Annotated in this window: 42 protein-coding genes and 3 pseudogenes; 14 read left to right on the plus strand and 31 right to left on the minus strand. The window is 43.2% G+C overall.

Annotated elements, in window-relative coordinates; all coding sequences use genetic code 11:
• Window positions 1–153 precede the first annotated feature (153 nt).
• From gap to V7K40_RS17080, 4 genes and pseudogenes are all read right to left on the minus strand, one after another.
• Window positions 154–1,197 carry a type I glyceraldehyde-3-phosphate dehydrogenase gene (gap, locus tag V7K40_RS17065; protein ID WP_334961636.1) on the minus strand — a complete coding sequence of 348 codons (1,044 nt, stop codon included), beginning with the start codon at window positions 1,195–1,197 and terminating at the stop codon, window positions 154–156.
• A gap of 213 nt (window positions 1,198–1,410) precedes the next feature.
• Entirely contained in the window at window positions 1,411–2,451 is a 1,041-nt protein-coding gene (locus V7K40_RS17070) for a DUF2891 domain-containing protein (protein WP_334961638.1), read from the minus strand.
• Window positions 2,452–2,885: 434 nt separating this feature from the next.
• Window positions 2,886–3,092, minus strand: a pseudogene (locus V7K40_RS17075) (B12-binding domain-containing radical SAM protein); the annotation flags it as partial.
• A gap of 835 nt (window positions 3,093–3,927) precedes the next feature.
• Entirely contained in the window at window positions 3,928–4,911 is a 984-nt protein-coding gene (locus V7K40_RS17080; protein ID WP_334961640.1) for a CHAD domain-containing protein, read from the minus strand.
• Between the two features lie 291 nt (window positions 4,912–5,202).
• On the opposite strand from V7K40_RS17080, the pseudogene V7K40_RS17085 reads away from it, so the two are divergent.
• Window positions 5,203–5,541: pseudogene (locus V7K40_RS17085) on the plus strand (DUF3616 domain-containing protein); the annotation flags it as partial.
• A 103-nt stretch (window positions 5,542–5,644) separates the two neighbouring features.
• Here the strand turns inward: V7K40_RS17085 and V7K40_RS17090 are convergent.
• From V7K40_RS17090 to V7K40_RS17135, 10 genes are all read right to left on the minus strand, one after another.
• Window positions 5,645–6,049, minus strand: a complete 405-nt coding sequence (locus V7K40_RS17090) for an NIL domain-containing protein (protein WP_273768657.1) — start codon at window positions 6,047–6,049, stop codon at window positions 5,645–5,647.
• 510 nt (window positions 6,050–6,559) lie between these two features.
• The gene (locus V7K40_RS17095; protein WP_334961642.1) at window positions 6,560–7,219 is read right to left on the minus strand and encodes an NAD(P)-binding domain-containing protein; all 660 of its coding nucleotides are present in this window, start codon (window positions 7,217–7,219) and stop codon (window positions 6,560–6,562) included.
• 267 nt (window positions 7,220–7,486) lie between these two features.
• On the minus strand, window positions 7,487–8,356 hold the full coding sequence (locus V7K40_RS17100; RefSeq protein ID WP_334961644.1) for an AraC family transcriptional regulator: 870 nt from the start codon (window positions 8,354–8,356) through the stop codon (window positions 7,487–7,489).
• 334 nt (window positions 8,357–8,690) lie between these two features.
• A complete protein-coding gene (locus V7K40_RS17105) occupies window positions 8,691–9,089 on the minus strand; it encodes a CVNH domain-containing protein (protein WP_334961646.1) in 399 nt (132 codons plus the stop codon).
• Between the two features lie 541 nt (window positions 9,090–9,630).
• A complete protein-coding gene (locus tag V7K40_RS17110; protein ID WP_334961648.1) occupies window positions 9,631–10,338 on the minus strand; it encodes an actin-binding WH2 domain-containing protein in 708 nt (235 codons plus the stop codon).
• 42 nt (window positions 10,339–10,380) lie between these two features.
• Window positions 10,381–11,085, minus strand: coding sequence for an actin-binding WH2 domain-containing protein (locus V7K40_RS17115; RefSeq protein ID WP_334961650.1), 705 nt, complete (start codon window positions 11,083–11,085; stop codon window positions 10,381–10,383).
• Between the two features lie 29 nt (window positions 11,086–11,114).
• Window positions 11,115–12,677, minus strand: coding sequence for an FAD-binding oxidoreductase (locus V7K40_RS17120; RefSeq protein WP_334961652.1), 1,563 nt, complete (start codon window positions 12,675–12,677; stop codon window positions 11,115–11,117).
• A 360-nt stretch (window positions 12,678–13,037) separates the two neighbouring features.
• A complete protein-coding gene (locus V7K40_RS17125) occupies window positions 13,038–15,107 on the minus strand; it encodes a pentapeptide repeat-containing protein (RefSeq protein ID WP_334961654.1) in 2,070 nt (689 codons plus the stop codon).
• A 30-nt stretch (window positions 15,108–15,137) separates the two neighbouring features.
• Window positions 15,138–15,575, minus strand: a complete 438-nt coding sequence (locus tag V7K40_RS17130; RefSeq protein WP_334961657.1) for a hypothetical protein — start codon at window positions 15,573–15,575, stop codon at window positions 15,138–15,140.
• A 312-nt stretch (window positions 15,576–15,887) separates the two neighbouring features.
• Complete coding sequence (locus V7K40_RS17135; protein WP_334961659.1) at window positions 15,888–18,104, minus strand: hypothetical protein; 2,217 nt, start codon at window positions 18,102–18,104, stop codon at window positions 15,888–15,890.
• Between the two features lie 554 nt (window positions 18,105–18,658).
• On the opposite strand from V7K40_RS17135, the gene V7K40_RS17140 reads away from it, so the two are divergent.
• From V7K40_RS17140 to V7K40_RS17150, 3 genes are all read left to right on the plus strand, one after another.
• A complete protein-coding gene (locus V7K40_RS17140) occupies window positions 18,659–19,831 on the plus strand; it encodes a glycosyltransferase family 4 protein (protein WP_334961661.1) in 1,173 nt (390 codons plus the stop codon).
• A gap of 188 nt (window positions 19,832–20,019) precedes the next feature.
• Window positions 20,020–21,165, plus strand: coding sequence for a glycosyltransferase family 4 protein (locus V7K40_RS17145; protein WP_334961663.1), 1,146 nt, complete (start codon window positions 20,020–20,022; stop codon window positions 21,163–21,165).
• A 390-nt stretch (window positions 21,166–21,555) separates the two neighbouring features.
• Window positions 21,556–23,604, plus strand: a complete 2,049-nt coding sequence (locus tag V7K40_RS17150; RefSeq protein WP_334961665.1) for a bluetail domain-containing putative surface protein — start codon at window positions 21,556–21,558, stop codon at window positions 23,602–23,604.
• Window positions 23,605–23,626: 22 nt separating this feature from the next.
• Here the strand turns inward: V7K40_RS17150 and V7K40_RS17155 are convergent, their stop codons facing one another.
• On the minus strand, window positions 23,627–23,998 hold the full coding sequence (locus V7K40_RS17155) for a hypothetical protein (protein WP_334961667.1): 372 nt from the start codon (window positions 23,996–23,998) through the stop codon (window positions 23,627–23,629).
• Between the two features lie 605 nt (window positions 23,999–24,603).
• Here V7K40_RS17155 and V7K40_RS17160 point away from each other — a divergent pair.
• Window positions 24,604–26,442, plus strand: coding sequence for a choice-of-anchor Q domain-containing protein (locus V7K40_RS17160; RefSeq protein ID WP_334961669.1), 1,839 nt, complete (start codon window positions 24,604–24,606; stop codon window positions 26,440–26,442).
• 209 nt (window positions 26,443–26,651) lie between these two features.
• Here V7K40_RS17160 and V7K40_RS17165 read toward each other — a convergent pair whose 3' ends face one another.
• Window positions 26,652–26,921 (minus strand): hypothetical protein, encoded by a 270-nt coding sequence (locus V7K40_RS17165; RefSeq protein ID WP_069069307.1) that lies wholly within the window; start codon window positions 26,919–26,921, stop codon window positions 26,652–26,654.
• Between the two features lie 448 nt (window positions 26,922–27,369).
• On the opposite strand from V7K40_RS17165, the gene V7K40_RS17170 reads away from it, so the two are divergent.
• On the plus strand, window positions 27,370–28,668 hold the full coding sequence (locus V7K40_RS17170) for a sodium:proton antiporter (RefSeq protein WP_334961671.1): 1,299 nt from the start codon (window positions 27,370–27,372) through the stop codon (window positions 28,666–28,668).
• Window positions 28,669–28,848: 180 nt separating this feature from the next.
• Here V7K40_RS17170 and V7K40_RS17175 read toward each other — a convergent pair whose 3' ends face one another.
• Window positions 28,849–29,238 carry a hypothetical protein gene (locus V7K40_RS17175; protein WP_334961673.1) on the minus strand — a complete coding sequence of 130 codons (390 nt, stop codon included), beginning with the start codon at window positions 29,236–29,238 and terminating at the stop codon, window positions 28,849–28,851.
• Window positions 29,239–29,726: 488 nt separating this feature from the next.
• Between V7K40_RS17175 and V7K40_RS17180 the strand changes: the two genes are divergently transcribed.
• Together V7K40_RS17180 and V7K40_RS17185 are read left to right on the plus strand one after the other, a co-directional pair.
• Window positions 29,727–29,990 (plus strand): hypothetical protein, encoded by a 264-nt coding sequence (locus tag V7K40_RS17180; protein ID WP_334961675.1) that lies wholly within the window; start codon window positions 29,727–29,729, stop codon window positions 29,988–29,990.
• Between the two features lie 198 nt (window positions 29,991–30,188).
• On the plus strand, window positions 30,189–30,683 hold the full coding sequence (locus tag V7K40_RS17185) for a cupin domain-containing protein (RefSeq protein WP_334961677.1): 495 nt from the start codon (window positions 30,189–30,191) through the stop codon (window positions 30,681–30,683).
• 123 nt (window positions 30,684–30,806) lie between these two features.
• Here the strand turns inward: V7K40_RS17185 and V7K40_RS17190 are convergent, their stop codons facing one another.
• From V7K40_RS17190 to V7K40_RS17205, 4 genes are all read right to left on the minus strand, one after another.
• A complete protein-coding gene (locus V7K40_RS17190; protein WP_334961679.1) occupies window positions 30,807–31,913 on the minus strand; it encodes a saccharopine dehydrogenase NADP-binding domain-containing protein in 1,107 nt (368 codons plus the stop codon).
• A gap of 101 nt (window positions 31,914–32,014) precedes the next feature.
• On the minus strand, window positions 32,015–33,544 hold the full coding sequence (gene crtD, locus V7K40_RS17195) for a C-3',4' desaturase CrtD (protein ID WP_334961681.1): 1,530 nt from the start codon (window positions 33,542–33,544) through the stop codon (window positions 32,015–32,017).
• 204 nt (window positions 33,545–33,748) lie between these two features.
• A complete protein-coding gene (locus V7K40_RS17200) occupies window positions 33,749–35,851 on the minus strand; it encodes a pentapeptide repeat-containing protein (RefSeq protein ID WP_334961684.1) in 2,103 nt (700 codons plus the stop codon).
• Between the two features lie 194 nt (window positions 35,852–36,045).
• Complete coding sequence (locus tag V7K40_RS17205) at window positions 36,046–36,369, minus strand: hypothetical protein (protein WP_334961686.1); 324 nt, start codon at window positions 36,367–36,369, stop codon at window positions 36,046–36,048.
• A gap of 921 nt (window positions 36,370–37,290) precedes the next feature.
• Here V7K40_RS17205 and V7K40_RS17210 point away from each other — a divergent pair.
• The 3 genes from V7K40_RS17210 to aspS all read left to right on the plus strand — a co-directional run bounded on the left by V7K40_RS17210 (window position 37,291) and on the right by aspS (window position 41,290).
• Window positions 37,291–38,796 carry a hypothetical protein gene (locus V7K40_RS17210; protein WP_334961688.1) on the plus strand — a complete coding sequence of 502 codons (1,506 nt, stop codon included), beginning with the start codon at window positions 37,291–37,293 and terminating at the stop codon, window positions 38,794–38,796.
• Window positions 38,783–39,028, plus strand: coding sequence for a hypothetical protein (locus tag V7K40_RS17215; protein WP_334961690.1), 246 nt, complete (start codon window positions 38,783–38,785; stop codon window positions 39,026–39,028). The genes V7K40_RS17210 and V7K40_RS17215 overlap by 14 nt, the downstream gene beginning before the upstream one ends.
• Window positions 39,029–39,502: 474 nt before the next feature.
• A complete protein-coding gene (gene aspS, locus V7K40_RS17220; RefSeq protein ID WP_334961692.1) occupies window positions 39,503–41,290 on the plus strand; it encodes an aspartate--tRNA ligase in 1,788 nt (595 codons plus the stop codon).
• A 281-nt stretch (window positions 41,291–41,571) separates the two neighbouring features.
• Here aspS and V7K40_RS17225 read toward each other — a convergent pair whose 3' ends face one another.
• Window positions 41,572–42,090 carry a hypothetical protein gene (locus V7K40_RS17225; protein WP_334961694.1) on the minus strand — a complete coding sequence of 173 codons (519 nt, stop codon included), beginning with the start codon at window positions 42,088–42,090 and terminating at the stop codon, window positions 41,572–41,574.
• A gap of 412 nt (window positions 42,091–42,502) precedes the next feature.
• Window positions 42,503–42,658, minus strand: a complete 156-nt coding sequence (locus tag V7K40_RS17230; protein WP_298907975.1) for a hypothetical protein — start codon at window positions 42,656–42,658, stop codon at window positions 42,503–42,505.
• A 110-nt stretch (window positions 42,659–42,768) separates the two neighbouring features.
• Here V7K40_RS17230 and V7K40_RS17235 point away from each other — a divergent pair, with 110 nt between their 5' ends.
• Both V7K40_RS17235 and V7K40_RS17240 read left to right on the plus strand, forming a co-directional pair.
• Window positions 42,769–43,572: an SAM-dependent chlorinase/fluorinase gene (locus V7K40_RS17235; protein WP_334961697.1), complete on the plus strand. Its 804-nt coding sequence runs from the start codon at window positions 42,769–42,771 to the stop codon at window positions 43,570–43,572.
• A 385-nt stretch (window positions 43,573–43,957) separates the two neighbouring features.
• A complete protein-coding gene (locus tag V7K40_RS17240) occupies window positions 43,958–45,403 on the plus strand; it encodes an alpha-L-fucosidase (protein WP_334961699.1) in 1,446 nt (481 codons plus the stop codon).
• A gap of 182 nt (window positions 45,404–45,585) precedes the next feature.
• On the opposite strand, the gene V7K40_RS17245 is transcribed toward V7K40_RS17240, so the two are convergent.
• Together V7K40_RS17245 and V7K40_RS17250 are read right to left on the minus strand one after the other, a co-directional pair.
• Window positions 45,586–47,598, minus strand: a complete 2,013-nt coding sequence (locus V7K40_RS17245; RefSeq protein WP_334961701.1) for an ATP-binding protein — start codon at window positions 47,596–47,598, stop codon at window positions 45,586–45,588.
• Entirely contained in the window at window positions 47,595–48,869 is a 1,275-nt protein-coding gene (locus V7K40_RS17250) for a DUF4255 domain-containing protein (RefSeq protein ID WP_334961703.1), read from the minus strand. Before V7K40_RS17250 ends, V7K40_RS17245 begins: the two co-directional genes overlap by 4 nt.
• Window positions 48,870–49,439: 570 nt before the next feature.
• Here V7K40_RS17250 and V7K40_RS17255 point away from each other — a divergent pair.
• Window positions 49,440–51,353 (plus strand): protein kinase, encoded by a 1,914-nt coding sequence (locus V7K40_RS17255; RefSeq protein WP_334961705.1) that lies wholly within the window; start codon window positions 49,440–49,442, stop codon window positions 51,351–51,353.
• 230 nt (window positions 51,354–51,583) lie between these two features.
• Here V7K40_RS17255 and V7K40_RS17260 read toward each other — a convergent pair whose 3' ends face one another.
• From V7K40_RS17260 to V7K40_RS17285, 6 genes and pseudogenes are all read right to left on the minus strand, one after another.
• The gene (locus V7K40_RS17260) at window positions 51,584–52,429 is read right to left on the minus strand and encodes an alpha/beta hydrolase (RefSeq protein WP_334961707.1); all 846 of its coding nucleotides are present in this window, start codon (window positions 52,427–52,429) and stop codon (window positions 51,584–51,586) included.
• Window positions 52,430–52,632: 203 nt separating this feature from the next.
• Window positions 52,633–53,616 carry an aldo/keto reductase gene (locus tag V7K40_RS17265; protein ID WP_334961709.1) on the minus strand — a complete coding sequence of 328 codons (984 nt, stop codon included), beginning with the start codon at window positions 53,614–53,616 and terminating at the stop codon, window positions 52,633–52,635.
• Between the two features lie 325 nt (window positions 53,617–53,941).
• A pseudogene (locus V7K40_RS17270) lies at window positions 53,942–54,329 on the minus strand (transposase).
• On the minus strand, window positions 54,313–54,513 hold the full coding sequence (locus V7K40_RS17275; RefSeq protein ID WP_334961711.1) for a hypothetical protein: 201 nt from the start codon (window positions 54,511–54,513) through the stop codon (window positions 54,313–54,315). Before V7K40_RS17275 ends, V7K40_RS17270 begins: the two are co-directional and overlap by 17 nt.
• A gap of 280 nt (window positions 54,514–54,793) precedes the next feature.
• Window positions 54,794–55,399, minus strand: coding sequence for a helix-turn-helix domain-containing protein (locus tag V7K40_RS17280; protein ID WP_334961713.1), 606 nt, complete (start codon window positions 55,397–55,399; stop codon window positions 54,794–54,796).
• Between the two features lie 320 nt (window positions 55,400–55,719).
• Entirely contained in the window at window positions 55,720–57,321 is a 1,602-nt protein-coding gene (locus tag V7K40_RS17285; protein WP_334961715.1) for a peptide ligase PGM1-related protein, read from the minus strand.
• Between the last annotated feature and the right edge of the window lie 350 nt (window positions 57,322–57,671).

Raw genomic sequence — 57,671 nt, forward strand, 5'->3', positions numbered from 1 at the left:
TGCTAAGTAAAGATACTAAATGACGTTTTACTTTCGGGGTATTTACCATTTGACCCAAATCCCAAATTTGAGGCTGGGGACTGGGGACTAGGGACTAGGGAAAAAACTTAATCACTAATGCCCCATGCCCTATGCCCCATTTCCAACAACTAATCAAACCGCAGCAGCTGTCGGGGCAAGCTTTTCCTTTTGTGACATAGACAACATCAGGTCAATCACGCGATTTGAGTAACCCCACTCGTTGTCATACCAAGCAATTACCTTGAAGAAGTTGGAGTTCAACTCAATCCCAGCACCTGCGTCAAAGATACTGGAATGGGTATCGCCTTGAAAATCTGTGGAAACTACTTCTTCATCTGTGTATCCCAAAATACCCGATAGTGAGCCAGCGGCAGCCTCCTTCATGGCAGCACAGATTTCCTTATAACTGGTAGCTTTGGCAGTTTTGAAAGTTAAATCAACTACAGAGACATCGGGAGTCGGAACTCGCAATGCCATACCAGTCAACTTACCCTTCAATTCTGGTAAAACCAGTGCTACGGCTTTAGCTGCGCCTGTGGAGGAGGGAATAATATTCTGGCTTGCACCTCGACCACCCCGCCAGTCCTTTTTGCTGGGGCCGTCTACAGTTGGCTGGGTAGCAGTCATAGCATGGACTGTGGTCATCAACCCTTCAGTCAACCCAAAGTTGTCATTGATCACCTTAGCTATGGGAGCTAAACAGTTTGTAGTGCAGCTAGCATTGGAGACAATGATATCCTTGCTGAAGTCAAACAGGTGATGATTGACACCCATTAGCAGGGTAGGAACTCTATCTGGATCTTTAGTGGGAGCGGAAATTACCACTCGCTTTGCACCTGCCTTTAGGTGGTTTGCGGCTCCTTGGTAATCAGTGAAGAGTCCCGTAGATTCCACGACATAATCTGCACTTAATTGTCCCCAAGGTAACTCAGCTGGATTTCTCACTGACACGCAAGGAATAAAATGCCCGTCAATGAGGATGCCATCTTCCTTAGCTTCAACCCTGTGCTTTAATTTGCCGTGGGTTGAGTCGTACTTCAACAGGTAAGCAAGGTTATCTGGTGGTACTAGATCGTTAATACCTACAAACTCGATATTGGGGTTATCGATACCAGCGCGAAGCACAAGTCGCCCGATTCGACCGAAGCCATTGATACCAACTTTCAATTTAGTCAAGATTAAACCTCCCGTTGTGGAAGTTGAACAAAAGGAGAAAGTTAAAAGTCAAAATAGATTGCCTTTTACTCTTTACTTTCTGATCCTGACAGCCTCGGTCGGCTAAGGGATATTTACTTGGCATCTTTTAAGGTTTGGGAAATTGGGGATTAGGAATTGGGAAAACCCTCATTTAATTTACTACTTATCTCTTTGAGCTAATTGTTCGAGTTTTTACAAAGTCTGATAGGTTCCACGATTCGTTAGGAGGTAAACAGCAAAAGTTCCTACCCAGTGACTAGCTGCATAATGTTCACTTATAACATCTGCTAGTCCATGCCAACGATGGTGAACGGCAGTAGAGCGAAGGGTTTCTATGCGGCGATCACTATCTGCCAATCCAGAGATGATCCCCTCAAGCATCCAAGCGCGACTGAGATTAAGACCCCAGAAGTGGGATTGCGCATAATCTTTAGGATTATCTACTTTGGCTGGTTCTAACCAATTTGCTGAATTCTCAATCGGTATTTGGGGAAGAAAATCGGTCAGCCAGTCAGTGAAAGCTGTTGTTGGGAGGATTCGCCGCATCAGGTCTGCTTCAGCAAGGCCAGGAGAGAGAAAATCGTAGCCAAGCGGCTCGAATTGTAAGGAATAATTGCGATCGTTGAGATAGAATTGCTGTGCCTTGTTCTCCACTAACTGAGTGAAGTCGATATTTTCGGTAATCCGTGCCCAATCTAGCATCAAACCAAGTGCAAAAGCTGTTTGGCTATGCATCCCTGTGCGATTCGGGAGTTTCAGTGCCTCAATCCAACGGTGTAAGTTAGCTGCAATCAACTTTTCTAGCGGTTCCAATACAATCTGCCATTCTTTCGTTTGAGGATGATTCCACTCGTGAAGTTCCGCAGCCAGTTGCAGAAGCCATGCCACACCATAAGGAAATTCATAAAAGGGCCGCCGCTGGAAATGAGCAATCTCTCCTTGAATCTTCTGTGGTGTTAAGCTCTGCTCAAGTGCTTGCTTTGACGCTAGATTGAAGGAGGCTTCAGGAAAGTGACGCATGAGACGTACCAGCAACCAGTGACCATGTACGGCTGAATGCCAATCTAAGCAGCCATAAAAAGCAGGAGTCAATTCACGCGGTGGTTTTATATCCTCGTCGCTATCAACCCAATACAGACCAGTGTTAGGATACTCCCGCCCGATACAATCCAGCACTAATTGAGCAAATTGTGTCGCAGTCGTTTCATTAATCTCCAAATTATCGGCTGGCATGGTCACTTAGTACAGTTTTGCGTAAAAGCGTAGCATTTTTAATGCAGGCGAACGCATTAACAATGTATCGAGATGCATTGGCATTGTAAGGGGACGCATTAACAATGTATCGGGATGCATTGGCATTGTAAGGGGACGCATTAACATTGTATCGGGATGCATTGGCATTGTAAGGGGACGCATTAACAATGCGGCCAACGCATTAATATTGTATTGCGATGCATTAGTATTGCAAAGGATTTAGATCCCGGACTTCTTCAAGAAGTCCGGGATCTGGGCAGCAACTTTCGCTTACAGCAGTTTTCATGTATTTGAACCACATCTGTCGTAAGGGCACAGCAATGCTGTGCCCCTACCGCGTGGTCTATTTACCTGAAAACAGCTGTAAGTACCATTCCACCCAACAATTTGTCTTAACCCAAGCCTATTGTGAATAGTTGATCTGGGTTTTTGGTGCGGGGTTTGCGACCATAGAGAACAATAATGTCGCAAAATTCACACCGAAAGGGACATCCACGCGAAAATTGCACCGACATCTCTGCATAGGCTTCAAATTCTACTAAGTCAAAGCGAAGAGTTGGAATGTTGGTAACATCTGGTTTTTCAGCATCAGAGCGAAAGATACCTGTGCGATCGCCTCGGGCGGCAATTATTACTACTTTCAGACCAGAGAGGACTCAAAATTGCTGAATAAGTGCGAAGAGTATGTAGACGCGCAGCACAAATCCAAAGACTCGGAAACTTTGGGCTTGTCGTCAGACATCGCAATTTCTGGAAATCCTCAAACATGCATGGGTAAATAATTTAGCCGGAAATACAGGACTTCTAGGACGATTCTAATATCTGTTCTTTTTATGACTTGGCAAATTGGCAACTATCAGAAAATTAACTGTGTTATTTTCAATACTATACAAGGTGTATTTGCACTTTCAAGCTATTTAGACGGGCTGCAACCCGTCTTTATTTATCACTAGACCTCTTTGAAATCTCGTTTCCAGGTTCTACCTTGGAAATGGACTTCAAAGCGGCTCTGCTGCGAATTCGGGAGGTACCTCTGTATGGGCATTCCCAGTCTCCGACTGGGAACGAGGCAAATAGAAGAATCATATTTTAATTGAGTGAAGGGATTGAACGCACTGCCTTGGGCTTTTAAGGTCGGCCTAAGGCGATCGCAACCAGTTTGTACTGGGGAGCTATCCTAGAAAGGGCTGCTGGACTAATTTCAGGCTTGTGCTTTGCTGAAAATAATCCTATTGTCCAGATTCCCCAGAGCAGTGTTTATGTTTTGTCGCTAGAGGCTCCTATTCAACTGTCTGCTCGTTAGTTTAATCCTTGCCCAATAAAGATAGGACTTACGCAATAACTCTATGAAACCTTATTCCTTTGTGTCCTACCCTGCGGGAAGCCACTTCGTGTCTATGCGTCCTTTGCGGTTCGTTTTTTGATGATTTTGCGTAAGTCCTGAAAGAGAAACTTTTAATTTATTACTCCTGAAAGCGGGTGCAGTATTGTTAAATGAAAGCTATGCCTGGTGTCAGCTTTCAGATAGCGTTCTTGCAAGGGTTGCCACTGCTGCCATGACTGGTAACGATTTTCAGTTAACAAATTAGCAAGGGTGGGCAACTCAGTTTGAATTTCTGACTTGAATACATCTGCAAGCCAGTCAGTTAAGACCGCACTATCTTGCATCGTACCCAAAATTTCTTGAATACTTTTCACTTCTGTAATATAAGCTGTGTAAGACTCGCCATATAAGTCAGTAAATAACTCCATCTGGTAGCGTATACGTTTAGCTTCTTTTCGCAAGCTATGAATAATTTCACCTTCTGTTGTCAATTGTTTTTCTATCTTTTCTGGTTTCCAGTTTTTTTGAATTTTCACTTCTGATTCCACAAATTGGGTGCCAACTAGCCAACCCGGATGCAGTAAAAAGTTACTCAATTCTGGTAAAAGTAAATCTGGTAGCACTTGCTGGATAGCAACAGATGCCAAAGGTTGATAACTGGGTTTCTCTAACCATTTCTCTAATGCATCTTTTAGAGACTTATAAGATTCATCCTTTAACGTTTTCTGTACACTCGATAGGACATCTTCACGTTGTTTAGCCAAAGCTGTGAAAACTGTTCGTAGAGATTCCTGCTCTTTGCAGGGTAAGTTTGGTTTGTAATTATTTTCCAAACTTTCTTTGAGTACGTCTAAATCTCGCAGACTACCAAGACGACGGGCTATTTTACCAATATTTTTATCGCTGACTGGTTTTGATACATCTAACGCTAGCCCAAATTTAGTTACAGCCGTGCGTAGCCGACGCATTCCCACTCGCATTTGGTGCAGCGCTTCTGGATCTTCATCTTTTTTCACTGATTTTTCCCACTTCAAGGTTTTCTTAAAGTGTTTTTCAATCGCTTGATACGCGTAGTCCCCTAAAGTTTTTACCGTGGGTTGTGTGGCTAATTTCATAATTGGTCTTAATGACTACCTAATCAGGTTATTGCATAATAGCATTAGTTAAAACTTTGCATCTACTACTTTTGATATTTTTTTATTCAATGAAAATGGTAAAGTCGGATTCTGACTATCTATATTTCTATACTCTTCTAGAAATAAACTATATCTATCAGAGGTTTGAAAAGCAGATTTACCCCTGCAATTTAGATATTAGTGATTGCTTAATGATATTTTGCATAAATTAAATGATTTATTATCATAATAGCAAAATGAATATTTTTGTAATCATAAAGATAATTTAAAATGTCAAACTCATATTTTTTCAGTAAAGTTTTATTAATTTTTCTAGATAATTTTAAAGAACATAGAAAAGACTTATCAGCAGTGCGATTAACACATCAGAAGTATTTATGGTTGGGGTCAGATGAAACCTCAACTATTGAACAACTCTCTTTGGTTGATAATGATAAATTTACAGAGCATCAACAATTTGGGGTAGCAGAATTTATCAGTTTACCTACATCAAAAGAGGAAGAAATTGATATAGAAGGACTTGCTTACACGGATTATTATCTATGGTTTGTTGGTTCTCATAGCTACAAACGTAAAAAACCTAAATTTGAAAAGACAGGTGTACAAAATTGGTAGTTTATGACTCTCCAGCAAAGACTAAATTGGTCGGTGATAGTGGTGTAATAGCGGATGTGTTTAAGCTGGGCTAAAATCGATTTTGGATTTTGGATTGTTAAAGGTTAGTGGAGATTGCTTGTACGGGACAGCTGGGGATACACTGTTCGCAGACGATACAGCGCGATCGCGTGAATGTCAACTTATATGTCTCTGGGTGGAGGGTGAGGGCTTCGGTAGGACAAACCCCAGTACACAAGCCACAGTGAACACAGACATCAGGATCAATCGCAATTTCGCCTAATGTATAAGAAACGCTAACATGGCGCGATCGCATCCACTCGATTGCTGCATCTAATTGATCGATGTCTCCCGATAGTTCCACTACCAGTTTGCCAATTTGATTTGGGGCAACTTGGGCGCGGATAATATTGGCGGCGACGTTGAACTCTTTGGCCAGTACGTAAGTCACTGGCATTTGCACGGCGCGTTTTGGAAAGGTGAGTGTTACTCGTTTTTTCACAGGTTTAGCAGAGGGTTTTTTCTGTTGTAGCGTATTGGGAGTTTTATCAGTTCTTCTCTACAGGACGCTGTGCGAACGGGCAAGGCAGAGGGCATAAGGGAAGAGGATTTGACTTGTTTTATTTATTTTTATTTTTCCTAACTCATTAAGAAATGGGCGAATCGGGAGTAATATCATGTTCGGTAAAAGACTTATCATTAAGAGCGCAGGGAGCAGGGGGAAAGAGGGTTTTAAGATTTTTGCATAGATGCCCGGAATAATAACTAATCAAGCGGATATGATATAATTACCTGTTACCAAATTTTGAAACACATGATGAGGCAGCGCTAGCTTTTCCCAAAGGGAAAGGCTAGCGCTGCCTTACCATGTACATGTATTGACGATAAGTCTAAATGTGAGTCGTTTAAATACTCTGGTTTGACTCCAAGTCCGATCAAAATTCTGGTTGCGATTTTTTCCGATCGCCCTGCTACCCCCCTGAACGCTTAGGGAGAGACTGTCGTAAGGCGTTCAGTGCCGCCATGAGCCTTCAGGCATATCGATGTTTGGGTCTGCGGACGCCAACGCCTGTTTCAGTCCGGTGCTGTCCAAGGGGACGCAATAGGCTGGTTTAGCACGCTCGAAGCGCCAACCCTCACCGAGGACACCGACATCAACAACGTCAAAGCCAAATTGATCGAGAAGATCGCTGACTAACTTCTTCGCGTCAGCGTCATCACCTGCGATCGGAAGCGCACGCCGATCAGGCGAGCCTGAAGGTCGCCCATCCTTATCGAGATCCTCGGCCAGAATGGCATTGAAGGCTTTCACAACTTTCGAGTCCGGGAGATGCTTGGCTAGAAGCTCGCTGGTTGTAGTCTTCTTGCTGTCTAGGTCAGGAATATGTCCGTCCCGCTCTGGATAGTAATTGTTTGAATCGACGACAATCTTTCCAGAAAGAGGCTTGCTTGGAACCGACTGGTAGTTCTTCAGGGGTATCGCGACGACAACGATGTCACCAAACTTTGCTGCTTCCTCAACCGTACCAGCTTTGCAGCCGATCGCCATAACCGTGCTGGTCAAAGTCTCAGGACCACGAGAGTTACTCAGCATTACCTGATGATCCTGCTTTACTGCAAGGCTTGCTACTGTGCGCCCAATGAATCCTGCACCTATTATGCCAATTTTCATCTGTTGTACTCCTATGTGTATTATCTATCACACTTCCCAGTATTTTCAAACCACAATTAATGGTCAGTATGATCTTTCTAATTCACTGTCTGTTTTCCATCAAACGATGCGCTTCAACTGCTTGAGCGAGGTTTCCGCGACGCCTAATTGACAATTTCAGAGTAGCGACGATGACTCGGTTGTGTCTTCCCGATTCTTGGCATAATTGACGCAATCTTGACAAAAGCTTTTGTCTGGAACTGAAACCAGAGAAACAGGAAGTTGTGTTTATTGGAGCTTACGGAATGTGCCTGGTGTCATAAAGGTGTGCTTGCGGAAGAAGGCGCTGAAGTGGTTTTGCCCGGAATAGCCAACTTGGAGAGCAATTTGGGCGATCGGTTGATCCGTTTGAAGCAACAGGTACTTGGCACGCTCCAGGCGGAGGTCGGTAAGGTATTGATGCGGTGTCAAGCCGGTTAATTGTTTAAATGCCCTTGCCAGATGGTACGGATTCAACTGAACAAGCTCTGCCAACTGCCGGAGTGTAATCGGCTCTGCAAGATAACTTTGAAAGTAATCGGTAATCTGGCGAAGCGTTCTGCGTGTCAGTCCACCCTGGTGAAGCTCTGTTGCTGTAGTATGCACTGCATAACGTGTTGCCAAGTGGGCTATTAGAGCGCGGCTGACAAGATCAGCATAGAGCGGACCGGACGGATTCCCAGCTTGAAGTTCACTTCTTAGAGCCAAGCCCAGATGGAACACTTGTTCGTCTTTGATCCCTTTTTGGATGATAAAATTTGCCTGTGGCCTAACAAGATAGTCCGACAAGACCTCTGTAACCAATGACGGAGCTAGAGTGATATGGAGTACCTCTCGATACTCCTGCCAACTCACTCCATGCCTTACACCACGCGGCGTGAAACAGATACTGCCGGGAGACATGCATGTCTTATACAGTTGATCGCCCTGTCGGAACTCGATCGGCAGCGCTCCACTCAATTGTAGTGTCAGACGAAAGTCGGGTGTTTCGTACTCCCCAAGGTTGCAAGCAGCTAGGTGGTACTCTTCGAGCAGAATACCTTCCCAGCCAGCAAGCGTGCTGGATAGGAAAGGTCTGGCGTTAACTTTCTTGTTTAGAATTTCGCTGATCTTATGCATGATACATGATGAGGGCGAAGATGTAAGGTGATTTCCGTATCGAGCCGCTTGAGGAAAATGAGGAGTCAGGGTGGTTTCATACAAACAGAGAAAAAATGTAACCCTTGAACTTTCGTTCTCTTTTGACTATTTTTATGTAGGCATTAAACGGAAGAATAAGAATCCGATATTTTTCTTTCTTGATATGAAACCACCCTGCTTGAGGAAAATGAGCAGTTTGTCCTCACTGAACCGTTACAACTCTGCTTTCATCAAATGACATACTTCGGGCTGGGGAATGCCAAGAAGTTCGCTGATTTCGCGATCGCCGTTTTGAAGGTCGTTTTACTTCGACTCAGGGACTGCTGGTATACTTCAGAACACCTTCAATATTTTCAATTCCTTGTATGACTGTTGAAGTCCACTGAAGTGTGCCATCTCTTCTTTTACAAGCAGCTTTTAAATTGTTTCCTCTGATGCGGATATGCTGGCAACTGAACTGATAATTGCTAGCTTTACCAGGGTCAGTCACTTGTAAACTGCCGTTAATATTTTCAATCCCCTGTAATTCTATTGAAGTTTTGTTGAACGAACCATTGCTTCGGCTACAACTAGCTGAGAGAATGTTGCCATAAACTGAGATGTGGTTACAGCTTTTCTGATAACTGCTAGATGTAGCATTAGCAGGGCTATTAATCCCAACTAAAGTAGATGTTGCTAAAAGAGCTATTACACTAAATAAATTTCGCTTCATGATTTTGCTTCTCTATGCCGACAAATTGTTCTACATCTTCAAATAAGCCGATTTCGGATCTAATTCCATAATTTTACTTTAGATGGGGTAAATTCATGCCCCGACACTGTTGGCGAAAGTGTTACAAGTCATCAGAGAAATTTTTTATTAATCTCTCTAGTAAATGCAGTATTACCCAAGTCACTGATGATGTCCTTTGTTAATGCCGTCCCCAGTTTTCGCGCCCAAATGTCAAAAATATCACTAATATCATGTCCGCTTGATTACTTATTAAACCCCAAGAACCCCAAAGAGCCAAAGCGTAGCTTTGTCTCCCCTAAGAGCAAGCGAGGAGGGGATTAAGGGGAGCATCTGGCGTGTGGGGTGCAATGACTGTGGGAGCCATAACTAATTAACCGGATATGATATAGCAATCCTATATGATTTGTGAAAATTCACGTTGTCCAGATCCCCGACAACTTTTACGAAGTCGGGGATCTAACTTTTCACGAATGATTTAAGACTGCTATATAACACTAAGCGTATTGGTATAAATTTTAGATTAGCGCAAACCTAAAATTTCGGAAATCGCCGCTACAATATCCAGATAGAAGTTGCCTTTGACTGCGCGAAACAATTCAAATTTAGAGTCAGGGGCACCAAAAAACGGTCTGAGAAACCATCCTAACTGCATACCAACAAAGGCATAAAGCAATAACCAGGATCTTAAAATAGTGGTGCGGGTTTTTTTGCCAACTTCATCTTGTTGAGAAAGTAATTGCATTCCTTCATAAAGGAATTTAACGCCAAAGATGCCTGTAATCCCAAAAATTAACACATTCAACAGTTTAAAAAATTGATAAGAATCGGGTGTAGTAATTAGAAAAAATAGCGTAACTGGTGCCAAGCTGAATAAAAGCACACTAATCACCGATACAGATGTGAGCAACACAACGAAATGTTGTTGAATACTACTCCGAGAACCAAATAAAACATTAAAAAAGAATAAAGTTGGTAAACAAATAATCAGTGTTAATAAATAAAATGCTGGAAGTTTAATAGCACCAGATAATGCCTGTGCCCAACTGTTAGATGCACCGATAATTGCGCCATAGATGGCAAAGAAAATGGAACTAGTTACGAATAAAGAACTGATTTTATTTTGTAATCGCACTCCCTGACGAATTTCTTCTAAGAATGACTGGCGATCGCGGAGTAAATTAACCAAAACCCCAAATTGTTGAATTCCGCGATTTGGCTTTTTCAGCATAAATTTATATATTCTATATTTGGTTAAATTACTAATGACTAATTAACGGATTCCCAAAAGATAGCTAATAGCTTGAATCACACTCAAATAGAAATTACCTTCTCTTTCACGGAATAGTTCAAAGGCAGAACCAGGTGTGCCAAAAAACGGTCTGAGAGTCCATCCTAACTGACTGCCTACGAAAGCGTAAAGAAATAGCCAAAATTGTAAAATCTTCTGGCGTGTCTTGCTACCTTCATTATCTTGTTCTAAAACTAAACTCGTGGCGTGATATAAAGACGAAACACCAATAAATCCAGTTATGGCAAAGATGAAGACATTTAACAGAATTAAAAATTGGTAATTATTCGTGGTAATCAAGAAAAACAGTGTGATTGGGGCAAAGCTAAATAAAAGTACGCTTGTAACTGAAACAGCAGTCAGCACTAATGCTAAATGCTGTCCAAAAGTCCGCTTTGAACCAAAAATAATATTAGCAAAGTACAACGTCGGGATACAAATCAGGAGTGTGATTAAATAAAGGGCTGGGAGTTTAATGGCGGAAGACAAAGCTTGCATCCAACTATGGTATGCACCAATGATTCCGCCATAAGCAGCGATAAATAAGGAACTACAAACTAGCAGAGAAATGATTTTATTTGGTAATCTCGTACCTTGGCGAACTTCCTCTAGAAATCCTTGGCGATCGCGCAGAAAACCAATCAACACCGCAAAGTATTTTATTCCTAAAGATTTCCGTTCAATCATATTCTCCTCACACAGGTATTATTCTAAGTTTAATCTGAGTAATCACCGCCAGAACCATACTTCCAGGCATCAACCAAACGATGCCAATAATATTGTTGTTCATTTGGTTGATTCTTAATCCATGTTTCTAGCATTGGACTTAACCAAAACAAGGCAGTGTATACACCTAAATTACTGTAATGTAACATCCAATCTAACAAACTTGCCAAACCTACTTGCGGAATTATTTTGGCAACTAATATCGGATGGTATAAACCAGTTTTTAAGAGTGTTTGCGTTAGTGCCGAAAACTGCACTATATCCTGTAAAAATGGTTTTAGCACTGGTGTACCTAACTGTTGCATTTCTTGAAATACCGCTGAGAGGAGTTGGTTAATTTGATCTGGGGCAATTTTCTGATTTACACCAACACTCATCGCCCTTTGAAACAACCAGGTAACAGTCAAACTTGGCTGATAGGGTTGCAGCAGTGCGTAGGCGTAGCCCGTCGTAGACATCGCTTGTGCAGATAATTGTTCTGTTTCCAGTGCTTCATAAATGCCAAATGTTAAACGCTTCAGGTGACGCACCATTGCCCCAAAACCACCAAAACTCAAGGGAGATTGACTACCACTGCTATCTCCGGCTGGTAGAATGCGACTCCAAGGGGTTTTTAGGGGACTTTGGCGATAGGTGGGAAAGAAGCCAAATAGCGCTCGCTGAAATTTCAGCTTGCTCAATTCCACTCCCTGATATTCTGGTAAAAGACGCAGATATTCTTCAAATAGAGCTTCTAAACTCAAGCGTTGGGGATGTGCATCCATGTAAGTAAACAAGTAAGTGGTTCTGCCATCCCTGGCTGGGAAGGCTTCCCAGAAGTATTGACATTGATTTTGCAAAGATGTGAATGATAATAACAAGTCGCCTGAGTTGTTTTCCGGAAAACCTTGGGCGCAACTTCCCACAACTAAGCAAAGGGCATCTGGTTTTTTTCCTTGGCGTGCTTGTTGGGTGATGGGTGAAAGATGTCCCATCGCGTCGATTAATAACCGAGTTTTGAATTGGTTATTTACCATCACCCCATCTGGATGAACCACCGCTTCAGTAAAAGGTGTATTTTCTAACAACTTTCCCCCAGCGGCGAGAAATCGGGTTTTTAAAGTAGCCAGTAGATAAACCGGATCTACGCCGATATTCAAGACATCCTCTACCCAAACTTCTGTACCGCCAGCAAAACTAACTCGTGCTGGGTTATATTTAGTCGCGATCGCACTTGCTAATTCCTCCTCAGTTAGCAAGTTCAATTCCACAAACACATCTAATTCTTTCCGAGAGATATTCCACTCTTGATCCCTCCCCCGCAAAATTCCCCGTTCCATCAACGCCACCCGCAGCCCTTTCACCGCTAAGGCGCAACCAATTAAAATGCCTAAAGTGCCACCGCAGATAACTACATCGAAGTCTACAACGCCTAAAGGCTGTTGACTTTCTTTAACTAACGTTGGGATAGGTGCGGTGTTTTCTCGTACAGATGCGAGGATGCGATCGCCTTGGCGCAATCCTCCTAAAACATCGCCCGGTAATTGGGAAAGGATTTCTTCAGTTAAAGACATTTTGGAAAAACTCAACTCTACATTCCAAAACTACCTGAGAATGACGAAAGTAGCTGAAGAAAAAGACCTCTCCCTGGTTTTACTACGTAATATGATGTCTGCCAAATTACCCATAAGAAAAGAACCCCTCCCCTTAGCCCTACGGTGTACACACAAGTCCAATTACCCCCCTTAATCCCCCCTTATTAAGGGGGGAAACAAGATTGATTTCTTGTTCCCTCCCCAATCCATCGGGGAGGGTTAGGGTGGGGTAATTGGACTTGTAGTATACACGGTAGCCCCCCAGGCGGGGAGGTTAGCTTTGGCGGGGTGGGGTTCTGGGTATTATGCTTAATTGCCCGGACATAATATCACGTGAAATTATCCCAAACCGAATAGTTTAGAAATCGCAGGCAATAATTTATTACCCGCTTCCACCAGTGAAGCAACAGCAGGTAAGCTTGTAAATATCCCTTTCAACATAGTGATTGCTGTTTTTGCCGTCTTCTGCTTAGTCGATTCTTGGGGACTTTTACCCGCTTCTGCCAAAGTTTTCACCTGTTCTAGCGCTTCAGCTTTCTCTTCTTCTGGCAAATATGTGGATTGGATGATTGCATCTTGCAACTGCGACAATAATTCTTTAATTCCCGGTTTCTCGGCATCTGGTGAATCAGGTAACTGAGTAAGGGCAATACTTATATTACCGCTGATGGTTCCCAGATTAGCAACAGAACTATTCCCAGCGATACCGCTGACATTACTGCTGCCTTGAATGTTGATGCCGCTGATATCAGACATGATGGTATTTCCTTGTGTATAAGATTTAGGCTGCTGGAGTGCAGTTGTGATCATATTTTTTAAATCACTAATATAACTATCTTTTTCTACCAGCAATAATTGCTGACTCTGCGATAAAGCTTTGAGTTGATTATAGTCATCAAAATATTCTGCACTCAGTTGAGATTTCTCGCTAAGAGCGGCGGTTTTGGCTCTGAGCAAGATTTTATCATCGCCGCGTTTCTCCATTGCCACGATTTCTAACTCGGCTTCGGGATGATTTTCGGCAAGGTTTTTGAAGGCAATTGCAACAGCGCGGGGGTCAACGCCTTGATTATGGTAAAGGTCGAGGGTGTCAAAAATTGGTTTGATAAAGTCGGCAAAGTCGCCGTCTGCAAATACCTCTTGATTATTATCAGGTTTGCGGAGAGGGTCAGGGTTTTCTTTGGTGGGGACGCGCATGTAGACATATTCACACCTCACCCCATGCAATTTAGTTGTATTTGTAATGCCCCAATCTTCAATGTAGGCGCCGGTGAGGGTTGCACCTGTTAAATCTGTGCCGTCTAGTTGCGTTTGCTTCAGCTTTGCTCTTGACAAATCGGCATCTTGCAAATTAGCTTCACTGAGATCAGCGCCAATAAAGCTGGCATCTGCTAGGTTAGCTGCTTTTAAGTTGATACCTCGGAGGTTTTGACGGTCAAAGTTTTTGTCCTGTCCCTGTCTTGTTACCAGCAGTTGACGTACTTGTGAGTTTTGCAGATAAGTTGAACCAGGACGAACACGGTCAAGCATTTTGGCTTGATGCCAACAGGTATTAGTAAGCATAGCCTTGCGGAAATCTGTACTTTTGAGCGTAGCTTGGGTGAAATCAGCACCTGTTAAGTCAGCGCCACGAAAACTTGTACCTCCTGTTGCAGCAAAGGTAACAGCGATATTACGAATCAAAAAGTGCTTTTCGTCTCCTTTCATGGCTCGCCAACCGATGTAGATGCTAAGTAACGTTCCGACTCCGGCTCCGGCGAAGGCTCCGGCGAAGGCGACGGCGACGGCGACGGCGAAGGCGACGGCGAAGGCGAAGGCTAATGCGAAGGCTCCGGCTAAGGCTCCGACTCCGGTGAAGGCTCCGGCGACGGCGACGGCGACGGCGAAGGCGACGGCGACGGCGAAGGCTCCGGCGAAGGCGAAGGCGACGGCTAAGGCTAATGCGATGGCGAAGGCTAATGCGAAGGCGAAGGCTAAGGCGAAGGCTAATGCGAAGGCTAATGCGAAGGCGAAGGCGACGGCTAAGGCTAATGCGATGGCGAAGGCTCCTAAACCAGCTGCTACTCCTTGGCGAATTATGACGAAGAAAAAGGCAATTAATACGATTAGGGCAGTCCAGCCGGCAATCTGATTGTCTAATTTGGAATCAAATATTAGTGACACCAAATAACCGTTGAAAGCCCATAATAATCCTGACAGTCCCGACAACAGCCACGAGACAATGACTAGTAAAATTGCCCAACGGCGTTGCAGTCCAGCTTTGGCATGGCTGAAGTTTGCACCTGTCAAATTAGCATTAGTGAAGTTTGCCCCTCGGATGTCAGCATAGCTAAAGTTTGCACCCGCAAGGTCTTGTCTACCTTTGAAGTTGCGTCCTCGGAGATTTTGACCGGAGAAGTCTAAAGCCATGTTCCACTTTACAGAGGTGAGCAAATTTTACTACACGCTCACCCCTGTACATTCAGGAATAGTTAGATATTTTTCATTAATGGAGTTCAAAGACTCGTTCACGAGTATCAAAGACTCGTTGACGGAGTTTAAAGACTCATTCACGAGTATCAAAGACTCGTTGACGGAGTTCAAAGACTCGTTTACGAGTATAAAAGACTCATTTACGAGTATCAAAGACTCGTTGACGGAGTTCAAAGACTCGTTCACGAGTATCAAAGACTCGTTGACGGAGTTCAAAGACTCGTTCACGAGTATCAAAGGCTCATTAAGAGTAATCCAAGTAAAAAAATGCCCAATTGTCATTGCGAATGGAGCAAAGCGGAATGAAGCAATCTCTTCGTCTTTGTGATTGCAACTTTTGGAGACGCTCTTGCTAGCTTGCTTCCACGTTCGCGGAGCGTTCCGTAGGAAAGTGGTACGCTCCATTGCGTTGCACTCGCAATGACAGACTTTGGATCATTTATTTATTGGAACACTCTAATGGAGTAAATCTTAAGTAGGGTGCGTTATGGCTTCACTCTAGATAATTTAGATTATGCGTATTGTGCCTGTCCCATTGCAAACGGCACAAATTTTCTTTCTAACTTTCCCCATCTCCCAACATTTGAGGTACGTAAAAAGGCTTGCTCTAATTCCCTCCTTATAGCGGTTCCCATTCAGATGCGGTACAACATTATATCGCCAGGTGTAGGGGCACGGCAGTGCCGTGCCCCTACGGGTGTACCTCACTGTAAATGCTCACCCCGCCAGCCGATACATAATCACTTTTCCTTTCCAATTTTCTTCCACAAATACCAAATACTCACCATTGGAACGCCGAAAAGCGCGGATACCGTAGGGGATATCAATCCAGCCACTTTCGCTACCAACTTCTGGGCCTGGTTTAAACTGTTGTACTTGCACTCCCGTCTTGGCATTATAGACATATACCTCTGCGGTTTTAACTGTCACAGCGAATACATTGTCTCCCGCCACACTCATCGCAGCCGTAGACACTTCATGTTTGCCAGTGGTGTCGTAGGGAATTACAATCCGCCAACGGGGAGTACGATTACCTTTACTCCAATTGTCAAAACGGGCAATCTCAGAACCAACAACTCCAGTATCGTCACCGAATGCAGGGTGATCTACTGTGAAGCCTGACAAATACATGGTATCTGTTTCCGGGAAATATTCGATCCGCCGCAAGTCGTTAAACATGCTGGGAGTAGTTTGCTTCTGCATCAAACTATAGTTGTAGATGGGGTTGCCTTTAGCATCTATTCCCTGTAAAGGATAGTGGCGAATGCCATCTTGGGTACGCAAAGCTTTCCAAACATCTCCTTTGCTGTCTACCCACCATCCGCCGATATAGGGATAATCTTTGCTGGTATCATATTCGTTCTTTTCAAATTTGCCATTACCGTTGCGATCGCGCCAGATCCATTCCCCTTTTTCTGGTTGATGCGGTGGCCAATTCCCGGTGAGAAATGGTTTATCTGCGCTATTGCTACCGACAAACATTCCGGCTGGGATGGCAATTTTGCCATCTGTGGCTGGATTAAAACGATATATTTGCAGAAAGCTGTTATACATATCTGTGAGGTACAAAAACGGCTTTCCTTGGATGCGGCGAACAAAGGTTCCATCTGGCGATGTATGCAGCCGGGGATCTTGAGGATATTTGAAACCATTTAAAGTGTAAGCTTTGTAAGTCCATTGCTTACCAGCAGGCTTACTGTAGTTCATCAGATAGTGTTCTTGTTTGGTGAATAAATCTACACCATCAGTTTTAGGATCGGCATCTGCATTATCGACGAATATCAATCCCAGCGATCGCCAGATTAGTTTTCCCGATGGCGAAAATTTCCGCAAATCTGTTCCTGATTTGTTGAAACCATCACTATTTATATAGATATTACCTGAAGTATCTGTACCGACTCCGGTAAGTCCGTAAAGTTTCAAATCTCGAACTTCACCAGCAACTCCTGCATAGATACCGCCTTTAGAGCCAAAACTACCCACCTGCACCGGCTGATCTTTGATATCATAAATCAACATTTGCTGACGCGGGCCATTTTCTGCCACTAACAGCTTACCTTGATGATCAACTGCGATCGCTGTTGGTTCGACGATATCTGCAATCTGTTGAGACAATTGCTTTCCAGTTTGGGAATAATGGAGAATCTTAGCAGGATTACTACCATTTTTGCTTTGAATAATCCAGAGATTTTTTTGGAGATCAATAGTTATTGCTCCCGGATTAGCAACGGTAAAGCTGCGGAGTTCCTTCATCGTATCAGTATCATAGACACGAATCTGATTAGCAGCAGAATCACTCACAAACAACTCGTTTTCCACAGTTGCTAATCCAGTGATTTCATTTTTAGTGCTAGTAATTAACATACTTTTATCCCAGCCACGCCCATTAGGAAACGGCGCAGGTTTTCCCGACAAGTCATAGCGTCTAACGCAATGCCAAGTTGTTCCTTCAGGTGGGTAATCTTCATCTGTTTTGCCCCTGGAACCCTGAGTCATGGCAATATAAATATATTTACTATTTGCTGTTACAGCTTTGCCACCTCCACGACTCCAGCCGTGAGTATCTCCAATAGCACCAATAACTTTACCATCTTTATATATGGCTGCCTCCATTCCCGCCTCATCCCAATGGCTATTAGTATAAACTGTGCCATCAGGGGCAACATACATTGCCTCAATATTGTTTTGTACCCGCAGATTTCCACTGCCAAAACTATTACCTATCCACGATGTTTTGTACGTGAGTGTGGGTGTTCCAGTTATTGCCCAATCTGTTGTAATTCCAATGGTAGTAACAATTACTCCAGCAGTCAGACTAAGTAAAAAATTGAAAGTTTTACTTCTTTGTAAATATCTAAGATTAGATAACTTTTTGATGTGTTGATTGAGCTTGTGACGAAGTTCTACTAACTGCGTCAGTAATTCATTTTTCATATAAGTTTTAAGCTTTTAATTATTTATATACAATCACTATTTATAAAATCCGCATAAAATCTAACTATTTTCAACTGGAGAATATACAAATTATTTAGGGCACGACATCTGATTAAATATTAATAACAAACAATCTAGATTCAAAAATCATATTTACAGAAACTTTATCAAAATAACATCATTTTAGCTAATATATTTTGATGTATTAATATTTACTTTTACCAAAACAAAAATTGTAAATATTACTACAATATTGTTTATTCATAAATTAGTTTATATTGGTTTTTTCCTTTCCCTGTCTACCACTCAGCTTGTTTCCTGGCAGGAATCATATATATCGTCGTCAGTGTTCTTTAGTTAATAAAAACACAGGTTTGAATTCATTGTTGACGTTCGCATATAAATAGTTTATAAATTGGTGTTCTAGAAAAAACTCTTATTTGTAATGCGTATTCGTAAATTCTAGTAATTCAGGTTGGGATATAACAAACACGCTGTTAGGGCAATTCATGAATTGTCCCTACTGTTTTAATACATTTATAGGAGACACATTGATGGAAGGTAATAAAGAAACAAGTTTTGCTTCATCATCTGCATCTATTCTTACCCTTGGATTAGGCTGGTTTCCCAAAAGTCCCGGAGGATTAGAAAGGTATATTTATGAATTAACTCATAAATTAGCAGCAAATAAAGACGAGGTAGAATTATGTGGAGTCGGTCTACCAGAGGCTGAAATAAATTCACCGATTAAGCTGACTAACTTGGCTTCTGTTGATAGTGCTATTTGGCAAAGATTATGGTCAATTCGCACTAACTTCCAAAAAACAAGAACAAGCAAACCAGATGCTATTAATTTGCACTTTGCATTATACAGCTTTCCTATTTTAGATATTTTACCAAAGAAAGTACCAGTTACTTTTAACTTTCATGGTCCTTGGGCTTCTGAAAGTCAGCAAGAGGTAGTTAATAAAAATCTCAGTCTTTTGATTAAACACTGGCTAATAGAACAAAACACTTATAATCGCTGCGATCGCTTCATTGTTTTGAGCAAAGCATTTGGTAAAATTTTACATGATAAATATCAAGTACCGTGGAGCAAAATTAATATTATTCCTGGTGGAGTTGATATTAACTGGTTTCAACCAAACTTATCACCCCAGGAAGCTTGTACAAAGCTAGGCTGGCCAAATAATCGCCGGATCATATTTACATCCCGCCGCTTAGTACATCGAACGGGAGTTGACAAATTATTGCAGGCACTGGCTATAATTAAGCCCAGAATACCAGATGTTTGGCTAGCGATCGCAGGTCGTGGTCACATCCAAGCTGCACTACAACAACAGGCTACAGAATTAGGACTAGACGACAACGTTAAATTTTTAGGTTTTCTCCCTGATGAGCAATTACCTATTGCTTACCAAGCTGCTGAATTGACTATTATGCCTAGTCAATCTTTTGAAGGATTTGGATTAGTAATAATTGAGTCTCTAGCCTGTGGTACTCCTGTTTTATGTACTCCCGTTGGAGGAATGCCAGAAATTTTATCCGAATTTTCACCCGATTTCATTACTTCTTCAACAGAAGCCTCAGCTATTGCTGAAAAATTAGAACAAGTGCTTTTGGGAAATATCTCCATACCTTCACGATCAGCCTGTCGCCAGTATGCCACTACACACTACGACTGGAATCAAATCGCCCAACAAGTACGGAATATTTTATTAGCTTAAACAAGTGATTGTAATAGATGTTAAAGGTGCTGCGTGAGTCAAATTAGATAAACTAGAGGTTTTAGGGACTTCCAAATAAAAAAATGTCCCAAAACTGACGCAAAAACCCTCTCTATTTCTCCTCTCTCTGTGTTCTCTGTGTCTCTGTGGTTCGTTTATTTGGATAATTTATTTCTTGGAAGTCCCTTATGAGAATTCTTTTCCTAGACCAAAGTGGTAAACCAGGCGGTGCCGAATTATGTTTAATAGATATTGCTAAACCATATGGCAATCGCGCTTTGGTAGGTTTATTTGCAGATGGTTCATTTAAAGATTTACTACAGCAAAATCATATCCCAGTAGAAGTTCTCGCAACTCAAGCAATCCAAGTTCGCAAAGAAAGCAGTTTGGTACAAGGATTAAAGAGTCTGGGACAACTTGCACCTTTGATTGCTAAGGTAGTTAAAAAAGCGCGTGAATACGATTTAATCTATGCTAATACCCAAAAAGCATTAGTTGTAGGGGCATTAGCAAGTTTTTTCAGTCGTCGCCCTCTAGTTTATCATTTACATGATATTCTTTCTACAGAACATTTTAGTCAAACTAATCTTCGCATTGCTGTTAACTTAGCTAATCGTTTTGCATCATTAATAATTGCTAATTCCCAAGCTAGTAAAACAGCGTTTTTGCAAGCAGGAGGACGCTCAGACATTATCGAAGTTGTCTATAACGGCTTTGATCCAAAAATTTATCAAACTGATGAGTCTCATATTAATAAATTACAGCAACAGTTAGGATTGTCAGGAAAATTTGTAGTTGGACATTTTAGCCGTCTTGCACCTTGGAAAGGGCAGCATATTTTAATTGATGCCCTTGCCAAATGTCCGCAAGAGGTGACAGCAATTTTAGTGGGTGATGCACTGTTTGGCGAACAAGATTACGTCCAAAAGTTACACCAACAAGTTACCAAACTGGGACTAGAAAACCGCGTCAAATTTTTAGGATTTCGTTCAGATATTCCCCAGTTAATGGCAGCTTGTGATTTGGTAGCACATACCTCTACTTCCCCAGAACCTTTTGGTAGAGTGATTGTAGAGGCGATGCTATCTGGAAAACCTGTAGTTGCAGCAAAAGCTGGGGGTGTAATGGAATTAGTAGAACATGGATTTAATGGTTTTCTAGTGACACCAGGAGAACCCCAGGAACTTGCACAAGTAATTATCACCTGTCTTCAGGAGATGGAAATAACTGCAACTATAGGCAATAATGCTAGGATTATTGCTAGTGAGCGTTTTGATATCGCAATTATTAATCAGCAAATTGCTCAACTGCTGTCTCATATCACGTCCGCTTAAATAGACATATAGCGGTTTTAAATTGCGTGGAGTATAGACAATTCGTAGGGGCGCACAGCTAGCTGTAATTGTGTGCCCCTACTAGGTTTCAAAGCCTCTCCACCCGTGGGGGATAAGTTTCCAGCGAATGCAATTTAAAAACTTTGCGTTTCCCTGGGAATAAGTATACCAAGTTGGTTAAGTTAGCAATAATGTATGTCATATAAATAATGTGATTAACAAGATTGACTTAAAAAAATTCATATTACATCATCATTGTGACTGATGTAGCAAAAATACATTTAACTACCCAGACTTGGTAGATAAAAAGATTTTGCAGAACATAGCGATGTGTGATGAAAACACATAGCAGTACACAGTGGAATCAAACAGATAAAGAACACTAATTTTATGACCTCAACCACAACTTACACTTATGATGTCGATCGCAAAGTGATATCTGAGAGGACAGACAACAACAGTGATGGGATAATAGACTCAGTTATTACCTACCGCTATGATCTGACATCCGATAGCATTGACACCAACGGCGACGGCAAAGTTGATATTGTCCAAACCTTTACTTATAATGCTAAGGGCAACCAGACATCCTATAGCCGTGAAGACAACGGCGACGGCAAAGTTGATCGTGTCTATACCTATACTTATGATGCTAAGGGCAACCGGACATCCTTTAACAGTGACACCAACGGCGACGGCAAAGTTGATTATGTCGAAATCTCTACTTATGATGCCAAGGGCAACCGGACATCCAATAGCCGTGACACCAATGGCGACGGCAAAGTTGATTATGTCGAAACCTCTACTTATGATGCTAAGGGCAACCAGACATCCGATAGCTATGACAACAACGGCGACGGCAAAGTTGATGTTGTCTTTACCTATACTTATGATGCCAAGGGCAACCGGACATCGTTTAGCTATGACTTCAACGGCGACGGCAAAGTTGATTCTGTCGATACCTATACTTATGATGCCAAGGGCAACCGGACATCCTTTAGCAGTGACTACAACGGCGACGGCAAAGTTGATTCTGTTCAAACCTATACTTATAATGCCAAGGGCAACCAGACATCCGATAGCTTTGACTTCAACGGCGACGGCAAAGTTGATTCTGTCAATACCTCTACTTATGATGCCAAGGGCAACCGGACATCCACCAGCTATGACAGCAACAGCGACGGCAAAGTTGATTCTGTCGATACCTTTACTTATGATGCCAAGGGCAACCAGACATCTGCTAGCCAAGACAACAACGGCGACGGCAAAGTTGATTATGTCCAAACCTTTACTTATGATGCCAATGGCAACCGGACATCCATAAGCAATGACTACAAAGGCGACGGCAAAGTTGATGTCCAAACCTTTACTTATGATGCCAAGGGCAACCAGACATCCGATAGCTATGACTTCAACGGCGACGGCAAAGTTGATTCTATCATAACTTATACTTATGATGCCAAGGGCAACCAGACATCCACGAGCAGTGACGACAACGGCGACGGCAAAGTTGATTCTGTCACAACCTCTACTTATGGACGCGCATCCGCCAGTTATGACTTCAACAATGATGGTGTAATTGATGCTGTTGGCATCTACAGCTACGATTTTAACGGCAAGCTGACATCACAAAAAATTGACAAAAATAATGATGGCATCTTTGATGAAGTCACCGCTTATAGTTACGACGCTAACGGCAAACAGACTGCACAGGTAGCTGACAAAAATAATGATGGCATCCCTGATGAAATTACGACTTTCAACTACGATCGCAATGGCAAACTAATTTCCGCAGATATTGACAAAAATAGTGATGGCATTACTGATGCAGTTGCCACTTATCTGTATGATACCAATGGTCAATTAATCAGCAAAACTACTACAGACGGAAATGTACCAAAAATTACCTTAGACGGTGGTAACGGTGCAGATGAACTCAGTGGTGGGGCTGGTAATGATCAAATTTCCGGCAAAAATGGCAACGATAAACTCTTTGGATTAGCCGGAAATGACAAACTAGTTGGTGGTAATGGTAATGACATCCTCAATGGTGGTGCTGGGCGTGATACCCTCACAGGCGGTTGTGGCGCTGATAAATTTGTGTTCAGTAGTCTGAGTGATTCGCTGCTGTCTAGCTTTGATAAAATAACTGACTTGAATATTTCTCAAGATAAAATTGATGGGCTATATGCAGTTAGCGCTGCTAATTTAGTTCAACTTGGCAAAGTTGCGAGTCTAAATCTCTCAGATGTACAACAGATATTGACTGCAACTGCTTTTGTAGCTAAAGGTGCGGCAACTTTTACCCTTGGTACAGGCAATCATCAGCAGACTTTTCTGGCACTCAACGATAACACTAATGGATTCTCTGCCCTCACGGATGCTGTGATTGAGATTAGTGGCTACAAGGGTAACTTAGCCTCCTTAACAGTTGTATAATCAGACTACGGTTTAGATGTGACTATAAACCGACTAATTCCCTAGATTCAAAATCGGTAAGTTGTTGAGCGATCGCTAATCTTGCTTCCAACTTAGCTACACTAAACTGGTTACGCAGATATTCCAAATGGGCGATCGCATTTGCTTTATCGAGAGTTAATCGAATTTGGGTGTCTATTGACTTTTGATATTCCTGACTCACAAGCAGCACTTCAAAGCGACGAGCCTTGCGTTGAGCATCATTTTTCAAATCCATCTCAAAGGCGGCGGTGCGGTCTGCATTGCCTTCAAATCGGTTAACTTGGTGCTGCACTGCCATCAACTGAGAGTCTATTTCATTAGCCCGTTGGGCAGCTTGTGCGATCGCAGCTGGATAATGACTCAGTTGCATCATTTAATAATTTTCCTCTCATGTCAAGAATCTAGTGTTTAAGCATAAGACCAACTTTGGAATCCATTTTCCAAAAGGCTGTCACAGAGCAGTTTTACACTTAATCAAGCTGGGTGGACGCTATATATCTATTATAGTCCAAATGTACTGAATTAGGGGAGAAAAGGCTATGTCTGAGGTGCAGATATAGCGATCGCTATTCACCAAAAACTTACAGTAACTTTACTGTATCCCAGTAAAAATGAAGTTAAAATGAACTCTCAATAAATTTTCAATTAGAATCTCCCATTTGTATATAATGTTTGCTAAACAACTGTTTTGAGTTTAAGTATATTTTCATAACCCTCCAGAGTTTGAGAGGGTAATTCCCTAGAGATTTGGCTTTGAAAATCAATAGTTTTGGTTGAGTAGTCGTAAAACCCAATTCCATTTTGAGCAACGTACTTCACCAAATCCTGTAACTGATTTCTTGCACACCTGACACAGCGCTGTTTCCGGCAGTGTACTGGTTTTTAGTGGTTCCTAAAATACTCGAACCGCTATAAGTGCGAGTTTTTAGCGGCATCTTTTAATTCCCCTAAGAATGAGAAAAAATCGGAGTAACGTCAATGTCTACATTTACCGTCACTAACACCAACAGCAACGGTGCTGGTTCACTACAACAGGCAATACTAAATGCGAATGCTCTAACAGGAAAGGACATCATTAAATTTGGTGGGTTGTTTACTGATGCGATCGCTGATACCATCACCCTTGCTGGTAGTAGTCTGAGTATCACAGATGACCTGAAGATTGACGGTACAGGGGCGGACTTGCTCACTGTTAGTGGTAATAATGCTTATCGTATTTTTGAGATAAGCAGTCATGCCACTGTTGAAATCAAAGGATTGACTATCAGCAAGGGCAATAGTTATAGTGATAATTCTGAAATTCTGGGGGGTAGTGGCATTTACAATAAAGGCACCCTGACGTTAAGCAACGCCAGCATCAGTAGCAATAATGGAGACACGGGGGGCGGTATTTACAACACTGGCAGCCTCACGGTGAGCAACAGCACCATCAGTGAGAATACAGCGGGTTTCCGCGGCAGTGGCATCTACAATACTGGCACTCTGAAAGTGAGTAATAGCACGATCAGTGACAACACGGCAAGTTTCTACGCTGGCGGCATCTACAATGATGGTGGTACTCTCACAGTCAGCAATAGTACCATCAGTGGCAATAATGGAGGATCATCTTACGACTCACCCGGCTTCGGCGGCGGCATCTACAATAGTGGCGGCACTGCGACCGTGAGTAACAGTACTATTAGTAACAATGGTGGAGGCAATGGAGGTGGCATCTACAATAATGGCACTTTGTTGGTGAATAACACCACCATCAATGGCAACTCTATATACGCTTTTGTTGGTGACAGCGACATCGGTGGCGGCATCTATAACAGTGGCATCGCAACAGTGACTAACAGTACCATCAGTGGCAATAAAGCACACTTTGGTGGTGGTATTTACAATAATGGTGGCACCTTAACGGTGAGCAACAGCACTATCACGCTCAATACTGCTTTCGGGCTCGAACTTGTACATTATAGTGGTTACGAATATGGCGATGGTGGCGGCATTTACAACTCTAATGGCACCATCAAAGTGAAAAACAGCATTGTCGCTGGCAACTTTGACACCCCCAACGACGATCCAGCTAATGCTATCAACCTTGATCTAGTAGGTAAGTTTATTAGCAACGGCTATAACCTCATCGGCAGCCTCGGTAGCAGTACAGGCTTTAATGCTAGCGAACAGTTAACTGTTGCCATCACAGAAGTTATCAATACTACCTTGCAAAATAACGGTGGCCCGGTTAAAACTCACGCCCTAATCACGGGTAGCCCTGCCATCAACGGTGGCAAGAATGCAGACGTACCTCTTGATACCACAGATCAGGATGGTGACGGCAACATCACTGAACAAGTACCATTTGACCAACGTGGTTCTGGCTTCGTTCGCATCTCTGGCGGTAAGGTAGACATTGGTGCATTTGAGGCACAAGTCAATGTCATCAATGGCAACTGTGGAAGTAATACTCTCAATGGTACTGCTGGCGATGACATTATCACTGGCTACCACGGGAAAGATACGATCACAGGTGGTGCAGGCGCAGACTCGTTCGTTTATACAAATATCCAGGATGCGGGCGATACGATCGCTGACTTTAAAAAAAGTACTGACAAGATTATCCTACGGCAACTTTTCCAAAATTCTGGTCTAGCCAACCTGAATTTTGCCAGTGTGATCGCTGGCGGCTATTTGCGCTTCGAGACTAAAGGAACTAATGCGATCGTTTTAATTGATCCAGATGGTTCATCTGGAAAAGGTCATGCTGTCAACTTTATTACCGTCAGCAATGTGTCTGCCGCTGCTTTGAACAACGCCATTAATTTTGCCTTCTAAGATTACAGCAGAATTCAAGTATTTGAACCACATCTGTCGTAGGGGCGCAAGCCCTTGCGCCCCTACCGCGTGGTCTATTTACCTAAAAATAGCTGTAAGTCCGCTCATATACCCATGATTTCATTAGCCGTCAAACTCAAGTCTGCGGCTACACAAAGTAAGCCTGCTTATACAGGCTAATTATTCTCTACTAAACTCTGCACTATAGCTCAAGCCGCTTCCCGCAGTTGTGGTTGTGAGGGCACACTCACCTCTGGAAATGAAAGCGAGAGTTGTTCTGCTTGAGGTACCGCCGCTTGCTGCAAAACTTGAACTTCGATATTAACGCTCACCAAATAACTGCCTGTATCAGCACCAACCGCTTCAGCAATTAATTTGGCAATGTCTGGGCGTTTTGCAGTCAGGGGGTCACGTAAAATACACCGATCCCATTCATGCTTGGCAGTCGGATTGAGGTTGAGAATATAATGCTTCATCATCGAACTAACCCTTGAATCCATCTTCCAGAAGGTTTTCACAAAACCGTTATCCATTTGGCTAGGCTTTGTGGAGGCTATCTCCATTATAGTATATTTGTACTAAATAGGGGAGATTCTGAGTGAGAAAGTAGAGAATATAGACCATTCAAAGGAGCGCACAGCTGTGCATTAGCAATATTCTTGTGCTATTCTCATTGTTTTAAATCCAGACGCGAATAATCAAAGTGTAATGCCGTACCACTTTGTGGAAGTAAGCTACGCAAAGCGTCTCGTAGAGAAAGCGGGCAAAGCCAACGCTAAATTTATATATTCCTTTCTTATCCAATTTGGTAGCCTGTTTGAATCGCCAATCCCTAATCCCAAAAAATCTGTCTATAGGTAACTTCTAATACAAAGCTATTGCAACTAAGCTTATAAAGCAACACCTAATTTTTATATAAATCGCTATATGTTCGATACCTATATTATTGACCTATTCGTGATTGGTCTACTTTTGCTGATGGTCACATTAGGGTCAGGTTGGATTGCTCGCCTACCTCTTTCTTTTGCCCTTATCTATCTACTAGTTGGTATATTTTTAGGCCCTTACGGCTTAAAACTTGTTCAATTACGTCAAAATGAAGTTTTCAACGCCGAACTGCTGGAGAAAATAACAGAACTTGTAGTAATTATTTCTGTGTTTGGCTGCGGCTTAAGAATTATTCGTCCTCTAAAGTTGGGGGTTTGGGATATTACGGTGCGATTGATTGTATTTCTGATGCCAATTTCAATTTTTGCTTTGGCTGTTGTGGGTAAATTGTTATTAGGGATGAATTGGGGAGAAGCGATTTTATTAGGAGCAATTCTTGCACCCACAGATCCAGTATTAGCATCAGAAGTACAACTGACCGATACAAATGACCAAGATGAATTGAGATTTGGTTTAACTTCTGAAGGTGGTTTAAATGATGCTTTAGCTTTTCCCTTCGTTTATTTTGGCATTCATGCATTAGAAAATGACAACTGGGGCAACTGGTTTAAACAGTGGATTGCAGTTGATTTAATTTGGGCGATCGCAGTTGGCATTATTATGGGAATTGTTGTTGCTAAATTAATAGTTTGGATTGAACAAAAAATTCAAAAACGCCGTGCTGCCGATAAATTAATGGAAGATTTTATTGCTATCAGCACAATTCTAATAACTTATTCCTTAACAGAAATGTTGAATGGCTATGGATTTCTAGCAGTATTTATTGCTGGGTTAGTTGTTCAACGCAGTTACAGAAACCCTGAAAAACCCCTAGCAGAATTGGAATTTGTTGAGCAAATTGAAAAGCTGTTGGAAGTTGGAACAATTTTACTATTAGGGTCAATATTATTATTAAAGCCAATGCTCAATTATGCTGGGCAATCTTTGATAGTGATAATTTTATTATTCTTGATAATCAGACCTGTAGGAGTTTGGATTAGCACAATAGGCAAACCTCCTCTAGAATCACATCGCCGAACCTTGCACCCAGGAACTCGGTTGTTATTTGGATGGTTTGGTATTCGCGGTGTTGGTTCTTTATATTATCTTGCCTATGCGTTTGGTCATGGCTTAAAAGGTGAAACAGCCGAAAAAATTGCTTGGATAACTTACACTACTATTATCGCTTCTGTAATTATACATGGCATTAGTTCAACTCCATTAATGAAGTGGTATGAGCGCAACCTTGCTAATCAGAGAAAGACAACCCCTCGTGCCACAATAGATGAATTTGAGTAAAAGCAATTTTTGTAGAGTGGGCACTACTTACCCTTCTACGTTGTGAACAGTACCCATCTTACTGCTTGGGTATACTACAGTTTTTACCTAACTCTATACCTCTCTCCTTTTAGGAGAGAGGCTTTGAATCTTACTTTGCATCTCTTGTCGGGAAAGAGTTAGTGATTAGGTTTATATTTCCTATTTACCTGTCACCTTTTCAATAACTTCTTTTGCTTTTTCACCGAAACTTTCTGGGGGATTTTGTTCTCTCTCAGCCTTCAAATTCCTTTCGTAAGCCTTCTCCATAGTAGTAAGGCTTCCTGCATCTTTTACTGCTTCTTCATAAGCTTCTTCTCGTTCTTCCTCTTGAACACCAACGCCTGGGTCATATTCGTTAGCGCGATTAATTTTTTCTTCAGAATTTGGTTTATATTCTGGAGGTACTAGCTTCAATTCTTCAAGAGTAGTTGCATAACTAGCTTGCTGAATGAAAATAAACGAAGCTGACAAGCTGATGGAAATCATCAAGGCAAGAACCAAAAAGCTGGAACGTAATGCTTGCTTTAAAGTTAATAGAATTTTTTGCATGAAAAAATCTCCTCTTTTTATTTTATGAGCCTTGGTCATGTATAAATATATTCAATATTTAAGGCTCACAGGCATCCTAAGTGTTTAAGTACAGTTCTTCCTTCTACCGCAGGGTATATTAATTTTTACCTATAGTTCAGTTAATGCTATCTGAACTTTTAGGTTTTAGCACTACCTACATTTTTGTAATAGTCAAATTGTCGTGCCTACCGACATCCTCTCCAGAAATAAATTTCAGCCCCTCATAGCTAAAGTCCACTCAAGTGGACTGATATGATTGACAAAATTTCACATCCTGTTAAATGCGTCATTGGCTGGGGCTTAGAGGATGTCTGAAAAGTGTACCAAAGGTATAATTTGTCATTCTGAGGGTAACAAAGTGGAGCAAAGAATCGCAATTTACCGTGGGTTGATGAAATACTTCACTACGCGATCGCTTCCAGCATCACATTTTAACTTCTCAGACATCCTCTTAGAGCAGTGCAGGAGTGGAAGTTACAGCAAAGGAGGAGATTCAGGTTTTGGCAGGGTTTTCTAAACGCAATGCACCCCACATTAAAGGTGTCCTGAATCTAACCATTCCCCTTGATGAGTCTCCCATCTGGATTTTGGGGCAGTATCTTTCACAACTTGGTCTGTCTACTGAGTCACGAAGACCGCTTGAAGAGGGCAAGTGGGTAAAGTATTATCGGTTAAATCCAGAGGATGTGGCTTTTACCATTAATAATTTTACTTTTTATTACTTTTTCTGACAGATAGATAAATCTTTTAAATAAATTACTGACTATATATGTCTTTTTCAGGCTGGATCTAAAAGAGAAAAAGTCTATTATCAATTCAGAGTTAAACAAAACTTCTGAACAAAGAAATATTGGGTTTAAATCAAATGTTTATCTCAACAACATTTAATCAGTTAATTTACTGACAATTAACAAAGGAGAATAACTACAATGACAGTCGATTTAAAAACCTCATTAATTCAATCAGGTAAAGGTTCTACATTTTTAGTTTTGGGTGACTTGTATACTCTTCTGGCTGAAGGAAAAGATACAGGCGGAAGATATGGGTTAGCAGAGGTTTTAATGCAACCGCAAAGTATTGCACCACCCCATATTCACGAGCAAGTGGACGAAGCACACTATGTTCTTGAGGGAGAGGTTGAGTACCAGCATGACGAGCAGACTATCGTTGCAACTGCTGGAACTTTCATGCATTTCACTAGGGGTCAATACCACGGTTATAAAAACATCGGGTCAAAGCCTGCCAAAATCCTGATGTGGGTGACACCAGCAGGGGGTGAGCAGTTTTTTGCAGAGGTAGGACAGCCTGTCAATTTACCATTGAATGAGGAAGAACGCAATCTTTTGGGAGTCATTAATCCCGCCGACCTCGAAAAAGCGATCGCACTTGCTTCAACAAAATATGATCTGCAATTTAAACAGTGATTGCAATACATGAATCGGCTGTAGGGGCGTACTGCTGTACGCCACTACTTATGTATTTGTATCTGATATTTGGTGAAATCAGATGAAATTTTCACCTGGTGTGCTTAACTCAAGCGTATTAAGCTATAACCAACTTTGATTAATTTTAATTCCTCGGCTTTGCATTACCTCTTCAAATAAATCTGTTGGTAGTGCTTCTTCCACAGCAAAAACACCTGGTTTATTAAGTTTACCTTCTAGCACTAATTGGGCAATACTACCTGTGCCGCAACCAGAAGCCACCGCTGTATTTTCATGCACTACAGTTGAACAATAAACGGCGGTTTCACCATTTTTTTGCCCTGTAACTTCTGAACGAACTGCTACCCCAATTCCAGTAAAATTATTAGTGACATCTGTCATTGAATGGCTGACATGAGACAGAAATTCAATCATGTAACGACGTTGCATTAACCACTTGGGGAAAACGTGTGCCGCAATCCAAGTTAGGTGATTGTAAAAATCGGGAACAGAGCCAAACTTAGTAATTACAGTTTTTACAGATGGGAAAGCTTTGGGCAGTGTAAAGGTTTCTGGCATATCAAACCAGTAAACACCGCTGCGTCCATAGGGAGGTGGAAACTCAACTAATTCTCTTTCACTGTAAGGCTTGATTACCTCCCATTTTCCATCTATCCAAGTCTCAAAAGGATACTGCAACCCCAGAAAAGTTGTCCGCATCACTGTAATGCCAGCACCGCCAGAACCTGAAACCAAATAACTTAAATGGATCTTTTCTGGTTTGTCAAATTGTTCAACACCTTGACGTACCATGCTGTTAGAAATACCAGGAAAAATACCAGTATTAATAATTGCCGTCACACCAGCAGCAGCAGCTTGTTCATTATAATTAAGAGCTTTGCTGGTATAGGAACGATGGTCGCTGACATCTACATAATTAACGCCTTGAGCAATACAGGTTTCGAGAACATTAGTATCGCGATAGTGAAATGGGCCAGCACAGTGAATGACTAAGTTAGAGTTTGCGATCGCATCTCGCAGCTTGTCAACTTCTGCCAAGTCCAATACCAAAAACTGCACTTGTCCTCCCGAAGACAAGCTAACAGCCTTCCCAAACTCCGCAGAACGTCCAGTAATCGTAATTTGCGCCTGCGTATGGGTAGCTAGATCCTGGGCAACACTGCTACCAATCCGCCCCCGTCCACCAAGAATTAAAACGCTGTCTGTCATTACTCCAGATTAGCAATACTAATCTTATTTGAGCAGTTTTCTGGCCTTTTTGTCATCGGTTACAAGTATGACTTGCCTGTTAAGGAAGGAGAACTTTTCGATTATTGGTAGTTGATAAGTTTTTGCGCCTCAATTTGCCTAACTACCGTCAGCGCCGAATAACTCACCCCAGCAGTACCTTCGCCGGGATGGGTAGAATCACCAACTAACCACAGATGCGAGATTGGTGTACGATTAGCAAATCCAAAGGGGCCAAAGGTAGGTATTCTTTGACCTATGCCACCAACTATACCGCGATCGCGGGCTGTGAAATGAGCAAAGGTGCGCGGTGTTGCGGCTTCTTGATGAATAATCGTTTCTGGTTTGAGATAGAAATATTGGGCAAGACGAGTGATCGCTAATGAAGTAAACTTTTCTTTTAGTCCTTCATAATCTTCAGTCTGCCACCACTGTGCAGGATCGACAAATGAAGAAGCGATAATTGTGGCTTTACCATTTGGGGCGCGGCCGTCTCCAGGATGACTGACGGAAACAAATAGGGAATTATTTTCGCCAATGGGGCCATCAGCATCATATAGAAATTGGAGATGGGGAGGGCATCCAGGCGGAATCCCGCTGGCATCTACACCCAAATAAATCACAAACGCACTCGATGCTTGGGGCAGTTTTTCCACTCGGTTTTGATAACCAGATGGCGCTTGTTCTCCCAACAACTGCACCAAGTTTTGCACGGTGACGTTAGTAACTATGTGGTCGGCTGCTTCTGTCCAGACTTCGCCAGTTTTCTGATTTCTAATTACTACAGCAGTAGCTTTACCGTCTTCTACTTTAATTTGTTCTACAGTGTGGCGCATCAACAATTTGCCGCCATCTCTTTCTAAGGATTGTACCAAGCGATCGCTTAGTACTTGCATACTTCCCTGGAGGTGAAACAATCCTTGGGGTAGTTGGGATACATTCAACGCTGTGGCGGCGTAAAGTAACGCTGTATTCTCTGCATCCACCTGGGAGTATAGCTTCAATTGCAAATCTAGAAAAGTCCTCAGTCGTTGGTTGTTTCCCAGTCCACATAACCGTAAAGCATCTCCTACCGTAAACAAGGTGAAGGGTACAGTAATTAATGTACTGGGACGCACCGCTTGCGTTAGCTGCCACAAATCCCATAAATTACGTGGTGGTAGCACTGGATCGCGTCCTTGAAATTCCCAACTGGCATTAAATAAAGTTGCCATCAACTGCCAGAATGGTTCGCTACCAGGAAACTGTTTTTGCCGTTCCTCTTGCCATTTCTCTTGGTCGCGCCAGACATTAATCGGTGTGCTTTCCCCAGGTAAATATACCGCACAAGCAGGATCACAAGGCGTTGCTTGTGGTAAATCTATTTGCAATTCTGAGAAAATCCGGTGGTGAATTCCCCCTGGTTCCAACCCCGCCACCTGAGTTGCTCCCACATCAAAGGTAAATCCCTGGCGTTTAAACGTCGAAGCACAGCCTCCGGGTACGAGGGCCTGATCCAAAATTAAGACGCTGTAACCTCTATGAGCTAATAATGCTCCAGCAGTCAGTCCACCTATTCCGGCACCGATAATCACAACATGAGAGTTACTTTTGTCAAGAGAAATACTGGACATTGATTAGTTTATTTAAAATTCTTAATACTTTTATTTATAATTTTACCTTACTCTCAAAGTTAAATAGGGTGCGATTTATCAGTTGAGTCCAATAGAGACCTAACCCCCAACCCCTTCCCTATAAGGGAAGGGGAGTAAGATTCAAAGCCTCTCTCCTCTTAGGAGAGAGGTTTGGAGAGAGGTCAAAGTGAACCACGGGTGGATTCACCCTAAACCCAAAAAATTTGAAATCAACGGCAATAGATTGCTGCACTGTTCAACCAACTTTGTGGCACTGGGTAAACTAGAAATTGTCCCTTTTAAAATCTTTATAGCCGTTTTCGCCGCCTTTTGCATCGCCCCCTCTTGAGGACTTTTCCCTGCTTCTGCTAGAGCTTTCACTTGTTCTAATGCCTCAGCTTTATCTTCTTGCGGTAAGTTTGTATCAGCCTCAATTGCTGCTTGCAATTGCGTCAACAATTCCTTAATTCCCGGTTTATCTGGTTCGGGAGACGTTGGTAACTGGTTAATGGTATTTGTTACCGTACCGCTAATATCACCCAAATTTAAAGCTTGTCCACTGGCATTAAAGTCTCTGCCAACACTGCCAATTTCAATTTTGCGGCTGGCATCATTGCTGTTAGTCATATTTTTATTCTCTACTTTATTGTCAACTTGAACATTAATCGGCTTATTTGCTAATAAGCTAACAATATCTTTCATTTCTGCACTTTGTTGGCGATAGATGACTATCTGCTCATCTTTAGCTTGTAATTGTGCTTTATATTTTTCTTCTACAGCTTGTAGTGCCAGTTGATAATTTTGTGTAAAATCGCTATGAATCTTTTCTTTATCGGCATCAACAGGTAGAGCAACTTTAACGACAACGACCCCATTACCTTTATTTTCAATACTCTGTAGGGCTAATTCTGTGTCTTCATTTTGGTCTTTCACTGTTTGGAAGGCGTTAACAAAAGCTTTCCAATCAATGCCATTGTGGAAAATTAAATCAACAGTATTTAAAACTTCTTCAAATAGCTTGGTAAATTCTCCTGGTCGAAATTCGCCACTACTGGGACGGCGTTCGCGGTCATCGGTTCCAGGTTTTGGATTTTCGAGAAGATAGATAAAGCGACAATCTACACTATCTAATTTGGTTGTACTTTCAATATTCCAAGCTTCCACACAAGCACCTGTCATTTGAGCGCTGGTGAAGTTAGTACCTACAGCTTGTGCCAGAGTTAGATTTGCTTCCTCTAAACAAGCCCCTTGGAAGGTGGCTTCTGTAATATCAGCATTTTTTAAAATTGCTCCTCTTAACTCCGCTTGGATGAGATTTGCACCTTTTAACTTAGCACCAGCATAAGATTTTCCTTCACCTTTGCGAGTTACTAGTAAATTGAGAATAGCTCGGTTAGCTAATATCAAATTGTCTACTCTAGCAAAGTCCAATTTTTTAGCTTTATAAAAACAAGTGCGTGTTAGGTTTGCTTCTCTAAAATCTGTGTTTTTAAGGGTTGCACGAGTAAAATTAGCGTTTGTTAAATCAGCACCACAAAAGCTAGTTCCACCTATAGCGGCAAAGGCAATGGCGAATGAGCGAACCCAAGCGTATTTTTCATCTCCAACTAGACTGCGCCACGCAATGTAACCACTAAATTGTGTGATGGCGACGGCTGCAACTCCAGTAATGGCGATGACTCCGGCTTCGGTATTAGCTCCGGCTTTGACGATGGCTCCGACAATAGCTCCGACGATGCCTCCAACGATGGCTCCAGCAATGGCTTCAGCTTTGGCGATCGCTCCAGCGATCGCTCCAGCGATGGCGACAGCGATGACTCCAGCAATGGGGATGCTCATGGCTCCGACAAAGGTCAAGACTCCGGCAAACCCCACGAGACTGGCTTTGAAGATGATGATGGCGACGGCAAACCCGATGACGATGGCGACAGCGATCGCTACGGCAAACGCGATGGCTGTTAAACCCTTACGAATAGTTAGAATACAAAAGACGGCCAATACAATTAGGGCGGCTACTCCGGTGATGGGGTTTTGAGTGATTCTGGCGGCAAAAATAGATGCTATCAATACACCAACTAAGGTTGATAAAAATCCTGATAGTGCTGATAGTAGCCATGAGATTATCAGCAACCCAATTACCCAACGCTTCTGTAGTCCAGCTTTAGCACATGTGAAGTCAGCATCTTTAAGAATAGTGTTGCTAAAATCTGCCCCTCTAATATCTGCCTTGCTAAAGTTGGCTCCAGTCAAGTTTTGACCTTTAAAAGAGCGACCTTGGAGATTTTGATCGGTGTAGTCTGCCGGCATAATTGCCTCAGCAAGAGGTTTTTAATGAGATTTTATACAACTTTACTCTGTAATATTCAGTATTTCGGCAAAATAAAGAAAATATAAAAATTTTGGATGCAAGACGTGGTATAAGTGCATAACTGTGCGCCCTTACCTTTAAATGCTTAAAGTATTATAAGCAAAAATTAATTTAATTTAAAAAAACTTAATCTCTAGTTATCAATATTGCAACTGTAGCGGTCTACCTGATCATGGGAGCGGTTTAACTCGTGACGGGAGCGGTTCCCTAACTTATGGGAGCGGTCTACCCAATCATGGGAGCGGTCTAACTCGTGACGGGAGCGGTCTACCCAATCATGGGAGCGGTCTACCTCGTGACGGGAGCGGTTCCCCAACTTATGGGAGCGGTCTAACTCGTGACGGGAGCGGTTCCCTAACTTATGGGAGCGGTCTAAGTCGTGACGGGAGCAGTTCCCCAAGTTATGGGAGCGGTCTACCTCGTGACGGGAGCGATATCTCTGGTGATTTCTAGGCAAAAAAAAGTACGCGCCATCAAGTTGTGCTTGCCAACTTAGTGTTTTGTCTTAATTTAGCCGAATCACTCTCTAGTTCTAAATACAAAGCAAACAACTCACTCAAAACTTTTTCCCCAGCAATTTCTCCAAGGCTGGTAAATCGTTCTAGCTTGCTTTTACAATGACTTTACGATTAAGCGTTGCATTGCTTACATCCATACTAGGCGATCGCTGTCTTTATTCCTTTATATAGTATACAAAGACTACTATCTACATCTCTACTTACCAATTAGATACATTGAGCGACAATGCCCAGATTATACGTTTAACGCTCAAAGAATTGGATCGAGTTGCACCGAATTCAATCGTACTTATCCTTAGCAAGAAGAGTGGATGTACTTACGCGGATTGCGTAGGCGTAGCCCACACTTCGACTGCGCTCAGTGACCGTCGTAGACATCGCTACTTCCACCATAGAAAACCTAATTTTCGGTTCGGGAACTGTTCTTGATACTGCCAGACTGAGATATCAACTTGGAAAGCGACTGAATGTTACCAAACAAAACGTTCATGCTTAGGGACTTGCAGAGCATGGAGACAGTGAATTTGTCGTTTGGTCTAGTGCATTTATTGGGGGAATTCCGTCAACTGAATTTCCCACATCACAAGGAGCAACGCTAGAACAAATTCAGCAAGAGTACGCACAGTTAACTCGTAAACGAGGCTATAACATTTTTGAATGCAAAGGAAATACTAGCTATGGTACATCAACAGTAGTTTGTTAGTTAGTTGATACCATCCTGCGAGATGAAATGCAAATATTTCCAATATCGGTGAGAGCAGATTATAACTTTTTGTAAAGATTACATAGGAAAGCATGTAAAGTTATCTGCTTGATATTGAGAAATTAATAGAGATTTCCTTTAAGGATGAAATTATTATATGTCAATATCAGCTTCTTTAGACCTGTCTAAAACTTTCTTCCTCAACAGCTTACTAGGAGCTAATCAGACAATTTATTTAGATTTCGACGGCAATATCACCTCTGGTACTTTGTGGAACACAGATAAAGGTCTGGCTAACATTATCACCCCTGCCTTCGACTTCGACGGCAATACAGCATCCTTTAGCTCGGCTGAACTTGAAACAATTCAGTATATCTGGCAGCGCGTCGCTGAGGATTTCAGCCCGTTTAATGTTAATGTCACAACGCAGGCTCCAGCAGATATTAACGATCTGATTAAGAGCGGCAGTGATGATACTCGCTGGGGGGTGCGTGTTGCGATCGGCGGTAGCAGTTACGATTGGTATGGTGCTGGAGTGGGAGGAGTCGCCAAGCGTGGTTCTTTCAACTGGAATAGTGATACTCCTGCCTTTGTTTTTGCTCAAGATGCGTTCGGTGATGAGAAGGATACGGCTGAACTTATCTCTCATGAAGTAGGTCATACGCTGGGACTCAAGCATGATGGACAAATAACCCCCGCTCAAGAATACTATCTAGGACATCCTAGTGGAGAGACTGGCTGGGCACCGATCATGGGAGCAGCGTATTACGACGAGCTAACCCAGTGGAGTAAAGGCGAGTATGCTTCTGCTAACAATACTGAGGATGATTTGCAAATTATTACGACCCAAAATGGTTTCACCTACCGAGCTGATGATTGTGGTGATACAATTGCGACAGCAAAGCCACTAACCATTTCTGGTACGTCTATCAGTGATAGTGGCATCATTGAGCGCAATACAGACCTAGATTTTTATAGTTTTGTCACAGATACTGGTCTGATTAGCTTAACAGTGAATCCTTTTAGTCGAGGGCCAAACTTAGACATTTTGGCAGAGCTATACAATTCTGCTGGTACCTTAATTGCATCGTCCAATCCAACAGATTTCCTATCTGCAAGTATTACAACAAATGTCGTTGCTGGAAATTATTACCTCAAAATTGATGGTATAGGAAAAGAAAATCCTCTTTCAACTGGCTACACGGATTACGGCAGTTTAGGGCAGTACTTTATTAGTGGTACTCTAAACTTTCCTAATATTGAGCGATGGGCAACTGGCCAAGGCGGGTTTTGGGATACTCAAAAATGGCTAGTTGGTGATTTTAACGCAGATGGGAAAGATGATTTAGTTAATATCTTCAATGATCAGGGTCTAGCTAGTATCGATACTCACTTATCTAATGGTGAGAGTTTTGATATCCAGCGATCGGCAACTGGTCAAGGCGGGTTTTGGGATACTCAAAAATGGCTAGTTGGTGATTTTAACGCAGATGGGAAAGATGATTTAGTTAATATCTTCAATGATGGGGGTCTAGCTAGTATCGATACTCACTTATCTAATGGTGAGAGTTTTGATATCCAGCGATCGGCAACTGGCCAAGGCGGGTTTTGGGATACTCAAAAATGGCTAGTCGGCGATTTTAACGCAGATGGGGAAAGATGATTTAGTTAATATCTTCAATGATGGGGGTCTAGCTAGTATCGATGCTCACTTATCTAATGGTAAGAGTTTTGATATCCAGCGATGGGCAACTGGCCAAGGTGGGTTTTGGGATACTCAAAAATGGCTAGTTGGTGATTTTAACGCAGACGGGAGAGATGATTTGGTCAACGTCTTCAATGATGGGGGTCTAGCTAGTATCGATGCTCATATAAAGAACCAGACTTTGAGATGAAATCGATAGCCAATAGGACTGTAAACCAATCAACACAACTGATTGATTATCTTTACGTCCTATTACCTGTGCAACCATTCCAGTTGTACCCATGCGTAAGAAACCGAATGTGGAATAAATGTAATTGAACAGAATTGTTACTAGTGCCACACCTGCTAAATTTTAGGTAAGCCTTCAGACCACTCTGGAAAAATTGCTCATCTTCAATTCAGACTAAACCGAAGCGGGTATGGGCATCGGTTAAGCTGGTAATCGCTTCCGTAATTGTTGGTGTCTGTGTCATAGCATTTCTATCTTCCTGTGTATGCAAAACCCAGCTTTCGAGTGTTATGGCTTTTTTTACCTTTATATATAATGTGAAATTATTTGATTTTTTCTTCAACTAGAACTACTACAATTACTATTGATGCTAGATAATGGGAAGGCTTTGACATTTTCTTCCCAATCTAGCCCAGATAAACAGAACTAACACTTATGCGAACTCACTATTGCGGCGAACTCCGAAAAGAACATATTGGAGAAACAGTTACCTTTTACGGATGGGTAGACCGTCGCCGCGATCACGGTGGTGTGATATTTTTAGATTTACGCGATCGCTCAGGAATTGTCCAAATCGTCAGTGATCCGCAACGCACCCCAGATTCATACGAACAGGCGAACGCCCTGCGAAATGAATATGTTGTCGAAATCACTGGTAGGGTAACACACCGTCCCGAAGAATCCCTGAATCCCCGCATCCCAACAGGCGAGGTAGAAATCTACGCCGATAAAATTCAACTCCTCAATGCTGTTCGCAAACAGTTACCTTTCCAAGTTTCCGTAGCTGACACCGAGACAGTGCGCGAAGACTTGCGGCTGAAATATCGTTATTTGGATTTGCGACGCGAACGGATGGCGCAAAATTTGCAATTGCGTCATCAAATTGTCAAAGCGATGCGTCGTTATCTGGAAGATTTGGAAGGTTTTATCGAAGTCGAAACCCCAATACTTACTCGTTCTACCCCAGAAGGGGCGCGGGATTATGTTCTACCCAGTCGCGTCAATCCTGGTGAGTGGTATGCTTTGCCGCAATCACCCCAGCTATTTAAACAATTGCTGATGGTATCCGGCTTAGACAGATATTATCAGATTGCCCGTTGCTTTCGTGATGAAGATTTACGCGCCGACAGACAACCGGAATTTACCCAGTTGGACATGGAAATGAGCTTCATGTCCCAAGAAGAAATTATCGAACTAAACGAGAAGTTAGTTTGTCATATCTTCAAAACGGTTAAAGGAATTGAGTTACAGCGCCCTTTTCCCCGTCTCACTTATGCCCAAGGGATGGAACGCTACGGTAGTGATAAACCAGATACCCGCTATGGTTTGGAATTAGTTGATGTCTCAGATATTGTGAAAGACTCTAGCTTCAAAGTCTTTCGGGACACCGTTAACAATGGTGGGATCGTCAAAATCCTACCCATTCCCAACGGTAACGATGTAATTTCTAATGTCCGCATTAAACCAGGCGGTGACTTATTTAAAGAAGCCAGCGAAGCCGGTGCAAAAGGTTTAGCTTACATCCGCGTCAGGGATGATGGCGAAATTGACACCATTGGGGCGATAAAAGACAACCTCAGCGACGAACAAAAACGAGAAATTTTACGCCGTACAGATGCAAAAGCTGGACATTTGCTGTTGTTTGGGGCTGGTGATGCTGCTACAGTTAATAAAACATTAGATAGATTACGGCAAGCGATCGCTAAAGAATTTGAGTTAATTGATCCAGAAAAAATTAACTTGCTGTGGATTACAGAATTCCCGATGTTCGAGTGGAATGCTGACGAAAAGCGCCTAGAAGCACTACACCACCCGTTTACAGCACCTCATCCTGATGATTTGAGCGACTTAAAAATTGCACGCGCCCAAGCTTATGACTTGGTACTCAACGGCGTAGAAGTTGGCGGTGGAAGTCTGCGGATTTATCAGCGAGAAATTCAACAGCAAGTATTTGAAGCGATCGGTTTATCTGCTGAAGAAGCACAAAGTAAATTTGGCTTTCTTTTGGAAGCATTTGAATATGGTACACCGCCGCATGGTGGCATCGCCTACGGTTTAGATCGTTTGGTGATGTTGCTAGCTGGAGAAGAATCCATTCGGGATGTAATTGCTTTTCCAAAGACACAACAAGCGCGTTGTTTGTTAACAGATGCGCCTTCGAGTGTAGATGCTAAACAGTTGAAAGAATTACACGTTGCTTCGACTTATAAACCAAAGTCTTAGTAAACTAAAGAATTGTCTGAGTAAGATTTGCTTGGGGTTAGAATCCCCATTCAAATCTTCCCAGTCAACCAGTATAACCAGTAACCAAAAACTTTTAACTTGTTCTAAACTAATCAAAACTTGAATGAGTTTTTTATGCCAGCTACATCTCGTAAATAGATTGCCAAAATCACACTCCACATAACCAAAAACGACATAACCTGCTATAGTAGCGGGTTATTATTGTCTCTATCTCTAAAAATTTCGAGAAGTACATCAAAACGCATTTTGGCTATAGTCTGTTATTGTCCAGGTTTTACACGTTGCCCTGTCAAAGTAAACGTTCCCCTTACTGGAGCATCATCTGAAAATGGATTTGCATTGAGACCGAACGACTTTATTGTGATTGTTCCTTGCTCTATTCCATTTTTCGGATCAAATGTTGCACGAATATCACATTTATTAATTGTGCCAGGTAATGTCGCTGTAGGGTAACTGAAGCTGAGTACCGTCCCGGTAATCTCTCTATTTGAGGTACACTTCCAACTACCCTGTACTTCGCTATAGGGTTGGACAGAGAGAGAGGGATCACCACTTTGGTTTGAAGCATTAGCAAAAAAGTTACCATCTCGTGTGAACGTTGTAATGCTACTAAACGAACCGAAGTCACCTGAGCTTGATGTTAAGTATGTCCCGATCACAAGGTTTTGACAATCCGTTATAGATTCAGCGTCAACTTTATGCACATTCACAAAGATCGCAATAATGAGTGCTGACAATACACAAATCGTTAACTTGGCGAAAGCATTACAAGTTTTCATTCAAAAATATCCCCTTATAAGTGCCAAAAATCATTTATCTGGTAATTACTTTTAAAAATGATTACTGACGAGATTATAGTTTATACTGACTATTTATCAACAACAACTATCTGACGGTGGTTGACGTATTTGACAGATAGAAAGTCAAAAATTATTTGACCAAAACGGCAGATTCTTTGTCACCAATTTAAATTTTTCTACATCACTTGTTCAAGTAATTTCTACAACTTCATATCAGATTCCTCTAGAGCGACGCTTACAAGCATGAAGAACTTGACCTATAATTTGTCGCTGGGGTCAAATAATCTGTCGCTTTACAAAAACGCTATAAAAACGAAATTGGCACGCAATCCCCTAAAAAAAACCCGCCGTAGCGGGTTACACAACAAACTATGAACAATAAAAACTTGATTTAGCTGGAATACCTCATCTCAGCTTCCAGTTGACGAATCAGTTGTTCGTCGCCTTTTGCTCTGGCTACTTGCAAGCGATGCTCTAGGCTTCTTTGAATATTCTCTCTGTGAGCTTCTTGTGCTTTCCTAGTCCTTTGTAGTCTACTTTGATTCATAGTGATTACCCTCTTAATTTTTCGTTTTATGTCTTGTATCTTTAATATAACATATATTTTGTAGCTGTTGTTACAGAAATTTCTATCTTAATGTATATTTTAGCAAAAACATGTCTAAGAACCAGATAGATCAACAACCACTCCTAACTTTACTGAGCGATTTTGGCGATCGCGATGTTTATGTAGGCATAATCAAGGGAGTCATCGCCCAACTCAACCCCAGACTGAGAGTGGTAGACTTAACGCACCAAATTCCGCCGCAAGATATCGCCGCAGCCAGGTTTTGCCTGATGAATGCTTATCCCTATTTCCCCGTTGGAACAGTGCATCTGGCAATAGTAGATCCGGGTGTGGGAAGCAAGCGACGAGCGATCGCAGTAGAATTTGCTCAAGGGTTTTTGGTAGGCCCAGATAATGGTATATTCAGTGGGGTACTTAGTCAAAGTCCAGCGATCGCAGCCGTTGAACTCACAAATCTTAACTATTGGCGAACTCCTCAACCAAGCAAGACTTTTCACGGTAGAGATATCTTTGCACCAGTAGGAGCTAATCTTGCTAGTGGTGTTTCCCTCAAACAGCTAGGACAAGAAATTGATCCAGCAAGTTTGGTAAAGCTAGATATAAGCGAGTGCAAGCAGACAACCACTGGCATAGTGGGTTGCATTCAATATATTGACAATTTTGGCAACTTAGTGAGTAACATTACAGGCAATTACGTAGAAGGCAAAACTTGGTATGTGCAAGCCGCTGGGTTGAGTATACCAGGCTGTGAAACTTACAGTGATGTCAACGTAGGAGAGATAATAGCTTTAGTTGGCAGTCACGGCTGGGTAGAAATTGCCATTAATAGCGGCAATGCTCATTCACAGTTACAGTTAGATTGGCAAGAAACGCTTCAAGTTGTGCTAACTTAAATACCGCACTTTGTAAGTGCTGCATCAAGAGAAACATCAAAGTTATATCCTCTTTGCACAGTTGGCAGATGTCCTGGGGGGAAGGTTTTAAAGTTTGGTTCCTTGCCAGGTTTATACTCATATCTTTTAGTTTACTGATTATAGTTTTACTAAATTAGCCACTCACCTGTTAACGTTTGCCATCCAACTGCATCATACATCTTGCTACAGTCGCCCTATTCTTTTTCTCTCAAGACATTAATTCCTCTTGTCATCTTAAAATTAGCAAATGGACAGTTCTAAATTTGGTTTGCAATGCATTCTCCCTGGTGATACTTTTAAACGCTTAATTGCTGCTGACGAGATACGTTGTAAAATTATGTATCCCTGAGTCAGAAGAATTGTGATGTTTAGACTTTTACTACTTATACTAATTATTACAGAATTCCTAAGTAGCTTTTTGAATTTAACAGCCTCTACTGCTTTTGCACAACAGATATATGAACCAACAACTGAGTCGCTATCAAAGCATGAAATTCCAGAGTGGTTCAAAGATGCTAAACTCGGCATTTTCATTCACTGGGGCGTGTACTCCGTACCTGGTTGGGCACCACTAACTGGTGAACAGAACAAGGTAGTTGCAGAACGCGGTTGGGAATATTGGTTCCAGCACAACCCTTATGCTGAATGGTACTACAACTCCATGAAACTTGAGGGCAGCGACACCTATAAGTATCACCGTGCGACGTACGGTAAAAATTTCACCTATGACGACTTCATTCCCACCTTCAACGCAGCCATCACAAGCTGGAATCCATCCCAATGGGCAAAACTGTTTTCTCAAGTAGGTGCGCGGTACGTTGTGCTGACGACCAAACATCATGATGGTTTCCTGTTATGGCCTAGCAAAACCACAAACCAGTCAGGACGAGTGGCGGCGCGGGATATTGTGGGCGAACTGACACAAGCCGTTCGTAAACAAGGTATGCGTATGGGTCTGTACTACTCCGGCGGTATTGATTGGTCTAAACAAGATACAACGGTGACAGATTTTAATACCTTGGTCGCAGTCATTATCCAAGATAAAGCTTACGCTGAATATGCTAATGCTCACTGGCGCGAACTCATTGACCGCTATCAGCCGTCTATCTTATGGAATGACCTTGGCTACCCTGTTGGTCAGGCGAACGGGATTATGGCTTACTTTTACAATCACGTACCTAACGGTGTTGTTAATGACCGCTTTGACTTAGGTGGGCAATTCGGTTTACACTTCGACTTCTCTACACCTGAATACAGTCAACTCAAAAAAATCGAACCAAAGAAATGGGAAAGCACAAGGGGTTTAGGTTACTCGTTTGGTTACAACCAGAATGATACCGACTTGAACATGATTTCAGTAGATGAATTGGTTGACTCATTCGTTGACATTGTTAGTAAAAACGGCAACTTACTACTCAACATTGGCCCAAATGCCGATGGTTCAATCTCCAAACTGCAAACTGAACGGTTGCTCGGCTTAGGCAAATGGCTAGATGTAAATGGTGAAGCCATCTTTGGCTCGCGCTATTGGATACGTTCAGAAGATGTATCCACTCAAGGTATCCGAGTGCGCTACACCACAAACAAAGGTAATTTGTATGCTGTCTTGCTTGATACTCCCATGAGTCAGACGTTGACAATCCCAGGACTAATTCTGCCGAAAAATGCAAATATTACAATGCTAGGGTCAACAGGTAAACTTAAGTGGCAACAGTGCGGACAGAATTTATTTGTCACGCTACCGGATATGTCTGCGGTGAAAAAATCACCAGCCTACACGTTGAAAATCAGCCAGATACCTCTTTCCTGAAGCTCGGATAGTAACTCAACAAGATGTGCTCACGAAACATTTACCCTTGATTTTGATTTGTAACGCTAATTCAGCAGTTAGCACTCAAGAGAAAAAAGCTAATTAACCAAGTTGCGGGTTATTAGACAGAGGAATGCTTTTCACCCCAAGGTTCGTGTGATTAATGCTAAGTTAATTTAAAATCATATCCATCCCCCAACTTCCGCGTCAGTTAAAGGTTTTTCTAACTTGGTATATTCTGCCTGAGCAGCCCGCAACACATGTTTCATCTGCACTGGTTCCCCAGCATCGGCAGCTATAAAAGCTGCATTTAAGGCTATGTTACGGATATTACCCCCAGCGACATTTAGCCGTGCCAGTTGCAGAGCATCTAAGTCTGCGGTTGGGGTAGCGGCTGGAAAGACGCGTCGCCAAATCTCTGCTCGTTGCGTTGTATCCGGGAAGGGGAACTGCACTACGAAGCGAATCCGCCGCAGAAAGGCTGTATCAATTGAACTCTTTAGGTTAGTAGTCAGGACTGCTAAACCTGGGTAGCTTTCCATGCGTTGCAATAGATAGCTGACTTCGATGTTTGCATAGCGATCGCGGGCATCTTTGACTTCACTGCGTTTGCCAAATAAGGCATCAGCTTCATCAAATAACAAAATCACGCCGCCTTGTTCTGCTGCATCAAACACCCGGCGCAAATTCTTCTCTGTCTCCCCAATATATTTGCTGACTACCGATGATAAGTCAATGCGATAAAGGTCGAGGCGCAATTTCTGGGCTAGCACTTCTGCCCCCAAGGTTTTACCTGTGCCGCTAGCACCTGCAAATAGAGCGCTGATTCCCAATCCCCGCGCACTCTTGCCACCAAAGCCCCAATTGTTATATACAGTACTTCGTTGACGGACATGAGCCGCAATGTCACGGAGAACTTGTTTCTGTGCCTCTGGTAATACTAAGTCCTCCCAGTCACCAGATGGCTCAATTCGCTGGGCGAGTTCATCCAAGCGGGGACGTGCTTGCACCCGGCAGGCATCCCATAAAATGCTAGTGATATCTTTTTCTGGTGTTTGTGCTAATTGTCCTGCGGCTTCTACACAAGCAGCGCGAATAGTTGCGGCACTTAGGTTAAACTGATCTACTAAAGTTTTAACTTGCCCGTTCATTTGCGGTGCGATCGCACCTAGTGCATCTTGCCAAACTGCACCTTGTTCTTTGATAGTTGGTTGATGCACGTCAAAGTTAACTACCAGGCGTTGTGATAAGCCTATCCGTTCCCGACTCGTAACGATTAAAAAGCCTTTTATGCATTCCATGAAACGAGCGATCGCATTCAGCCGCGCCGGATCATTGGTGTCCAGTTCGTTGCAGTCTAGAAGTAAGGCACTGTTACTTAAAATCGTCTCGCGAGTCCATAAGCGGATGAGATTATCCAACTCGCTAGATGCTAATGGAATGACTTGTGCAGGCATTACCCACAGGTTCAAGCCCTGGAGTTGACAAATTGTGGCGGCAATGGCACGTTTGCTATCAGTTTCTTTACTACATAATTGGATAATTGGCAAGCTATTAACCTTGTAAGCTTGTGACCAAACTGCTGCTACTCGCTCTGCTAAATCTTGGTGCGAGGGGACTAAATCACTAACCTCTTGTAATGGTTCAATGATGCCAGCTAGCCGTTCGTCAAGATATTGAATGCCCGTGAGATAATGTAAAATCCGCTCCTCAATTCTTAGGGGACTGAGGGTAAGGGAATGACCCTCACCAATTTGAATTAACCGCCAATGACGTAAGGGAGCATTTGGAGCGATCGCATCCCAGTGGACGTGAGGTAAAGCTGCCAGAGCTAAACTCAAGGTTGGGTAAGCTCGTTGTGAATCGCCGTTTATTGTAGCACACAATTTCACAAAATCTCCATTCAATTCCATCCCTGCACACAACAGCAACAAATGACGTTCAAAGGATGAGAGGCGAAACATTTTGCATACTCTCTCCAATGCGGATGGTGCAGGCATTGCAGCAGCTGCTTCCTGTAGCGCTTGCTGTAAATACTCTTGGTTTTTCTCCAAATACTCTTGGTTTTTCTCCTCTAGTTGATTCTGCTCCCTTGCCGTGTGATTTTCCAAAATACCACACACCACCGCTAGGGCTGCTGATAGATAGCGGTAGTTTGCCTCATTCCAATTATGATTAATTGTTGTAGCATTCATAGAATTGTTACCTGTGGCGAATCATATTCTCCAGACTGATTCTTGTGCAGTGGACTTTGGGCTCCGTCTACCTGCGCCCGGACAATATAAGTTCCTGGCTTGACATTTTTGACAGGAATAGTGATTGCATCAGTATCTTCGGTGCGTGATGCAACCAAGAAAGAGTAAGCTACCGGATTATCATTTGACACTTCATTGAGTAACAAAACTACCCGCTGTACCTTACCTACTTTGGGCTGGAATTTAACGGTAATTTCTGCTGCGCGTAAATTGTCGCCGCTATTTTCCACTTGAGTGATGAATGCTGTAATTGTTGGATGGAGGACAAAAGCCGCAACGTTTGATTCAATTAGATGATCCGTTTGCCCTGCATTACCCATTGTTAAATGTACAACTTGGACACTCTGCACACTTGCGTATAAATCTGGCGGGACTAATAGGCTAATCTGTGTTTCTTTTACTTCCTGAGGTACTATTAATGTCTCCCTATTACCCAAACGAACTTGTGTGATCTTACCGCGTAACTGCTTACCACGAATTACTAATGTTGTGCCTGCAACAATTATTTTATCAGTCTTTGCCGGAGCCATAACTTGCTCTATATTCGGTTGAGACAAGGGCATCATGTAAAAACTTTCAGATTTGTTGTCATTGCTACTCTCAATCAATACCATTGACGCCAGATAGGTAGCTGAAGGTCGATAGTGCGTTTGGAAAGCAGACCATAACTTAGAAGTTTCTTCCATGTTAAAAAACTCTGGAGTCAGTTTGATCTGCCCAATTTCTTCAGCTAAATCAGATACAGATACACCTGCCACAGCTTGTGAAAAAGCACTTGAGGTATTGGTTGTAGATGCATTTATCAGACTATTCTTAATAATATCAGATGTAATAACTGATGTTTTGTGTAATAAATGCATTGCATAGCCAAGTAAAAGCTCCATCTGAAAATCCTTGGCTCCGTAAGCTGTTATTAAGTAATGGAGGTCAAGAGCTAGTGGTGGAGTCAAAGAGCGCGGTTTTCCATTAATCTGTGAGTGCCTGCTCCGAAATTCCTGAGATACCCAATCGACATTGCGATTCTGCGTCACTTGATAGAGAAAGAGGTTCAGTTGAGCACGTGCGTCAGCTTCAACTGAAATTCGATCAGGCGGTAGAGCAGTTACAATTACATCACCAACACTAGCAGTGATCGGATCACTGACTAAACCATTTTCCAGCAAGACTTTTAGTACTGCTGTCACGGCGGCTATAGAGAGCACATTACTCATTCTCATTCCTCATGGCAATAGCACGTATCAATCATGTATGTCAGAGCAAATTGACAAAATATATTTTGCAAAACTTGAAATATTCTGTAACGGAGACTATCTGCACGGCATACAAAAGCACATTAATAACTACTAGTCTGTCAAGCTTGACTTGCTAGGTTCGTAATTTGCGTTTTAGTGATAAACTGCAAACTACGAACAATCCCACCTCTCAATTACTTCTTGATCCACTACTACTTATTAGCAGATAAGCAAATAAAAGTAACCTTAATTCGATGAGTAGAGTCTGCTATAGCTCAAAATGAGTAAAAAATAGTCACGCTGACGACCCTCGTCGAATTTGCGTTAAGTTAACATCAGGAACAAAGTTCAACTGTCATCGGTCTTAATTTTAAACATTTTATCAAATTGCTAGGATTACTTTTATGTTAATCTAAGTATAAGTAAAAATATTAGTAGTATAAATTACGAGTATTTATTTAGTTTACGAAGCAAGCACTCATATTTGTAATACTAGTACTATCTCTGACTAAAGCTAACACTTTAAAGTAACTAGGATGGGTTGCCCAGATGAAATCCCCACCTTCTTCAAATTCTTGGATTGGTCGTTTCGTAGGTGATAATCAGCGATATCGTTTAGACAGACGGTTAGGCGGGGGTGGCATGGGAGAAGTCTTCCTGGCAACAGACACCCGTGTAGGTCAGCAGGTAGCGTTGAAGTTGCTCAAAGATACGCTGGTGGCATCGCAAGAAATGAGAAAGCGTTTTGAGCGTGAGGTGGCAGTTTGTGCTGCTTTGCAAAGTGACCACATTGTTAAGATTAGTGACTGTGGAGTCACCCCAGAAGGTTTTCCATTTTACGTAATGGAATATTTGCGGGGGCAAACGCTTGGACAACTACTGCTGCGCGAAAAGCGGCTATCTGTTGAGCGGACGGTGAAGATTATGGCGCAAGTTTGCAAGGGTCTACAGCTTGCCCATCAAGGAGTTACTCTCCGACGGGATGGCGGAAAAACCACTGAACATATTCAGGTAGTTCATCGTGACCTGAAACCAGATAATATATTTTTAGTGCCTACAGATTTGGGAGAGTGGGTAAAGGTTTTGGATTTTGGTGTTGCCAAAATTCGGAGTGAATCTTTAGAAAATTCCAACATTACAAATATAACTAGTACATTTATCGGGACATTTCGTTACGCACCTCCTGAACAAATCCAAAGTGATAAAAACCTGGACGCTAGAGGTGATATTTATAGTTTAGGGATTATCCTTTATGAAATGCTGAGTGCAGCCGACCCATTTGGAATCAGCATTAAGGGTAGTCATATCAGTGAAGCTTCTTGGGTATTAGCTCATGCTTATGAGCCACCGAAACCACTGCGATCGCAACCAGGGTGTGAGAATTTACCCGTACAAATAGAAGCAGTGGTGATGAAATGCCTCCAGAAGAACCCAGTTAACCGATTTGCAACAGTAGAAGAACTGAATCAGGCTTTGCAAGCTGCTGCCAAATTTGTCATAGGGACTACTGTAGCGGAACAGATTACTGGGCAATCGCAACCTCCTTACAATCAAGGTTCAAATCACGAAACTGTTCCGAGACAATCGAACGACGACACCATTGTGCGTCCTCCATCTGCACACAATCAAGGTTCAAATCACGAAACTGTTTCGAGACAATCGAACGACGACACCATTGTGCGTCCTCCATCTGCACAAAATCAAGGTTCAAATCACGAAACTGTTCCGAGACAATCGAACGACGACACCATTATTCGCCCTCCATCTGCACACAATCAAGATTCAAATAACGAAACCGTTCCGAGACAGTTTAACCCGATTGAGCAAAACCAACCTGAGTCAAGCGTTCCTCCCCTTCAGGCTGGGTACAATCAAGGTTCAAATAACGAAACCATTCCAAGACAGTTTAACCCAGTTGAGCAAAATCAACAGAGTCCTGTGAATAATCCCAACGCTAGCAAACCCGATGTAACGTTGTATCAACCGCGACCTGCGTCTAATCAAGGTGGGCAACAAGTGCCACCAGATAAGACGTTGTATCAACCGCGACCTGCATCTAATCAAGGCAGACCACAAGTGCCACCAGATAAGACGTTGTATCAACCGCGACCTGCATCTAATCAAGGCGGGCAACAAGTGCCGCCAGATAAGACGTTGTATCAACCGCGACCTGCATCTAATCAAGGCAGACCACAAGTGCCCCCAGATGTGACGTTGTATCAACCGCGACCTGCATCTAATCAAGGCAGACCACAAGTGCCAATGGATGACACTATTTACCAACCAAAGCTAAATGAGCAGCTAGCTAGGAGAATTACTCCCAATTTCTTGCGAATCCTGGGAGTGGTCTTAGCCATTGGGCTGACTTTAGGATTAGTAACCTATATATATAGTCAATCGCAATCTCGTAAACAGCCAAACAACCAGCAAAGTTTACCTAATAGCGAGCGGATTCAGAACTAATTAGCTAATTAGGATTATTTGTCTTTTTTAACACCTAATTTTAATTACTGTACCGTATATGTGCTACTTTATGCAAAATCCTTTATGAGCAAGCTTTTTGAGACTTAAAGGGAAAAGTCAAATCTAAGTACGCTCCATGAGTGTCTCGGCGCTCCTGCTGCCTTTGCTACCGTGAAAGCACGCCACTCAGAGGCGCAGGCCGTTTGTCGCTGATGCGCCTAGCAGGTAAGTCACTCTGGCGATACCTGTGTTCCCGAAAGGAAGCGTTCGACCACAGTGGCCAGTAGCGGCGGTACTTCTTGCATCGGACAGTGCCCAGAGCTCGCGAGCGGCACCACGAAAACTTCCTCTGCTAGCGGTCGTAGCGCCACAGTCTGAGCATCGCTGCGCAAATCTTCCCGATCCTGCTCTCCGGTGATTGCAAGTAACGGCGAAGCGATTGTGGTTGCCGGATCAGGTAGTCCATCCCGAGCCCACATCGACGTGTAACCGGCTACGGCTTCCGGGTCCGCGCACGTACGCCAGCGCTCCAGCTTGAAGCGTATCCAGTGCTCCGAAAGACGGCTGCCTTGCATCTGCTGCAACAGGCGCAGGCGCTTCGTGTCATCCCCATACGCACCATCGCGAAACGCATCCACCGTGGCTTCGTCGAATCCGAAACCGCGCGGTGGTGATGGTGTCACCAAGACGACGCGCTCGATCAAATCTGAGTGGTGCTGGGCCAGATGCAAGGCGACAAGGGCAGACATCGAGTGCCCTACTATTGAGAATCGGTGCCAGCCAAGCGTAGCTGCTAGTGCGATCACATCGGTTGCGGCTTCAGTCACCGTAAAGTTTCCGCTCTGCCCACGAGACCGTCCGTAACCACGCAGGTCCGCAAACACCCATGTAAACTGCTCTAGGCCGAGATATTGCCGCACCCCGTCCCAAGTGGATGTGTCACTAAGCCAGTCATTCAGGATGATGACGCCGTGGCCACCAGATCCAAGTTTGTCAAAGCCGATCATTTTCTTAATCTTCCTGTTGCTGAATTGGTAGGTCAAACCGCAATCTTGGTCATTTGGCAGCGAAGGCACAACGAATTCTTGCGCTGCTCACGATTCCCACAGGAGAGGTCGGTAATGCGATCGACCGCCCAAGGCTCATCACCTCATTATTGAGGCTGGGTAACGATCGCCGAACAAGACGTCCGGACGCATGGCTGCATCGATGTCCTCGATCTCGGCCGCCGTCAGCGCGACGCCAGCGGTCTTTGAGTTGTCCTCGATCTCAGCCGCCGTCAACCGTTCACCGACCCCATCATCGACGCGGGGTATCGGTCGCCGGCGGAAACGTCCGGTGGAAAGGTGGCGTCGATCTCAGCCAGTTCGGCCGAGGTCAAGATGACGTCCATGGCTCCCACATTGTCTTCGAGATTCTTGCGCCGCCGCGTGCCTGGGATCGGCACGATATGCGGTCCCCTGGCCAACACCCAAGCCAGGGCGAATTGAGAGGCGGTGACGCCCTTGCCGTCGGCAAGGGCCTTGACCTTGTCGACAAGCGCCAGGTTGGCGTTGAAGTTCTCGCCCTGGAAGCGCGGGAAGCTGCGGCGCCTGTCGCCCGGCTCAAAATCCTCCGGGCTGCGGATCTTGCCCGTGAGGAACCCACGACCCAGCGGACTGTAAGCCACGAACCCCACGCCCAGCCGTTCGCACGCCGTCAACAAGCCGTTCTCCGGATCGCGGGTCCAGAGCGAGTATTCGCTCTGGACGGCAGTGATCGGATGGACGGCGCAGGCGCGCTCCAAGGTCTGTGGAGAGACTTCCGAGAGGCCAAGATGGCGCACTTTCCCCTCCTCGACCAGCTCGGCCATGGCGCCAACGGTGTCTTCGATCGGCGTGTAGGAGTCGACGCGGTGCAGATAATAGAGGTCTATGTGGTCGGTCTTCAGACGCCGGAGGCTGCCCTCGATGGACGTGCGAACGTGAGCACGGCTGCCGTCCACGCCAAAGCCCCCATCGCGCTGAACCAGACCGAATTTGGTGGCGAGAAACACCTTCTTGCGACGACCTTCCAGAGCCGTGCCGATCAGTTCCTCGTTGTCGTGGGGGCCGTAGGCGTCGGCCGTGTCGAGCATAGTGATCCCCAGATCAAGAGCGCGATCAAGGGTAGCGAGCGACTCTGTCCGGTTCTCCGCCTGACTGTAGACGGCGCTCATGCTCATGCAGCCAAGCCCGATAGTTGAGACCGAGGGACCTTGAGCGCCCAGAGTACGTATCTTCATGTCTGGCACCTTAATGACTAAATGACCAAAATAAACCACATAGTCATAATCACGTGAACTATGCCTTTGTGTCAACTGTGGAGGAAAGCGTAATAGATCCTATATTCCGCACTTCAAAAAGTAGTATAAATCAACTACATTTAGGGGAAACTAAAAATTTTAACTTTGACACTTGTGTAACCTTCAAAAAAATAAATTGAACATGATAAATATAAAGCCTTTATATATTTATTAAAAAGCTGGTTCTCTAGGATTGGACTTTGGACAAAAAGAAGCTGATTCGCAAGTGATATGACTTTGTTGGCGAATTCTTTCAGGTCGAATTTTATAGACGATTAGCTGCAAATCGAGAAAGACTCTTTCCAAAATTATTAGCTTCTGTCCACCATTGCCAAATTCGAACCAAGTTCATCGTTGCTGCCGTGATAATGTGCTGTAACTTGGTTTTGGCAAACCCACGGGTTTCGACATCGACGTAAACCGAAAGCTCTGGTTGCTTGAGATATAGTACCCTCAACACCAGATCGTTGAGCATAATGCTCCTTAAATTCAGGAGTTTGTTGCCGCACTCTAGTATTAAAAAGAGCTTCATCATAATTCGTAATTCGTAATACTCGTGCCTTGGCGCGAGTATTACGAATTACGAATTGTTTAGTTAATTCTTTGGGACGTAAAGTTAAAATTATGACTCCGGTTTTATTTTTTGTCTGGATTAGGAACTATTGTTCGTAGCCAATTTGGTACAGCAACAGCTAATGTATTCAAGGGATGGTGTAGAGTCTCACCTATATTTTCTAATCGGCTCAATACACGAATGGCTGCCAGAACATGAGATGAGTCTGTACGTTGTTGCTTAGGAGATTTGAGCAAGCCTTTTTCAAGAAAACAAGAAAGCATTAAATCAAGCAATTGCCTCTCGTGTGAGCCATCAATTAATCGAGAACGGAATTCGCTTAAAACAGAAAAATCAAAACCAGGCTCTCACACATATCGGCGAGTGCGCCAACGATTTTATCTATCGCCACAGGTGAATGTTGCAGACGGGTGGAGGCAACTTTGGGCAGAGCCTGATCTCACCAAACCCTGACAGCGCACTTATCTGTTCGGCACTGGTCATCAGCTTCTGAGCTAGCTAGAGGACTTTGCAGCTGTTCACGGTGATCGCTTTCGACAAGCCTCATCCATTGCGGATTGCAGCGGCGAACAGCTGCGCGATATGCCAGAGACTCTCGCGATAGTTTTCCGGCGTCACAGCCTTTTTGCCGATATACTTTGCTCCGCGTGCGGCGGCCAAGAGCGTGGAGACTGCCTGCGCCGCGTCTAGATTAGCGGCCGTAAGGCTCGCTTCCCCCTGCGCCTGTGCAGTTTCGATCATCCGCACCAGCCGCGCTTCGTAAGCCCGATCCGCTGCCTCAGCGATGTCGCTGCCCACGGAGACTCGGGTGGCCGAAAGCTCTGACAGGTGGTCGGAGGCGCCGTAGCGGTCAAGCATCATCCCAAACCAGGCCTCGAGCTGCCCAAATATCTGCTCGGCCAGGCTGCCACCCCGGACTTCGGCGGCGTCGCATAATCTCTCCGCTAGCGCGACGTTGCGAGTCAGTATGGCGCGAAACAGCGCCGCCTTGCTGTCGAAGTAGAGGTAGAGCGTGCCCTTGGCGACTCCGGCCTCGCACGCAACGTCGTCCATCGCTGTTCGTCGGTAACCGAACAGCGTGAACAGCCGCTCCGCCGCATCAAGGATTGTTTGCGATTTGCTCGAAATCTCTTTTGCGCCGCCCGCCATAGCCTGTTTTATCGCGCTTCACAGTGGAAGTGTATTAGATTATTATAAACCCTCAGAAAGTATGAAGATTCGTTTACCTCGACAGGTGTACAGTGACGAATTAAATGGGATTAAGACAAATTCGTGTCATCAAACTAAGCCTTACCCACTTTCGGCTTGTAACAATTTGTGTTGATACAGCCTGTAAGTTTCACATGGTGATTCTAGTCCGAACGCTCTTTGAGTCCAGGATTCATACCTTGATCACACTAATTTGACATAGCGACAAATAAAAAGTCACTGTACAAAAGCGGATAAAAGAATGTTGCAAATGACATTCCCTAACTATATTCATCCCAAGCCACGGGAAAGGAATAATCTGAAAACGCCGATAAATTCTGATTGTTGCTGCGGGTTTCTTCATCTAGAACTTTGATAACTTTGTTATAAATGTCTTGTGCCTGCTGCGGGGAATCACCGATGCTAGTTAATCCCAACTTGCCAAACTGCGAAAGACAACCTATAAGATGAAACACTGTACCTGTTTCACTACTGCTGTCAAAGTGCAATCTGTGTTCAGCAATGATATCCATCAAATTATTCGGTAATAATCCCTGATAGCGCTCTTTTTGCAGATTATCAGTGGCGATGTAATATTTAGGACGACCTTGCTGAGTATAAAATAAACCTGTGGAAAGGTCATAGCGACCGTTTGTTAATAATTTCAGGGTCATGAATGGATGAGTAGTGCCGCCTTTACGCAGGTTAATTTCGATCGCCTGAATATCCCACTCTCCGTTACCCTTGTCAACGGCGATAAAATCTAATCCAAATCGCTCTAAAGTACCTTTCTCTGCTAGTTTTCTGCCAACTTGTAATCCCAATTGCTGTAATTGCAACCGATAGCTTTCATCAGCTGGGAAGCGACAACCAAGATAAATCTGACCGTCTGGTCCTCCGAGAATTTGGTCGTGGGTTGAAAGGATTTCTACTTCGCCATTGGGTGTGATCCTTCCTTGGACGCTGGGCGATCGCTTAATTTCCCCTTCTACAAATGCTTCCACAATTGCCCCCAACTCAGGCATTTTTCCGGAAAAACTATCCCAAGTCTCTTGTTTTGCTTGAAAGCGCATTGTCAAGAAGCGATCGCTAATTGCTGCTACCCTTTGGGCACGAGTCCCTTTGCCTGGTGCTACATTCTCAATTGGTCTAAAGTCTAGCAGCGCATTCCCTTCTCCAGAAATACCTTCGTTGAGTTTCACTACTACCCGTTTTAATGTTGGTTGGCGTTCCCACAAATCACTAGTAGCTTCTGCCAAATCTGTGTGGTTCCAAACTTTTTCGCAGCCATCTGGATAAGGTACTCCACTTTCGGCAAAGATTTGCCGACTGCCACTTTTTGTCCCCCAAATCTGTAAATCTGGTGCAGCAGCATACAGTGGTACACCTAATTTTACAGACAATTCGCCTTCCCACTGCGTAGAGTTGTAGCAGATCATAAACGATTTGTCTAGCCTCAAAGCTTGATGAATCCGCTCTAGCAGGCGGGGGCGTTCTAAAATCTTTTGGCTCAGAGGCTTAAGGGAGGAATCGTAAGTAGAAAGTAGCAGCAAGCGATTGCGAGCATGAGAAAAGGGAATTCCTGGCAAAAGTTGCAAGTAATAATCAATGATACTAGGATGCAGTGGTACTGATGTCACATAGATCAGCCGAGTCCGGGGATTCTGCAACCGGATCAAGGAAAATAGTAGTCTTTCTTCATAATGCTCGCAGCCTTCAATCTTTTGGAGTTCCCCCTGGTCGATACTCAGAGAGGGAATAATTAAAATATCTGCTTCACTATTATCAAATAGTTCGCTGGTTTTCCAGCGATCGCGTAGAGTTAATTGTAAGTTGCGAAACTTTTCAACTTGTTCTAACTCGGAAATATTTTCTATTGCCATAACCCCTGCCCTCAAATGATTTCAATGTAGCGCACCATGCAGGCTTTTGGATTATTAGTTTCAGGATTAGTCCTCAGATACTTTTGTAAGGAGTTTAGTCTGCAAGAAGATAACTATGCAGATATCAGCCAAAATAAATATTAAGATTAAGAAAAATCGATGGCATGATGGTAGGTATTTTTGCAAACAGGAAGTGAGAAAGTATAAAATTTTATTTTCATTGAAATCTTTCTTTTCATTTATCGAAAATGGCACGATTATTGAGCCGATAGAGATGATGATAAATTAATTAAATAACTCTCATTTATTTAATTTATTCTCCGTCTTAAGGTTGAGTAAACTTCAGTCTT

The organism is Nostoc sp., from assembly GCF_036917195.1.
In the GTDB taxonomy this organism is placed as follows: Bacteria; Cyanobacteriota; Cyanobacteriia; order Cyanobacteriales; family Nostocaceae; genus Nostoc.

Coding starts and splice junctions, on each gene's coding strand:
- V7K40_RS17190 (WP_334961679.1), bottom strand. CDS start 31,913: ATGACAGACAGCGTTTTAATTCTTGGTGGACGGGGGCGGATTGGTAGC.
- V7K40_RS17145 (WP_334961663.1), top strand. CDS start 20,020: ATGAGAATTCTTTTCCTAGACCAAAGTGGTAAACCAGGCGGTGCCGAA.
- aspS (WP_334961692.1), top strand. CDS start 39,503: ATGCGAACTCACTATTGCGGCGAACTCCGAAAAGAACATATTGGAGAA.
- V7K40_RS17185 (WP_334961677.1), top strand. CDS start 30,189: ATGACAGTCGATTTAAAAACCTCATTAATTCAATCAGGTAAAGGTTCT.
- V7K40_RS17275 (WP_334961711.1), bottom strand. CDS start 54,513: ATGCTTTCTTGTTTTCTTGAAAAAGGCTTGCTCAAATCTCCTAAGCAA.
- V7K40_RS17130 (WP_334961657.1), bottom strand. CDS start 15,575: ATGGAGCGTACCACTTTCCTACGGAACGCTCCGCGAACGTGGAAGCAA.
- V7K40_RS17225 (WP_334961694.1), bottom strand. CDS start 42,090: ATGAAAACTTGTAATGCTTTCGCCAAGTTAACGATTTGTGTATTGTCA.
- V7K40_RS17155 (WP_334961667.1), bottom strand. CDS start 23,998: ATGATGCAACTGAGTCATTATCCAGCTGCGATCGCACAAGCTGCCCAA.
- V7K40_RS17115 (WP_334961650.1), bottom strand. CDS start 11,085: ATGATTGAACGGAAATCTTTAGGAATAAAATACTTTGCGGTGTTGATT.
- V7K40_RS17240 (WP_334961699.1), top strand. CDS start 43,958: ATGTTTAGACTTTTACTACTTATACTAATTATTACAGAATTCCTAAGT.
- V7K40_RS17200 (WP_334961684.1), bottom strand. CDS start 35,851: ATGCCGGCAGACTACACCGATCAAAATCTCCAAGGTCGCTCTTTTAAA.
- V7K40_RS17170 (WP_334961671.1), top strand. CDS start 27,370: ATGTTCGATACCTATATTATTGACCTATTCGTGATTGGTCTACTTTTG.
- V7K40_RS17285 (WP_334961715.1), bottom strand. CDS start 57,321: ATGGCAATAGAAAATATTTCCGAGTTAGAACAAGTTGAAAAGTTTCGC.
- V7K40_RS17110 (WP_334961648.1), bottom strand. CDS start 10,338: ATGCTGAAAAAGCCAAATCGCGGAATTCAACAATTTGGGGTTTTGGTT.
- V7K40_RS17070 (WP_334961638.1), bottom strand. CDS start 2,451: ATGCCAGCCGATAATTTGGAGATTAATGAAACGACTGCGACACAATTT.
- V7K40_RS17175 (WP_334961673.1), bottom strand. CDS start 29,238: ATGCAAAAAATTCTATTAACTTTAAAGCAAGCATTACGTTCCAGCTTT.
- V7K40_RS17150 (WP_334961665.1), top strand. CDS start 21,556: ATGACCTCAACCACAACTTACACTTATGATGTCGATCGCAAAGTGATA.
- V7K40_RS17100 (WP_334961644.1), bottom strand. CDS start 8,356: ATGCATAAGATCAGCGAAATTCTAAACAAGAAAGTTAACGCCAGACCT.
- V7K40_RS17140 (WP_334961661.1), top strand. CDS start 18,659: ATGGAAGGTAATAAAGAAACAAGTTTTGCTTCATCATCTGCATCTATT.
- V7K40_RS17160 (WP_334961669.1), top strand. CDS start 24,604: ATGTCTACATTTACCGTCACTAACACCAACAGCAACGGTGCTGGTTCA.
- V7K40_RS17280 (WP_334961713.1), bottom strand. CDS start 55,399: ATGGCGGGCGGCGCAAAAGAGATTTCGAGCAAATCGCAAACAATCCTT.
- V7K40_RS17215 (WP_334961690.1), top strand. CDS start 38,783: ATGGGGAAAGATGATTTAGTTAATATCTTCAATGATGGGGGTCTAGCT.
- crtD (WP_334961681.1), bottom strand. CDS start 33,544: ATGTCCAGTATTTCTCTTGACAAAAGTAACTCTCATGTTGTGATTATC.
- V7K40_RS17095 (WP_334961642.1), bottom strand. CDS start 7,219: ATGAAAATTGGCATAATAGGTGCAGGATTCATTGGGCGCACAGTAGCA.
- V7K40_RS17125 (WP_334961654.1), bottom strand. CDS start 15,107: ATGGCTTTAGACTTCTCCGGTCAAAATCTCCGAGGACGCAACTTCAAA.
- V7K40_RS17120 (WP_334961652.1), bottom strand. CDS start 12,677: ATGTCTTTAACTGAAGAAATCCTTTCCCAATTACCGGGCGATGTTTTA.
- V7K40_RS17250 (WP_334961703.1), bottom strand. CDS start 48,869: ATGAGTAATGTGCTCTCTATAGCCGCCGTGACAGCAGTACTAAAAGTC.
- V7K40_RS17080 (WP_334961640.1), bottom strand. CDS start 4,911: ATGAAATTAGCCACACAACCCACGGTAAAAACTTTAGGGGACTACGCG.
- V7K40_RS17255 (WP_334961705.1), top strand. CDS start 49,440: ATGAAATCCCCACCTTCTTCAAATTCTTGGATTGGTCGTTTCGTAGGT.
- V7K40_RS17135 (WP_334961659.1), bottom strand. CDS start 18,104: ATGAAAAATGAATTACTGACGCAGTTAGTAGAACTTCGTCACAAGCTC.
- V7K40_RS17105 (WP_334961646.1), bottom strand. CDS start 9,089: ATGAAGCGAAATTTATTTAGTGTAATAGCTCTTTTAGCAACATCTACT.
- V7K40_RS17165 (WP_069069307.1), bottom strand. CDS start 26,921: ATGATGAAGCATTATATTCTCAACCTCAATCCGACTGCCAAGCATGAA.
- V7K40_RS17245 (WP_334961701.1), bottom strand. CDS start 47,598: ATGAATGCTACAACAATTAATCATAATTGGAATGAGGCAAACTACCGC.
- V7K40_RS17230 (WP_298907975.1), bottom strand. CDS start 42,658: ATGAATCAAAGTAGACTACAAAGGACTAGGAAAGCACAAGAAGCTCAC.
- V7K40_RS17210 (WP_334961688.1), top strand. CDS start 37,291: ATGTCAATATCAGCTTCTTTAGACCTGTCTAAAACTTTCTTCCTCAAC.
- V7K40_RS17235 (WP_334961697.1), top strand. CDS start 42,769: ATGTCTAAGAACCAGATAGATCAACAACCACTCCTAACTTTACTGAGC.
- V7K40_RS17265 (WP_334961709.1), bottom strand. CDS start 53,616: ATGAAGATACGTACTCTGGGCGCTCAAGGTCCCTCGGTCTCAACTATC.